The sequence below is a fragment of the Acinetobacter sp. WZC-1 genome (genome assembly GCF_052544965.1).
In genome coordinates this window covers 2,998,919-3,056,337 of record NZ_CP199370.1, presented here as the reverse complement: position 1 = coordinate 3,056,337, position 57,419 = coordinate 2,998,919, and the positions used below count along the sequence as shown (strand labels likewise).

Annotated in this window: 54 protein-coding genes and 6 pseudogenes (2 of these 60 running past the window's edge); 29 read left to right on the top strand and 31 right to left on the bottom strand. The window is 46.0% G+C overall.

Translation table 11 applies throughout. From position 1 onward, the window contains the following. Nucleotides 1-1,197, top strand: the 3' portion of a protein-coding gene (locus ACT6PV_RS14195) for an MFS transporter (protein WP_445116915.1). It extends 147 nt beyond the left edge of the window; the window shows 1,197 of its 1,344 coding nt (coding positions 148-1,344); its start codon lies off the left edge, out of view; it ends in the stop codon at nt 1,195-1,197. A 93-nt stretch (nt 1,198-1,290) separates the two neighbouring features. Here ACT6PV_RS14195 and pcaD read toward each other — a convergent pair whose 3' ends face one another. From pcaD to ACT6PV_RS14165, 6 genes and pseudogenes are all read right to left on the bottom strand, one after another. After that, nucleotides 1,291-2,076, bottom strand: coding sequence for a 3-oxoadipate enol-lactonase (gene pcaD, locus ACT6PV_RS14190; protein ID WP_445116914.1), 786 nt, complete (start codon nt 2,074-2,076; stop codon nt 1,291-1,293). A 68-nt stretch (nt 2,077-2,144) separates the two neighbouring features. Continuing rightward, a pseudogene (locus tag ACT6PV_RS14185) lies at nt 2,145-2,334 on the bottom strand (acetyl-CoA C-acyltransferase); the annotation flags it as partial. Beyond that, nucleotides 2,320-2,409: pseudogene (locus tag ACT6PV_RS14180) on the bottom strand (3-oxoadipate CoA-transferase); the annotation flags it as partial. The pseudogenes ACT6PV_RS14180 and ACT6PV_RS14185, both read right to left, overlap by 15 nt. A gap of 226 nt (nt 2,410-2,635) precedes the next feature. Then, entirely contained in the window at nt 2,636-3,556 is a 921-nt protein-coding gene (gene catA / locus ACT6PV_RS14175; protein ID WP_445116913.1) for a catechol 1,2-dioxygenase, read from the bottom strand. Between the two features lie 136 nt (nt 3,557-3,692). Further along, entirely contained in the window at nt 3,693-3,983 is a 291-nt protein-coding gene (gene catC, locus ACT6PV_RS14170) for a muconolactone Delta-isomerase (RefSeq protein ID WP_445116912.1), read from the bottom strand. Between the two features lie 13 nt (nt 3,984-3,996). Continuing rightward, nucleotides 3,997-5,106 carry a muconate/chloromuconate family cycloisomerase gene (locus tag ACT6PV_RS14165; protein WP_445116911.1) on the bottom strand — a complete coding sequence of 370 codons (1,110 nt, stop codon included), beginning with the start codon at nt 5,104-5,106 and terminating at the stop codon, nt 3,997-3,999. Nucleotides 5,107-5,226: 120 nt separating this feature from the next. Here ACT6PV_RS14165 and catM point away from each other — a divergent pair, with 120 nt between their 5' ends. Then, entirely contained in the window at nt 5,227-6,126 is a 900-nt protein-coding gene (catM, locus tag ACT6PV_RS14160; RefSeq protein WP_445117131.1) for a cis,cis-muconate-binding transcription regulator CatM, read from the top strand. 158 nt (nt 6,127-6,284) lie between these two features. On the opposite strand, the gene purC is transcribed toward catM, so the two are convergent. The 3 genes from purC to dapA are packed head-to-tail and all read right to left on the bottom strand — an operon-like array spanning nt 6,285 to nt 8,557. Beyond that, complete coding sequence (gene purC, locus ACT6PV_RS14155; RefSeq protein ID WP_445116910.1) at nt 6,285-7,004, bottom strand: phosphoribosylaminoimidazolesuccinocarboxamide synthase; 720 nt, start codon at nt 7,002-7,004, stop codon at nt 6,285-6,287. A gap of 36 nt (nt 7,005-7,040) precedes the next feature. Continuing rightward, a complete protein-coding gene (locus tag ACT6PV_RS14150; RefSeq protein WP_445116909.1) occupies nt 7,041-7,646 on the bottom strand; it encodes a lipoprotein-34 precursor (NlpB) in 606 nt (201 codons plus the stop codon). 14 nt (nt 7,647-7,660) lie between these two features. Further along, nucleotides 7,661-8,557, bottom strand: coding sequence for a 4-hydroxy-tetrahydrodipicolinate synthase (gene dapA / locus ACT6PV_RS14145; RefSeq protein ID WP_445116908.1), 897 nt, complete (start codon nt 8,555-8,557; stop codon nt 7,661-7,663). Between the two features lie 361 nt (nt 8,558-8,918). Between dapA and pncA the strand changes: the two genes are divergently transcribed. Next, complete coding sequence (pncA, locus tag ACT6PV_RS14140) at nt 8,919-9,545, top strand: bifunctional nicotinamidase/pyrazinamidase (RefSeq protein WP_445116907.1); 627 nt, start codon at nt 8,919-8,921, stop codon at nt 9,543-9,545. A gap of 491 nt (nt 9,546-10,036) precedes the next feature. Here pncA and glmS read toward each other — a convergent pair whose 3' ends face one another. The 8 genes from glmS to ACT6PV_RS14100 all read right to left on the bottom strand — a co-directional run bounded on the left by glmS (nt 10,037) and on the right by ACT6PV_RS14100 (nt 18,433). Next, the gene (gene glmS, locus ACT6PV_RS14135; protein ID WP_445116906.1) at nt 10,037-11,875 is read right to left on the bottom strand and encodes a glutamine--fructose-6-phosphate transaminase (isomerizing); all 1,839 of its coding nucleotides are present in this window, start codon (nt 11,873-11,875) and stop codon (nt 10,037-10,039) included. A gap of 12 nt (nt 11,876-11,887) precedes the next feature. Continuing rightward, nucleotides 11,888-13,252, bottom strand: coding sequence for a bifunctional UDP-N-acetylglucosamine diphosphorylase/glucosamine-1-phosphate N-acetyltransferase GlmU (glmU, locus tag ACT6PV_RS14130; protein ID WP_445116905.1), 1,365 nt, complete (start codon nt 13,250-13,252; stop codon nt 11,888-11,890). 21 nt (nt 13,253-13,273) lie between these two features. Next, a complete protein-coding gene (locus ACT6PV_RS14125; protein ID WP_445116904.1) occupies nt 13,274-13,795 on the bottom strand; it encodes a phosphatidylglycerophosphatase A family protein in 522 nt (173 codons plus the stop codon). Continuing rightward, a complete protein-coding gene (thiL, locus tag ACT6PV_RS14120) occupies nt 13,773-14,690 on the bottom strand; it encodes a thiamine-phosphate kinase (RefSeq protein ID WP_445116903.1) in 918 nt (305 codons plus the stop codon). The genes ACT6PV_RS14125 and thiL overlap by 23 nt, the downstream gene beginning before the upstream one ends. A gap of 13 nt (nt 14,691-14,703) precedes the next feature. After that, entirely contained in the window at nt 14,704-15,153 is a 450-nt protein-coding gene (gene nusB, locus ACT6PV_RS14115; RefSeq protein ID WP_445116902.1) for a transcription antitermination factor NusB, read from the bottom strand. Between the two features lie 3 nt (nt 15,154-15,156). Beyond that, on the bottom strand, nt 15,157-15,627 hold the full coding sequence (gene ribH, locus ACT6PV_RS14110) for a 6,7-dimethyl-8-ribityllumazine synthase (RefSeq protein WP_445116901.1): 471 nt from the start codon (nt 15,625-15,627) through the stop codon (nt 15,157-15,159). 40 nt (nt 15,628-15,667) lie between these two features. Further along, a complete protein-coding gene (gene ribBA / locus ACT6PV_RS14105; protein ID WP_445116900.1) occupies nt 15,668-16,786 on the bottom strand; it encodes a bifunctional 3,4-dihydroxy-2-butanone-4-phosphate synthase/GTP cyclohydrolase II in 1,119 nt (372 codons plus the stop codon). A gap of 336 nt (nt 16,787-17,122) precedes the next feature. Then, nucleotides 17,123-18,433 (bottom strand): hypothetical protein, encoded by a 1,311-nt coding sequence (locus ACT6PV_RS14100; RefSeq protein WP_445117130.1) that lies wholly within the window; start codon nt 18,431-18,433, stop codon nt 17,123-17,125. Nucleotides 18,434-18,492: 59 nt separating this feature from the next. Between ACT6PV_RS14100 and serB the strand changes: the two genes are divergently transcribed. The 3 genes from serB (at nt 18,493) to ACT6PV_RS14085 (ending at nt 21,111) form a co-directional block, all read left to right on the top strand. After that, nucleotides 18,493-19,713, top strand: coding sequence for a phosphoserine phosphatase SerB (serB, locus tag ACT6PV_RS14095; RefSeq protein WP_445116899.1), 1,221 nt, complete (start codon nt 18,493-18,495; stop codon nt 19,711-19,713). A gap of 413 nt (nt 19,714-20,126) precedes the next feature. Continuing rightward, complete coding sequence (gene aciT, locus ACT6PV_RS14090) at nt 20,127-20,441, top strand: ciprofloxacin tolerance protein AciT (RefSeq protein ID WP_445116898.1); 315 nt, start codon at nt 20,127-20,129, stop codon at nt 20,439-20,441. A 190-nt stretch (nt 20,442-20,631) separates the two neighbouring features. Next, the gene (locus tag ACT6PV_RS14085; RefSeq protein WP_445116897.1) at nt 20,632-21,111 is read left to right on the top strand and encodes an SCP-2 sterol transfer family protein; all 480 of its coding nucleotides are present in this window, start codon (nt 20,632-20,634) and stop codon (nt 21,109-21,111) included. 27 nt (nt 21,112-21,138) lie between these two features. Here ACT6PV_RS14085 and dtd read toward each other — a convergent pair whose 3' ends face one another. Further along, on the bottom strand, nt 21,139-21,579 hold the full coding sequence (gene dtd / locus ACT6PV_RS14080) for a D-aminoacyl-tRNA deacylase (RefSeq protein ID WP_445116896.1): 441 nt from the start codon (nt 21,577-21,579) through the stop codon (nt 21,139-21,141). Nucleotides 21,580-21,830: 251 nt separating this feature from the next. Here dtd and pncB point away from each other — a divergent pair, with 251 nt between their 5' ends. The 3 genes from pncB to asd all read left to right on the top strand — a co-directional run bounded on the left by pncB (nt 21,831) and on the right by asd (nt 24,842). Then, nucleotides 21,831-23,039, top strand: a complete 1,209-nt coding sequence (pncB, locus tag ACT6PV_RS14075) for a nicotinate phosphoribosyltransferase (RefSeq protein ID WP_445116895.1) — start codon at nt 21,831-21,833, stop codon at nt 23,037-23,039. Nucleotides 23,040-23,145: 106 nt separating this feature from the next. Then, nucleotides 23,146-23,994 carry a sulfurtransferase gene (locus ACT6PV_RS14070; RefSeq protein WP_445116894.1) on the top strand — a complete coding sequence of 283 codons (849 nt, stop codon included), beginning with the start codon at nt 23,146-23,148 and terminating at the stop codon, nt 23,992-23,994. Beyond that, the gene (gene asd, locus ACT6PV_RS14065; RefSeq protein WP_445116893.1) at nt 23,991-24,842 is read left to right on the top strand and encodes an archaetidylserine decarboxylase; all 852 of its coding nucleotides are present in this window, start codon (nt 23,991-23,993) and stop codon (nt 24,840-24,842) included. The genes ACT6PV_RS14070 and asd overlap by 4 nt, the downstream gene beginning before the upstream one ends. Before the next feature lie 143 nt (nt 24,843-24,985). On the opposite strand, the gene phoR is transcribed toward asd, so the two are convergent. From phoR to ACT6PV_RS14050, 3 genes are all read right to left on the bottom strand, one after another. Then, on the bottom strand, nt 24,986-26,344 hold the full coding sequence (gene phoR, locus ACT6PV_RS14060) for a phosphate regulon sensor histidine kinase PhoR (RefSeq protein WP_445116892.1): 1,359 nt from the start codon (nt 26,342-26,344) through the stop codon (nt 24,986-24,988). A 9-nt stretch (nt 26,345-26,353) separates the two neighbouring features. Next, on the bottom strand, nt 26,354-27,064 hold the full coding sequence (phoB, locus tag ACT6PV_RS14055; RefSeq protein ID WP_445116891.1) for a phosphate regulon transcriptional regulator PhoB: 711 nt from the start codon (nt 27,062-27,064) through the stop codon (nt 26,354-26,356). 245 nt (nt 27,065-27,309) lie between these two features. Next, on the bottom strand, nt 27,310-27,984 hold the full coding sequence (locus ACT6PV_RS14050) for a TetR/AcrR family transcriptional regulator (protein ID WP_445116890.1): 675 nt from the start codon (nt 27,982-27,984) through the stop codon (nt 27,310-27,312). A gap of 203 nt (nt 27,985-28,187) precedes the next feature. Between ACT6PV_RS14050 and ACT6PV_RS14045 the strand changes: the two genes are divergently transcribed. Further along, the gene (locus ACT6PV_RS14045; protein ID WP_445116889.1) at nt 28,188-29,036 is read left to right on the top strand and encodes an SDR family NAD(P)-dependent oxidoreductase; all 849 of its coding nucleotides are present in this window, start codon (nt 28,188-28,190) and stop codon (nt 29,034-29,036) included. A 118-nt stretch (nt 29,037-29,154) separates the two neighbouring features. Here the strand turns inward: ACT6PV_RS14045 and ACT6PV_RS14040 are convergent, their stop codons facing one another. The 4 genes from ACT6PV_RS14040 to ACT6PV_RS14025 form a co-directional block, all read right to left on the bottom strand. Next, nucleotides 29,155-30,522, bottom strand: a complete 1,368-nt coding sequence (locus tag ACT6PV_RS14040; protein ID WP_445116888.1) for an MATE family efflux transporter — start codon at nt 30,520-30,522, stop codon at nt 29,155-29,157. Between the two features lie 145 nt (nt 30,523-30,667). Further along, nucleotides 30,668-31,975: a DUF445 domain-containing protein gene (locus ACT6PV_RS14035; protein WP_445116887.1), complete on the bottom strand. Its 1,308-nt coding sequence runs from the start codon at nt 31,973-31,975 to the stop codon at nt 30,668-30,670. Between the two features lie 21 nt (nt 31,976-31,996). After that, nucleotides 31,997-32,563 (bottom strand): CC0125/CC1285 family lipoprotein, encoded by a 567-nt coding sequence (locus tag ACT6PV_RS14030; protein ID WP_445116886.1) that lies wholly within the window; start codon nt 32,561-32,563, stop codon nt 31,997-31,999. A 92-nt stretch (nt 32,564-32,655) separates the two neighbouring features. Continuing rightward, complete coding sequence (locus tag ACT6PV_RS14025) at nt 32,656-33,195, bottom strand: DUF924 family protein (protein WP_445116885.1); 540 nt, start codon at nt 33,193-33,195, stop codon at nt 32,656-32,658. Nucleotides 33,196-33,401: 206 nt separating this feature from the next. Here ACT6PV_RS14025 and gshA point away from each other — a divergent pair, with 206 nt between their 5' ends. Both gshA and ACT6PV_RS14015 read left to right on the top strand, forming a co-directional pair. Then, nucleotides 33,402-34,979, top strand: a complete 1,578-nt coding sequence (gene gshA, locus ACT6PV_RS14020; protein WP_445116884.1) for a glutamate--cysteine ligase — start codon at nt 33,402-33,404, stop codon at nt 34,977-34,979. A 20-nt stretch (nt 34,980-34,999) separates the two neighbouring features. Continuing rightward, nucleotides 35,000-35,500: a disulfide bond formation protein B gene (locus ACT6PV_RS14015; protein WP_445116883.1), complete on the top strand. Its 501-nt coding sequence runs from the start codon at nt 35,000-35,002 to the stop codon at nt 35,498-35,500. Nucleotides 35,501-35,517: 17 nt separating this feature from the next. Here the strand turns inward: ACT6PV_RS14015 and ACT6PV_RS14010 are convergent, their stop codons facing one another. Then, entirely contained in the window at nt 35,518-36,849 is a 1,332-nt protein-coding gene (locus tag ACT6PV_RS14010; protein ID WP_445116882.1) for a PGAP1-like alpha/beta domain-containing protein, read from the bottom strand. Nucleotides 36,850-37,091: 242 nt separating this feature from the next. On the opposite strand from ACT6PV_RS14010, the gene ACT6PV_RS14005 reads away from it, so the two are divergent. Next, entirely contained in the window at nt 37,092-37,685 is a 594-nt protein-coding gene (locus ACT6PV_RS14005; RefSeq protein ID WP_445116881.1) for a YqiA/YcfP family alpha/beta fold hydrolase, read from the top strand. A 1-nt stretch (nt 37,686) separates the two neighbouring features. Beyond that, entirely contained in the window at nt 37,687-39,567 is a 1,881-nt protein-coding gene (gene parE, locus ACT6PV_RS14000; protein WP_445116880.1) for a DNA topoisomerase IV subunit B, read from the top strand. Between the two features lie 78 nt (nt 39,568-39,645). Here parE and ACT6PV_RS13995 read toward each other — a convergent pair whose 3' ends face one another. Continuing rightward, nucleotides 39,646-40,560, bottom strand: a complete 915-nt coding sequence (locus ACT6PV_RS13995; RefSeq protein ID WP_445117129.1) for an arylamine N-acetyltransferase family protein — start codon at nt 40,558-40,560, stop codon at nt 39,646-39,648. Nucleotides 40,561-40,992: 432 nt separating this feature from the next. On the opposite strand from ACT6PV_RS13995, the pseudogene ACT6PV_RS13990 reads away from it, so the two are divergent. The 7 genes and pseudogenes from ACT6PV_RS13990 to ACT6PV_RS13960 form a co-directional block, all read left to right on the top strand. Next, nucleotides 40,993-41,419 (top strand): annotated as a pseudogene (locus tag ACT6PV_RS13990) (DUF2345 domain-containing protein); the annotation flags it as partial. Nucleotides 41,420-41,427: 8 nt separating this feature from the next. After that, complete coding sequence (locus tag ACT6PV_RS13985) at nt 41,428-42,486, top strand: T6SS immunity protein Tli4 family protein (protein WP_445116879.1); 1,059 nt, start codon at nt 41,428-41,430, stop codon at nt 42,484-42,486. Between the two features lies 1 nt (nt 42,487). After that, nucleotides 42,488-43,114, top strand: coding sequence for a hypothetical protein (locus ACT6PV_RS13980; protein WP_445116878.1), 627 nt, complete (start codon nt 42,488-42,490; stop codon nt 43,112-43,114). A 68-nt stretch (nt 43,115-43,182) separates the two neighbouring features. After that, nucleotides 43,183-44,342 (top strand): IS3 family transposase gene (locus tag ACT6PV_RS13975; RefSeq protein ID WP_445116763.1). Its coding sequence is split into 2 segments (ribosomal slippage): nt 43,183-43,429 and nt 43,429-44,342, totalling 1,161 coding nucleotides; the frame shifts between segments, so codons are not numbered across the junction. A gap of 7 nt (nt 44,343-44,349) precedes the next feature. Beyond that, nucleotides 44,350-45,393, top strand: a pseudogene (locus tag ACT6PV_RS13970) (esterase/lipase family protein); the annotation flags it as partial. Between the two features lie 54 nt (nt 45,394-45,447). After that, nucleotides 45,448-45,825 carry a helix-turn-helix domain-containing protein gene (locus ACT6PV_RS13965; RefSeq protein WP_445116417.1) on the top strand — a complete coding sequence of 126 codons (378 nt, stop codon included), beginning with the start codon at nt 45,448-45,450 and terminating at the stop codon, nt 45,823-45,825. Further along, the gene (locus ACT6PV_RS13960; protein WP_445116990.1) at nt 45,822-46,352 is read left to right on the top strand and encodes an IS630 family transposase; all 531 of its coding nucleotides are present in this window, start codon (nt 45,822-45,824) and stop codon (nt 46,350-46,352) included. The genes ACT6PV_RS13965 and ACT6PV_RS13960 overlap by 4 nt, the downstream gene beginning before the upstream one ends. 176 nt (nt 46,353-46,528) lie before the next feature. On the opposite strand, the pseudogene ACT6PV_RS13955 reads toward ACT6PV_RS13960, so the two are convergent. Further along, a pseudogene (locus tag ACT6PV_RS13955) lies at nt 46,529-46,806 on the bottom strand (hypothetical protein); the annotation flags it as partial. A 550-nt stretch (nt 46,807-47,356) separates the two neighbouring features. Between ACT6PV_RS13955 and urtA the strand changes: the two are divergent. The 5 genes from urtA (at nt 47,357) to urtE (ending at nt 53,002) form a co-directional block, all read left to right on the top strand. Beyond that, nucleotides 47,357-48,643, top strand: a complete 1,287-nt coding sequence (gene urtA / locus ACT6PV_RS13950; protein ID WP_445117128.1) for an urea ABC transporter substrate-binding protein — start codon at nt 47,357-47,359, stop codon at nt 48,641-48,643. A gap of 97 nt (nt 48,644-48,740) precedes the next feature. Then, complete coding sequence (gene urtB / locus ACT6PV_RS13945) at nt 48,741-50,390, top strand: urea ABC transporter permease subunit UrtB (protein WP_445116877.1); 1,650 nt, start codon at nt 48,741-48,743, stop codon at nt 50,388-50,390. A gap of 5 nt (nt 50,391-50,395) precedes the next feature. Next, nucleotides 50,396-51,469: an urea ABC transporter permease subunit UrtC gene (gene urtC, locus ACT6PV_RS13940; RefSeq protein ID WP_445116876.1), complete on the top strand. Its 1,074-nt coding sequence runs from the start codon at nt 50,396-50,398 to the stop codon at nt 51,467-51,469. Continuing rightward, nucleotides 51,466-52,293: an urea ABC transporter ATP-binding protein UrtD gene (gene urtD / locus ACT6PV_RS13935; RefSeq protein WP_445116875.1), complete on the top strand. Its 828-nt coding sequence runs from the start codon at nt 51,466-51,468 to the stop codon at nt 52,291-52,293. Before urtC ends, urtD begins: the two co-directional genes overlap by 4 nt. A gap of 10 nt (nt 52,294-52,303) precedes the next feature. Continuing rightward, nucleotides 52,304-53,002 carry an urea ABC transporter ATP-binding subunit UrtE gene (gene urtE, locus ACT6PV_RS13930; protein WP_445117127.1) on the top strand — a complete coding sequence of 233 codons (699 nt, stop codon included), beginning with the start codon at nt 52,304-52,306 and terminating at the stop codon, nt 53,000-53,002. 107 nt (nt 53,003-53,109) lie between these two features. Here urtE and ACT6PV_RS13925 read toward each other — a convergent pair whose 3' ends face one another. Beyond that, nucleotides 53,110-53,859: a hypothetical protein gene (locus ACT6PV_RS13925; protein WP_445117126.1), complete on the bottom strand. Its 750-nt coding sequence runs from the start codon at nt 53,857-53,859 to the stop codon at nt 53,110-53,112. Nucleotides 53,860-54,161: 302 nt separating this feature from the next. Here ACT6PV_RS13925 and ACT6PV_RS13920 point away from each other — a divergent pair, with 302 nt between their 5' ends. Further along, a complete protein-coding gene (locus ACT6PV_RS13920; protein ID WP_445116874.1) occupies nt 54,162-54,665 on the top strand; it encodes a DUF1877 family protein in 504 nt (167 codons plus the stop codon). Here the strand turns inward: ACT6PV_RS13920 and ACT6PV_RS13915 are convergent. Next, a pseudogene (locus ACT6PV_RS13915) lies at nt 54,666-55,205 on the bottom strand (GNAT family N-acetyltransferase). A 114-nt stretch (nt 55,206-55,319) separates the two neighbouring features. Further along, the gene (locus ACT6PV_RS13910; RefSeq protein ID WP_445116873.1) at nt 55,320-56,033 is read right to left on the bottom strand and encodes an outer membrane protein OmpK; all 714 of its coding nucleotides are present in this window, start codon (nt 56,031-56,033) and stop codon (nt 55,320-55,322) included. 493 nt (nt 56,034-56,526) lie between these two features. Here ACT6PV_RS13910 and ACT6PV_RS13905 point away from each other — a divergent pair, with 493 nt between their 5' ends. Together ACT6PV_RS13905 and ACT6PV_RS13900 are read left to right on the top strand one after the other, a co-directional pair. Further along, nucleotides 56,527-56,877, top strand: coding sequence for an HPF/RaiA family ribosome-associated protein (locus ACT6PV_RS13905; protein WP_445116872.1), 351 nt, complete (start codon nt 56,527-56,529; stop codon nt 56,875-56,877). Nucleotides 56,878-57,124: 247 nt separating this feature from the next. Continuing rightward, nucleotides 57,125-57,419, top strand: partial view of an ankyrin repeat domain-containing protein gene (locus ACT6PV_RS13900; protein WP_445116871.1) — the 5' portion only. The gene runs 248 nt beyond the window's last position; 295 of the gene's 543 nt are visible here — the first part of the coding sequence; it begins with the start codon at nt 57,125-57,127; the stop codon falls past the right edge of the window.

Below are 57,419 nucleotides of genomic sequence, written 5' to 3'. Positions count from 1 at the left end.
GATTGGGGAGTTACAAAAAATGATTTACGACCGGTGATGAGTGTTGCCTTAATTGGCATGGCAATCGGTGCGATTTGTTCGGGAATTTTAGCGGATAAGTTTGGCCGAAAATGGGTAATTATCGGGTCTACATTTCTATTTGGTATTCTGACCATTATTACTGGATTGTCAAATAGTCCAGATGAAATGATCGTATACAGGTTTCTTACTGGTTTAGGTCTGGGGGCTGCAATGCCCAATACCGCGACTTTAGTGTCTGAATACATGCCAAAACACCGTAGAGTATGGATGGTAAATTTATTATTTTGTGCTTTACCATTAGGCATAACGGTTGGTGGTATTTTATCTGCAAGCTTACTTTCAAATGCCGGCTGGAAAATGGTGCTTTATATTGGCGGCATTATTCCTATTATTGTTGCAGTATTTTCAATATTTTTACTCAAAGAGTCTTTGCACATCCTGGTCAAAAAAGATGATCAGGATGAAGCTTTACAAATCGTGAAACGTATTCAGGGTCCAGAATTTGAAGCTAAACTTGTTCCCGTCACGTTATCCCAAATTGAATTATCCCATAAAAATGCAAAACCGGTATCCATGGTCACGGGTACATTCTTTGTGCCATCATTAATGATGTGGATTTGCTGTTTCATGAGTCTGTTAGTATTTTACGTTTTAACCAGCTGGATGCCAACATTACTCAAAGAGTCGGGCTTAACACCAGAACAATTCAGTTTGATCTCTGCAATATTCCCCTTTGGTGGCGTCGCAGGGACGATTTTAATTGGTTGGTTTATGAGCAGATATGACTCGAATAGAATTATTACAATAACATACTTCATTTCAGCTCTATTATTTATTATTACAGGTTTTACAACACAAAATATTTACTTGCTTGCTTGTTTTATATTCCTGGCAGGTGGTGGTTTGGTCGGTGCCCAGTCATCTCTGCCTTCATTGGCAGCAATTTTTTACCCGGCAGAATGTCGTGGGGTTGGTGTCTCCTGGATGCATGGCTTAGGTAGATTTGGAGCAATTTTTGGTGCATTTTTTGGTGCATATATTTTCACATTCAATCTGGGTATTAACGGTATTTTCTATGTACTCGCTTTACCAATCTTTATTTCAGCCTTGGCACTGTATGTCAAAGGTCGTCATTCAACCTATAAGATTTCTACAAACCAGATTTCAAAAGTATAATCTGTGTTCCAATTTCGCATGTCTTCAAATAAGGCATGTGAAGACTTGTTCAATTCAATAACAAGTCATTACCAAAATAGGCATCTGAAAAAATTAATCATTAGCTCCAAAAAAAAGTTGCAATGCCTGATTAAAATCCTGGGGCTTTTCAACATTTGAAATATGAGAAGCATCAATTTCAAACAGTTCGGAATTGGCAATACGATCTGTCAGAAACTGACCGTCAGTCACTGTTGTTACAGGGTCTTGTTTGCCTGCAATCACCAGTACAGGAATATGAATGTCCTTAAGTTGCTCACGTAAGTCTGCTTTAGCCAAAGCCTCACAACAACTTGCATAACCTTCTGGATTGCCAGTAGCTAAGTCATTTTGTAGTTGATTCACAATTGCTGCCTGGCTTTGAATAAAGGGCTCTGTAAACCAGCGAGAAGCTGCTGTAGATGAAATAGGTTGTAAACCTTGTTCACGTACTAATGCTGCTCGCTCATTCCAGGCTTGTTCCTGACCAATTTTTGCCGCAGTATTGCAGATAATCATCTGATTAAAACGTTCTGGCTTATGAATGGCAAGCCATTGTCCTGTTAAACCACCCATTGAAATACCACAGAAAATGACTTTTTCAATATTGAGGTGATCCAGTAAGTTCACAACATCCTGACCAAGTTGGTCGATACTATATGGACCTTGTGGCGCAGATGATTCACCATGACCCCGGGTATCATAATGAATCACAAAAAAATCATTTCGGAAGAATTCAGTTTGTGGTTTCCACATGCTGAATTTAGTGCCTAATGAATTAGAAAAAACCATTGCTGGTTTGCTCGCATCACCAGAAATCTGGTAATTAATCTGTGCATCGTCTGAAATAAATGTTGGCATTTGGGACTATTCCTTTCTTTATATAAATCCCCCCCCTGGCCCTTCAAAAAAGGGGACAAGGCGCAGGACTAAACGCGTTCAATAATCAAAGCAATACCTTGACCCACACCAATACACATTGAACAAAGAGCATATTTGCCACCTGTTGCTTCAAGTTGATTCAACGCTGTAGTTACGTGCACCTGATGCCCCTGGTGGATGACCAATCGCACCACCATCTGGATTTACTTTTTCTGAACCATCAGCTGTCCCAAAATCGCCAATCATGATGGTTGAGCCATCTTTGATTTTTGAGAGAACTTCCATCATGGAAAGTGTGCTTTTATCGATCATAAGACTGAACTTTTGTCTATGTATCTAAATTTACAGGGATAAATAAGTATTAAATTCGCAACTATTCACATGGCTATGGATTGCGTTATCCTGCTTGACTCAGTTATGCCCAATCATATAAATCAGAGCTGAGTAAATGCGCATAACACAGCGTTATAGCGCATTTGAATTTCAAAAAGCCTCTCCCTTTAAGTGGAAAGGGAGGAGGGAAGAACTCACTTTTCAATTAAGCACTTACACGACGACGATCCACTTCTGTTGTTGGCGCATTTGCTTTTTCTTTCACTAATTCAATATTAAATGTGATGTGTTTGAATGCTCTGCCCACACCACGACGTGCAATTTCAGCTTCATCTGTTACATCAACTGCTGTTACAACTAAGCCTTCACGTGTTGCAAATGCAAAGTCATCCCAAAGGTATTGGTCACCTTCGATATTGAACTGAGTCGTAAGTTTACGATAACCCGGTGCAGATACAAAATAATGTACGTGGGATGGACGGTTACCATGACGACCAAGCAAGTTAAGAAGGGCTTGAGTTGTGCCTTCAGGAGGGCAACCATAACCTGAAGGCATTGTTGTCTGGGCAATATATTGGCCATTTGCATCAGTCAGAATTGTACGGCGAAGGTTAAAGTCGGATTGTGATTTATCAAAGAATGAATAATTACCTAAGCTGTTGGCATGCCAGACTTCAACTCTGGCATTTGGAATAATGTTTCCTTCGCTATCAGTCACAGTACCTTCAATAAACAAAGTATCGATTCTGTCTGTTTCTGAACCATCATCCATACGTGCAAAGCCAACTGACTCAGGTGCACCGGCAACATAAAGAGGACCCTCGATGGTACGTGGTGTACCGCCGGTAATACCTGCTTTGGCATCTGCTTCATCAGCGCGAAGGTCTAAATAATGTTCTAAACCTAAACCGGCAGCTAAAAGACCAAGTTCATTGGCTTGACCCGCATCAGCAAAATATTCCAGACCTTTCCAGAGTTCAGTCTGAGAAATATCCAAATCTTCAATGGCCTGGAATAAATCACTCAACAGACGCACCACGATTTGTTGAGTACGTAGATTCACTACGCCTGTTGCTGTGTCTACGTTCATTTCCTTAACTAATTTATCGATTTCTTGACGGTTCATACAATTTCTCCTGAAGTATGAAAGGTTTTACGTGGTTTACCTGCTTGCTTAAGATTTATTGACCAATCTTTTTTGCTTGCTGCGTTGTTCACCACATTCCTTGTTTTACTGCGACATTTAAAAATTAAATTATGAATTAACGATCATCATTGTGAATTGAAGACGGGTGGCGATTGAGTGCCATCACTTCAATATTCATGTATGGATACAAAGGAAGTCCCTGTAAAATATTGTGAAGTTCTTCATTGCTTTCAACATCAAAAATACTGATGTTTGAATATTGTCCAGTCACACGCCAGATATGACGCCATTTACTTTGACGTTGTAAATCTTGTGAGTAAGCTTTTTCAACAGCTTTGATTTCATCTGCCTTGTCAGCAGGCATATCCAGTGGGATGTGAACATCCATTCGTACTTGGAAAAGCATGATAATTCCTCAATTATTTACGACGCAAGTTGTCAATTTTGTCTTCATCCAGTTCAATACCAAGACCATTGCCTGTTGGAATTTTTAATTCAAAATTCTCGTATTGAAGTGGTGTTTTTAAAATCTGTTCGGTCAATAACAATGGGCCAAATAATTCAGTGCCATATGCTAAGTTGCTGAATGTTGAGAATACGTGTGCAGATGCAACAGTGCCGACTGGACCTTCAAGCATGGTGCCACCATACAGGTCAATACCTGCATAATTTGCCAATTTCCCAACTTCACATGCTTCTGTTAAACCACCGGATTGCGCAACTTTGACTGAAAATACAGATGCAGCATTACGTTTAGCCAATTCATAAGCACTTTGTGGCCCCATCAACGATTCATCTGCCATGATGGCAATATTAAACTTGCGGGTTAAGCGTTCCATTGCATCAATATTGCGGATAGCACAAGGTTGCTCAATAAGATCTACGTTACCCTCTTGTAACATTTGAATACCTTTAATCGCAGTCAATTCAGACCATGCACGATTGACATCTACACGAATAGAAACATCAGCACCTAAAGCTTGTTTAATTGCCAGAACATGTTCGACGTCTTGTTCTACAGTGTGTGAACCAATTTTCAATTTGAAAATATTGTGACGTTTTGACGCAATCATTTTTTGAGCTTCAGCAATATCTTTCTCAGTATTGCCCGAAGCAAGTACCCATAACACTGGGATGCTGTCACGTAAGCGTCCGCCAAGCACTTCGCTGAGTGGTAAACCTAAACGTTGCGCTTGAATATCGAATAAAGCAGTTTGAATTGCACATTTTGCAAAATGGTTACCATTGATATTACGGTTAATAATTTGTATCGTTTGAGCAACGTTCAAACCTGCTGAGGTTTTGAGTAATGGCGCAAAATAAGTTTCAATATTGGTCCTGACACTTTCGGGGCTTTCCTCGCCATACCCTAAACCGCCAATCGTAGTCGCTTCACCCCAACCAATGAAGCCATCCTCTGTGGTGATTTTAATCAGCACTAAAGTTTGAGTATGCATGGACGCAACAGCCATCTTATGCGGGCGAATGGTGGGGATTTCGACTAAGAGAGTTTCTATGGATTTATACATCTGCGTATTTCTTTAGTATCAATCTATTTATATACCTTAATTTAATGTAATGTCTTTAACCAGGCTAAAATTGGTATTTTTAGATACTTATAAGGTATACAAAAAAGGAAGGTCATGATCATGGAATTACGACATTTACGCTATTTTGTGACAGTGGTTGAAGAACAAAGTATTACCAAAGCAGCGGAAAAATTATGTATTACACAACCACCCTTAAGCCGACAAATTCAAAAGTTGGAAGAAGAACTTGGAATCTTATTATTTGAACGTGGTTCACGCCCGGTTCGCACCACAGAAGCAGGGCAATTTTTCTACCAGCATGCAGTACAAATTCTGACTCATACTGCTCAGGCAACCTCGATGGCAAAACGTATAAGTACGGTCAATAATATTGTTCGAATCGGCTATGTGAGTTCACTTTTGTATGCGTTGTTGCCACAAATTATTTATTTATTCAGGCAAAAAAATCCTGATATTGAAGTTGAATTAATTGAGTGCGGGACCAAAGATCAGATTGAAGCGTTGAAACAGGGAAAAATTGATTTAGGTTTTGGTCGTTTACGCATCAGCGATCCGGCCATTAAACGGATTGTATTGCATGAGGAAAAGTTAAAATTAGCGGTGCATAAAAACCATCATCTGGCTGAATATATTGAACAGGGCGTCTATCTATCCCAGATTACCAATGAATTAATTTTTTCTTATCCAGCATCACAAAAGCCAAATTTTTCAACTTTGATTCAATCCATTTTTACTGAATTAGGGCTTGTACCAAAAGAGCTGGTTGAAGTACGTGAAATTTATCTGGCACTGGGTCTGGTTTCATCGGGTGAGGGGATTTGTTTGATCCCTGAAAGTGCCAGTGATATTGGGATGAAGAACCTGGTTTATATTCCTGTTTTAGATATGGAAGCATATAGCCCAATTTCCTTATCTCTAAGAAATATGGATCAGAGTAGCTATGTGCTGAATATTTTGGAATGCATTCGAAATGTATTTCAGGATAATAATATTGTATGAAGTGATCCTGGCCAATAATGGACATGTATTTCCTCCAAAGCTAGCGTAACCTTAACTCTGGAGATATGAAATGGCTGGCGGTGACTGAGATTACTGACCAGTTTTCATGCAAATAAAAACCGGGCCATCTGCCCGGTTTTTAATTTATCAATAACGGATCAGATATCTGACAGATCCACACCGATGCGTAAGGCAACCTCTTCATAGGCTTCAACAACATCACCCAGACCCTGACGGAAACGGTCCTTATCGAGTTTTTTTCTGGTGTCTTTATCCCATAGACGACAACCGTCCGGAGAGAACTCATCACCCAGTACAATGCGGTCATGGAATACGCCGAATTCAAGCTTAAAATCAACCAGCAGCATATTGCCCTGGTCGAATAGATCCTTCAGCACCACGTTGACTTTTTCAGTCAGTTGCTGCATTTGCGCCAGTTGTTCAGCGGTGGCCCAGCCGAATGTAATCGCCTGGGATTCATTCACCATTGGATCACCCAGTCCATCATCCTTATAGAATAATTCAAATGTCGGTGGTGTCAGTTCCAGGCCTTCTTCAACCCCCAGACGGCGGCACAGTGAACCTGCAGCATAGTTACGGATGACACATTCAACCGGAATCATGCTTAATTTTTTTACTAGAACCTCAGTAGGGGACAGCAGTTTTTCAAAATGAGTCTCAATGCCTGCTGCAGCCAGTTTTTCCATAATAAAGGCATTAAAACGGTTGTTCACCTTACCTTTACGAGCCAGTTGCTCTATTTTTTCACCGTTAAAGGCAGAAGCATCATCACGGAAAACCAGAATCAGATGATCTGCACTGTCTGTTTCATAAACGGATTTTGCTTTACCTGTATAGAGCAAGGTTTGTTTTAGCATGAGGGAACCTTTTAAAAAAATTGCCTGAGAGAATGACTAGGCTGGCCAGTTCTGGTAAATCTGATTTAACAATTCAGCAGCTTTTTCCTTGTCTGCGAAATGGTTATCGGCTGTAAATACTGCAAGGTTATTGCCTGTTCCGATCGACGTCAGCTTCAGTACATAAGTCTGCTTATCGATGACGACCGTAACCTGATAGGCGTTTTTACTCTGACCGACGACCTGGTGATTCAGACTGCTGAGAGTGGCAAGTGTATATTGCCAGATTGTAGCAGAATTTCCATCAATTTTAATCAGTGGATTGCCATTACCATCCGTTAAAAGTTGTGGACGGCCCACCGTGGTGCTGACCTCTGTATCCACTTCGGTATTGCTGGTCTGTACCGCTTCCGGACGCGGCAGGTCAAAACGATTACCCCGTTTGTTTTCAAATTTGGGTGCATGCTCAATTGCAAGCGGGTCAACCACCGGAAATGGGTACAGCGGTGTTGCCGGTCGGACGTTTGAGTTTTCCGGATATTTCAGTGGTTCCAGCGTGGTGGTGTTTTTATAATCCAGGGAACCATTATTGATTCCAAGCGAACTGCAACCCGCGAAGCCTAAAGCTGAAAGGGCTAGAGTTAAACCAAAACGTAATTGCATAATACTGGGCTCTTTTAAATGATACCTGCTGCCTTGAGTTCTTCACGCAGCGGGGAACGATATTGTTCTGCAAGTGGCGTTAAGGGCAGGCGGACACCTGTCCCGATTAAGGCCATTTCATGTAGTGCCCATTTGACTGGAATTGGGTTCGATTCACAAAACAGAATATTGTTTAAATTTGCAACTTTGTCATCCAGTTGTTTTGCAAGCTCTGCATTTCCGGCAATTGCTGCCGCACAAAGCTCACTCATGATCTTCGGTGCAATATTGGCAGTCACTGAGATATTTCCCAGTGCCCCAAGTGCAATCAGATCACGTGCAGTGGCATCATCACCGGAGTACACGATCATATTTTTGTCTTTCAGTAATTCAAGCAGGGCTTTGCCACGTGGAATATCTCCCGTTGCATCCTTAATGCCGACAATGCCGGGAACATCCGCCAGCCGCAGTACGGTTTCATTTTGCAGGTCCACGCCTGTACGGCCAGGGACATTGTATAAAATAATCGGCAGATCAACCGCTTCAGCAATTGTTTTGTAGTGCTGGTACAGGCCTTCCTGGGTGGGTTTATTATAATAGGGTGTCACCAGTAATGCAGCATCGGCACCCAGTTGCTGTGCAACCCGGGTCAGTTCAATTGCTTCGTGGGTTGAATTGGCCCCGGTCCCGGCAATAATCGGGATGCGCCGGTTGGCAACACGAATAATTTCCTGAATGACTTCCTTGTGTTCGTCCATACTGAGTGTGGAGGCTTCACCGGTGGTACCAACAGCAACAATACTGTTGGTACCCTGTTCAATATGCCATTCAACAAGCTTTTCGAGACTCTTCCAATCTACGCTGCCATCTTCAGACATTGGAGTGACGATTGCGACAATTGAGCCTTGAATGATCTGTACTTGCTGAGTCATTTTGAAAAGTTATCCTAAATTTACCCCATCCAGTATTGAAGAATGTATCAGAGCAGGGTGCAGTATTTTAAATTGAACGGACACTCACTGGAGTGACTGAATAATGCTGATCTAAATTATGACTGATTCGGCGTGTCAGAACAATACGCTTTTCAGGCAGGTAAAATTTTAAAATGCAAAAATATCAGACTTCTTTTTTATCCATGGGCTGATCTGTCGGAAAGTTTCATCCATTTAAAGCTAATACAGCTGCAATGGGAATGGGCCATCGTATGATGGTATTCAGCGATGATTTAAATACGCAGGGTGGAATTTCCCCGTTATGATGGACGTTCATTTTGCAGGTTCTGGAGTCCGGAGAATGTTTCAGTCTGAAGACAGTGTGTTGATTGTGGTGGATGTACAGAATGGATTTACACCCGGAGGTCAGCTGGCGGTGGCTGGCGCTGATCAGATTATTCCATCCATTAATTTACTGGCACAATATTTTGAGAATGTCGTGCTGACTCAGGACTGGCACCCAGCCGATCATGTGTCATTTGCCGCAAATCATGCAGGGAAAAAAGCATTTGAAACCATTCAGCTCAGCTATGGGACCCAGGTACTGTGGCCGGTACATTGTGTCCAGGGAACACAGGATGCTGAGTTCCATCCAGCACTGGATATTCCCCGCGCACAGTTGATTATCCGTAAGGGATTTCATCCGGATATCGACAGCTATTCTGCTTTTATGGAAGCCGATCATCAGACATCAACGGGACTGGCGGGCTATTTGAGGGAGCGCAATATTAAAAAAGTTTATATCGTCGGTATTGCAACTGATTTTTGTGTTGCGTGGACCGCGATGGACGCCAGCCGGCTGGGTTTTGAAAGTCATGTGATTGCCGACGCAACCAAAGCGATTGATCTGGATGGCTCCCTGCAACAGGCCTGGCAGGATATGCAGGCTGGCGGGGTGAAGCGGATTTTACTGGAGGATATTGGGTAAATTTCTGGATATGGTCATTGAGCCTTTCATAAACAGGGATAGCGGTTTCCCTCATGGCAGGATAAAGCCATTTGGTATTGTGGAGTACAGTGGCGGGAATATCTTTTTTTGTAAGAATGTGTCCACTTCCCTTATGATCCTAGCCAAAATAGTGGACATATAGTCCCTTTGGAGCTAACGTAATGTTAACTTTGGAGATGTGAAAATGGCTAAACGCTTTAGTCCTGAATTTAAGCAACAAGCAGCTGGGGGTAATCCCCCTAAAAATAAAAGGAAGTAAATTAGATACATATGACGAAATATTAAATCATTTTTTATGACTTATTTGGTTATATTTTATGACCGATAGGGAATAAAAAATAAGCCTTTAAAAATAAAGACTTATTGGTTTAGTCATAATATTGGTCACATCTTTCACCAGGGTTAAGGGGATAATCCGTTATCCCAGGGATATACACTTTATTGCTTTCACACAAAAAAACACATCTTTTCTATTCAACCGTCACAGATTTTGCCAGGTTACGGGGTTGGTCTACATCGGTACCACGCAAAACTGCGACATGATAGGACAGTAACTGTACCGGTACGCTGTAGACAATTGGTGCCAGCCATGTGTTTACAGCGGGGACATTCACGACATGCTGACGTTCTTTGTCCTGAATGCCGCTGTTTTCATCGGCAAAAACAAATAATTCCCCGCCCCGGGCCTGTACTTCCTCCATATTGGATTTCAGTTTATCCAGCATGTCGTCATTTGGTGCAAGTATGACAATGGGCATATCCTGGTCAACCAGGGCCAGTGGTCCATGCTTTAACTCACCGGCGGCATAGCCTTCAGCGTGAATATAGGAAATTTCCTTGAGTTTCAGCGCCCCTTCAAGTGCAATGGGATACTCTGTACCGCGGCCCAGGAATAAACAGTGTTGTTTTTCCTTAAACAGTTCCGATAAATGCAAAATTTCCCGGTCATTTTGCAGGGTATCCAGAATGACTTTGGGAATATGCCAGAGTGCAGCAGCAATTTCTGCAATACGTTCTGCAGATATACTCTGTTTGACCTGACCGATTTTCAGGGTCAGCAGCATTAATGCCGCCAATTGTGTGGTGAACGCTTTGGTGGAAGCAACACCAATTTCAGGCCCGGCCAGGGTAAGTAAATGATGGCTGGTTTCACGCACCATGGAGGAGGTTGCCACATTACAGATGGTCAGGGTGCTGATGCTGATTCCTCTGGCAGCCGACCGTTTCTGGGTATCCCGCAAGGCCGCCAGCGTATCGGCTGTTTCACCGGACTGAGAAATACAGACATACAGCGTATTTGCAACAATGACGGGAGCGCGGTAACGGAATTCACTGGCAATTTCAACCTGACACGGTAAATCAGCCAGTTGTTCAAGCCAGTATCGGGCAATCATTCCGGCGTGGTAACTGGTACCACAGGCAATGATCTGTACCTGCTGAACACTGGCAAAATCAGCTTCAGCGGTTTTCAGGAAATCATCACGCAGATGATAGTCATTCAGGGCCTGGGAAATGGTTTGCTGAATAGCCTCTGGCTGTTCATAAATTTCCTTGAGCATGTAATGTTTGTACTCACCCTTGGAGACATTACTGACGGTTGCATCCAGCTCCTTAACCGGGCGTTTTACGGCAGTGCCATTTACAAAAACTTCAATGTTGTCACGGCTCAGGCGGGCAATGTCACCCTCTTCCAGGTAAACAAAGCGATTGGTTACAGGCAACAGTGCCAGCTGGTCAGAGCTGATGAAGTTTTCACCGATACCTACACCAATGACGAGCGGAGAACCTTCACGGACAGCGATTAATTCATTGGGATGATCAGTATGTACGATCCCAAGGGCGTAAGCTCCTTTAAGCTGTGGCACCACCTGTTCAACTGCTTTTAACAGCTCAGGAGTGGATTTCAGTGCTTCATGTACCAGATGCGCAACAACTTCGGTGTCTGTCTGAGAGCTGAATACGTATCCCCGGGCTTCAAGGCTGTCCTTGAGTTCCTGATAATTTTCAATAATCCCGTTGTGTACCACGGCAACCGGGCCTGAAGTGTGTGGATGTGCATTGTTTTCAGTCGGTTTGCCATGTGTGGCCCAGCGGGTATGTGCAATACCCAGCGCGCCGTGGAGGTCTGCTTCGGTCACCGCCTGTTCCAGGTTGGCCACTTTACCGACCCGCCGTTCACGTACAATCTGGCCCTGATCAACCAGTGCGACGCCTGCGGAGTCATAACCACGATACTCAAGGCGTTTTAAACCTTCGATTAAAATATTTGTAATGCTACGTTCAGCAACGCCACCAACAATACCGCACATAGTTATATCCTCTTATTTCCTGACCTTCTGGGGACGTTGATAATTTTCCTTTGAAATCTGTTTTGCCCGTTCCACCGCCAGACTGTGATCGGCGACATCCCGGGTAATGGTTGAACCTGCACCTGTGGTTGCACCCGTGCCAATGCTGACCGGTGCAACCAGTGAGTTATTGGTTCCGATAAATGCGTCATCCCCAATAACGGTTTTATGTTTATTGACACCGTCATAGTTACAGGTAATGGTTCCTGCGCCGATATTTGCACCGGCACCAATTTCAGCATCACCTAAATAAGCAAGATGATTGGCTTTGGAACCGTGGCCAATCTGGGTATTCTTGACTTCCACAAAGTTACCGATATGTACCTGATCCGCCAGTCGGGCACCTGGGCGCAAACGGGCAAAGGGGCCAATCTGAACATCAGCACCGACCACAGCATCTTCAAAAATACTGTAGGGCTGGACCCGGGTTCCTGCAGCAATGCGGGTATTTCTGATGATACAGCCGGCACCGATTTCCACGCGGTCACCCAGTTCACAGTTACCTTCAATAATGACATTGATATCAATCCGCACGTCCTGACCCACGGTCAGCTTACCGCGTAAGTCAAAACGGGTCGGATCAATTAAATGAACGCCCTGCTGCATGAGTTTTACAGCCTGCCAGGCCTGGAATTCGCGTTCCAGTGCTGCCAGTTGGGTACGGTCATTGACGCCTTCCACTTCAAAGGCCAGTTCTGGCTGAATTGAGGCAATCTCCAGGCCATCTGCCAATGCCATCGCGACAATATCGGTCAGGTAATATTCGCCCTGGGCGTTGTTGTTGCTGAGTTGTGGCAGCCATTGATGCAGTCTGGCGTTGCTGACACAGTAAATACCGGTATTGATTTCCTTAATCTGACGCTGTCCATCAGAGGCATCCTTATGCTCAACGATGGCCTGAATCTTTCCATCCTTACGTACAATGCGGCCATAACCGGTGGAATCAGGCAGGGTCAGGGTCACCAGGCCAATCCCGGTGGCCATGGAGCTATCAATCAGGCGCTGTAAAGTGCTTTGCTGGACGCAGGGCACGTCACCGGACAGGATCAGCGACATTCCGCTGTCCGGTAAAACCGGCAGCGTGACTTTTACCGCATGTCCGGTTCCCAGCTGTTCGGCCTGCTCAACCCATTGAATATTTTCATCGGCAAACGCCTGCTGGACAAGCGGACCGCCGTGCCCAAAAATGGTAATAATATCTTCAACCTGTAAATTTTTTGCTGTTTCAATAACATGGCCCAATAGGGGGCGCCCTGCCAGGGGTTGCAGTACTTTGGGTAAACTGGATCGCATACGCGTTCCTTTACCGGCAGCGAGAATGATTACAGTAGTTGACATAACCCACCTTACGGATCTGACTCAGACCGTGGAAAAATGTAAATAAATGAGGATACAGAGAGCGGCCCAGCTGCCGGCAATAATATCATCAAGCATAATGCCGAAACCACCATCGATTTGTTGGTCAATTACACCAATCGGCCAGGGTTTCCACACATCAAACAATCGGAATAGTGCAAAACCGGCCAGGACCCATAACCAGTTGATGTGTCCGAGATGGATCAGCGGTAAAAAGGCAATCGATTGCCCGGCAAATTCATCCCATACAATCCGTCCATCATCATGCACATGAAGAATTTTTGCTGTCTGCCCGCAGATGTATATGCCGAGCAGCGACATCACCACCATGACTGACAGGGCAGCATAAAAACCGAGGCTCAGCCAGATGGGAATAAACAGCAGTGCAAATGCTGAACCGAAGGTTCCCGGTGCCTTAGGCATTAATCCGGAACCAAAGCCTATACCGCAGAACACAATCATGCGTTCTGCCCATGTCATTTCTTTGAAGATGATTGGAGGTTTATGCAAAGTGCTGATATCCATTCAATTGAAAAAGATACGGCTGGCCATCTTGTTCAAAGGTTAAACCGGGTTGTCTGGTTATTTTTCCAACTGTTGTCGTTTTCACATTCTGTTGTAATTTCATGAACGCCTGGTAGTTTTTCTCACTTATTGTAAAGCATAACTCATAATCATCGCCACCTGCCAGTGCATATTTCCAGCGTTCCTGTGCGGTAAGCTGATAAAGCATGTCACTGACAGGCAGACTGGATAATTCCAGCCGGGCACCGACCTGGGAAGCTTTCAGTATATGACCTAAATCCTGTGCCAGCCCATCTGAAATATCAATCATGCTGGTCGCCAGGCCGGTCAGTTGCTGACCGGTTTCACAACGGGGGGTGGGGTAGTCCAGTCGTTTTTGCAGCGGATGTCCCGGATGCTGCAGTCCGAAAGCGGCATCGCCCACGGTGCCACTGACCACAATCAGGTCACCGACCTGCGCACCTGAGCGGGTCAGCGCCAGGCCGGTTTCAATCCAGCCCAGTGCAGTGATGGTAATGGTGAGCTGTGGATTCTGGGTGGTATCGCCGCCAATCAGGCTGACATTATACTGATCACAGCACTGATAAAGGCCCTGACTGAAATCAGCCAGCCAGCTTTCATTGATTGCCGGCAGGCTTAAGGCCAGTAAAATACTGTGGGGCTGTGCACCCATGGCGGCAATATCGGACAGATTGACTGCAACACTTTTCCAGCCAATAGCATGGGCTGAGGTGTTCAGGGGAAAATGCCGGCCGGCAACCAGGGTGTCTGTACAGATCACCAGCTGATGCCCAGGTGGAGGGCTGAGCAGGGCTGAGTCATCACCGATCCCTAAATCAACTGAAGCATAACGCCGGCGGTTAAAGTAGGTTTCGATGATTGAAAACTCAGCCATTATCGCTCACAATTTATTTTGTTTGCTGTTTTTCTGCTTCACGAAGACTGACAGACAGGCGGTCCAGTACACCATTGATGTATTTATGACTGTCTGCGCCGCCAAAGTGTTTTGCAAGTTCAATGGCTTCATCCAGCACCACCCGATACGGCACTTCGGGATGATCCTTCAGTTCATACGCACCGAGACGCAATGTTGCAAGCTCTACACCGTCAAGGGCATCAATTTCACGGTCAAGTACAGGACGCAGCAGTTCATCCAGCGCTTCGTGGCTGGCAACCACCTGGGTCAGTAATTCATGGTAATAGCCAAGATCCACTTTATGCATGGCATTTTCGGCACGGGTGCGTGCTTCAATTTCATGCACAGGGTTATGGCTCATCTGCCATTCATAAATGCCCTGTACAGCAAAACGCCGTGCCTTGCGTTTTGCTGCATAAATTGCCTGAAGTGTTTGCGACATGCTTTAAATTGCCTTTAACAAATTAACCATTTCAATGGCCGTAAGGGCAGCTTCACCACCTTTATTGCCTGCTTTTGTACCTGAACGCTCAATGGCCTGTTCAATACTATCTGTTGTCAATACCCCATTAATGACAGGCAGACCGCTTTCCAGGCCAACCACACCCAGGCCTTTGGCACATTCACCGGCCACAAAGTCAAAATGAGGGGTACTGCCACGAATGACGGCGCCCAATGCAATTACAGCATCGAAACTGCCTGAATGGGCCAGTTTTTTTGCAACAATCGGAAGCTCCCAGGCCCCTGGTGCATGAACAACCGTAATGTGATCGTCAGCGACACCGTGGCGGTGCAGGGTATCAATTGCACCTTCCAGCAAATGCTCCACAACAAAGCTATTAAAACGACCCACTAAAATCGCGTAACGGCCTTCGCTCGCGAGATGTAATAAACCTTCAATACGGCGAATTGCCATGACAACCTCGATTTTTTAACAAAAGTGATTTAAAAACTATTTAACAGGAATCCTGATTTGCGGTGATGTACTCAACCACTTCCAGATTAAAACCGGACAAAGCATTAAAACGCAAGGGTGAGCTGAGCAGTTTCATTTTTTCAACGCCCAGGTCACGCAGAATTTGCGCACCGACACCAATGGTCTGGTATTGCTGAGACAGTGCGGCTCTGGATTTGGCCGGTTTCGGCGTATTCAGGGCATCCAGTGCTGGCCCAAGATCTGTCAGGTGGCGCTGTCCGATCCAGACCAGTACGCCACGATCACTCTGTGCAATGGCTTTGAGGGCACGGTCCAGATTCCAGGTGGATTCATTGTCCTGCTTACAAAGTTTCAATAAGTCACGGGCCGGATTAAACCCATGTACACGGACCGTGGTGATGCCCTGTTCAGGCTGTCCTTTTACCAGGGCCAGGTGAATGTCAGGATTCCCCAGTTCACGGTAACGATACAGCTCAAAAGTGCCATATTCGGTTTGCAGGGTTTGCTGATCAATCCGCTCAACAGTCTGTTCATTGGTCATGCGATGATGAATCAGGTCGGCGATGGTCCCAATTTTCAGACCGTGTTTTTCTGCAAAAATTTCCAGGTCAGGACGACGGGCCATGGTGCCGTCTTCCTTAATAATTTCACAGATGACTGATGCGGGTTCCAGCCCGGCCAGACGTGCCAGATCACAGCCGGCTTCAGTATGTCCGGCACGATGCAGTACACCGCCAGGTTGCGCCATCAACGGGAAAATATGTCCCGGCTGAACAATATCGGCAGGTTTGGCATGTGCTGCAACAGCGGTCTGGATGGTATGTGCCCGTTCGGCTGCTGAAATCCCGGTGGTAATGCCTTCGGCCGCTTCAATGGACAGCGTGAAATTGGTGCCGTGCTGGGCGCCATTGGCATCGACCATGAGTGGCAGATTCAATTGCTGGCAGCGTTCCCGGCTCAGGGTCAGGCAGACCAGGCCCCGTGCATGGGTGATCATAAAGTTGATGTCTTCGGGGCGGATGTGAGTGGCGGCAATCACCAGATCACCTTCATTCTCACGATCTTCATCATCCATCAGGATAACCATTTTGCCCGCACGGATATCTGCGACAAGCTCTTCAACAGTATTGAGCGGCATCAACTTTCACCTTTTTGTTGTGTCTGTCAGGACATTGCAATTAATTCGTTGTGGCATAGTTTAGCGTGTTTTCAGGTGTTTTGCCTAGTTTATGCTATTTCCTTTTACTGCTGCTTCCATATTTCAGATGATGCTCCGGCGACAATGAAAATGGCAGCACAGCATTGCATGGATCGGTCCTGTTCTGTGAATGTAAGCATCTGAGTCTGTTACAGCTGAAAAAGCATTTGTGCGGGCAGTGGAATATAAAAAAGCAGTAAAGGCCATGGGTCACAGCCTGAACGGTGATGCACCGTTCAGGTGATGTGTTTATTGACACAACTAAAACATGGAGAATTAAAGGCCGGAAACCGAGTTGGTACTGTGGGTAAGATCTGCCGGTTTCTTGCGTGCCTGTAGAATTTCAGTCCGGATCTGCTGAGCAAATTCAGCACATTCGGTATTCATACCATTGACCATAAAGGCATGGCGTGTCAGCACATTGCTCGGATTGGGCATGGCCACCAGCTGGTAACAATCACTGATCGCCCTTAAATACTCATTGTCCAGATACAGCGCCATTTCCTTTGCAGACAAATGCAGGGTCAGACGTTCTGCAGCCTGCAGTGCATTGAGTTGCATGGCATCAATGGCAGATGCCACAGCACAGCGGGTTTGCAGGACAAAACGCCGGTCTTCGCGGTAGCGTTTGTACAGCACTTCTGAAAGCAGCTGAAACACTGAACCGATCATCAGCAGGCATTTTGCAGCCTGTTCATGTGTGCAGGCAATGCTGATACTGGCGCCCTGGTGACTGAACTGCTGATTATGGGTGAAATGATCAGGGTTCAGCTGAAAATGTCCAGCGCACAGTTCAATGCTTTTATTCAGGAAAATCTGGCATAAGTTAAAATAGGGCACTGAGACAGACTGATTGACGGTATCCATCAGTTGTTTCGGGTCGTAGTACTGAATGTTCAGCGCAAGAACCTGATGCAGATCCGGACTGACCGATTCAGCCGTGGCGACAGATTCCGGTTTGATGGCAGGCTGTGGCTGCAGCCGGGCAGTTGTCGGATTTTTACTGTTTTTTTCTGTTTCGAGGGCTTCGGTTAATTGCCGGATTTCATGTTTCAGACGGGCTTCGGTATTCATGCGCGCCAGGTATTCACTGCGTGTCGGCCGGGCAATGGCACGGTACGCAAGCCATAGCAGGCCATGCAGTAGTAGCGAGACCAGGATGGCTAACCACTGTGTTCTCAGTATTTCGCCAACACTTGGTTTGATCAGGGTAATTTCAATGCTGCCGATCTTCTTTTCATTCTGCAATGCGTCCCGGACAAAGACTTCACCCTGGCGGGTTTTTGCCATTCCGCTGGTGGCAAGAACCTGTTTCCCTGAGTCCAGAATACGGATGGATGCCACACTTGGATTGGTCGCATAACGGTTGGCCAGTAAGGCCAGCGAAACGGTATTTGCAGGTTCCAGCTCGGACAGACTGTCTGCCACCAGTTGACTGGTCATGAGCTGACCCTGACTGGCCCGGTTCTCATTGAGCTGGTGTGTCGTTGCAATTACCAGTAAAAAAGTATGTAATGCAAAACTTACGATAAGCAGGCTGGCAAAAAGCCCTTGTCTGGGTGCATTCAACATAAACTTCCAGGGTATTTATATTCAAATTGAATTATGATTCCAACAATAGTTGTAGCTCAAACCAGAGTCAATTCATGCAAGAAATCATTCTTATTTCATTTTTAGGACCTGATCAACCCAGTCAGTTTACTCGATTAATGCAGGTACTTTCCGTACATTCTTTGCAAATACTGGATGTTGGTCAGGCCGTCATTCACAATCAGTTGACTCTGGGCATTGTTGTTTCGTCGAATGATCAGACTGCGACAGCACTGGCCATGAAGGATATCCTGATTTTAGCACATGATATCGGTTTAACGGTCCGTTTTAAACCACTCTCTGCCAGTGAATATGATCAATGGGCCGATGACGGCGGACGTACACGCTATATCGTCACGGCACTGGCACCTGAACTGACTGCAGAACATCTTCAACAGGTTACGGATATTGTCTCCACTCAGGGCTTTAATATTGAAACAGTCACACGCCTGTCCGGCCGCCCGGCACGGGAAGGTGGTGCAGCTGAACCTAAACGTTCCTGTGTCCAGTTTGGCCTGAGTGGGCAGATGCTGGATGCCGCTGCAATGCGGGCGGCATGTCTGCGCTTGTCCGCAGAATCCAGTATTGACGTAGCGGTGCAGGAAGACAATGCCTACCGTCGCAACCGTCGGCTGGTCTGTTTTGACATGGACTCGACCCTGATTGAGCAGGAAGTGATTGATGAACTGGCGATGCAGGCCGGCGTGGGAGGGCAGGTGGCAGAAATCACTGAGCGTGCCATGCAGGGAGAGCTTGATTTTCAGCAGAGTTTTCGCGCCCGTGTCGCGTTGCTGAAAGGGCTGGACGCGTCAATACTCCCTGAAATTGCAGCACGGTTAACCGTGACGGAAGGGGCAGAGCGCTTGATTTCCACCCTGAAATCACTGGGCTATAAAACGGCCATTCTTTCGGGTGGTTTTCAGTATTTTGCGGAGTATTTACAGCAAAAACTGGGGATTGATGAAGTACATGCCAATCTACTGGACGTTGAAAACGGGATGGTGACCGGTCAGGTCCGGGGGCCGATTGTCGACGGAGCAAGAAAGGTTGAACTGCTGCGTGGCCTGGCAGAGCGGATGGGGATTTCACTGGAGCAGGTAATTGCCGTTGGTGATGGCGCCAATGATCTGCCCATGCTGTCCATTGCAGGTTTGGGGGTTGCCTTTCGTGCCAAGCCATTGGTCCGCCAGAATGCCAATCAGGCCATTTCCAGTGTCGGGCTGGATGGTGTACTGTATCTGCTTGGTGTGCATGATAAGGATCTGAATCGCGCCTGATTTTTACACAGGCATGATGAAAAGGCGGCGCTGAGGTCGCCTTTTTATTTGTAAATTAAATAAATTCAGACTTTTAATATGACTGAGCTGTCCTGAAAAACAATGTGCAGTGAAGTGAAAAAATATTTTTTAAGCCCTGAATCAGTATGTATTTTTTTGTAATGACACGTCAGTGTTGATGATAATTGCATTATGCGAAAAAGGGCCTGAAATAAACGTGTAATGACAAAAGAATGTTGCGACAGATTATGTCGTCCCGGGGTAAAACAGCTCTTTTATTCCTATAAAAACCATCCATAATGCATTGCATAAGCTTTTTATAAGATTGCAAAGAACGGTGAGAAAGGTTTGTCCCTGTTTAAAACAATATGAAACGGTATGAGCAGCATCATCATTTTTTGACGGAGGTTTTTATGGTAACAGTAACATTTGCAACGATACTCGGATTCGGTCTGATCGCCGTAGCGTTAGCGGCTGTTTTCTTTTCCCCTTACCGTCACTGGTTGGGATTCATGTTTGCAGGCATGGTCTTCTGGGGAGTATTGGAAGCAATCCGCTTCAGCGTACAGAATGTCTTTGAAATATCTCTTGCCTACAGTTATCTGACAGCACTCAGCCTGGCGATGGTGGCACTGACCGCTTTTCTGCTCAGGGAAGACAGTCGTGCTCAGAAAGCACTGGCGAACCGTCAGTACATCGAGCATACCCCTGTATATGAAGATGAATAAGCCGGTGTAGTGAGACCCTTATCAATGCAGCAGGGTTGAATATTATCGTGTCAGAGGATATCAGATGATATCCTTTTTCTGTTTATGGCCTTTGGTCATAGATTGTTATACAAAGCGCCTGGTTTAAAAATAATAAGTTATGCTAGGATGGCGAAATATTATTTATATTCAGGCAGCAGGCTTAAATGTCATGAAACTTTCTTCAATTCCTGTAGTGAAGTTACCGGTTGTGGATGTCAGTACGGATCCACTTGATTTGATGGTCCTTGGACTTGCATTGCGCATGAAACAGCTGGCCCGCACTCATCCTAAATTTGTTGAACTGGTGCATGATCGTCAGTTCCGTATTCAGATTGGGACAGATCTGGGATTTGCCCGTCAGATTATTGTGAATAATGGCCAGATTGATACGGTTTCAGGGGATGCAGAGAAAGCTGATTTCATTGTACAGTTTGCAGACAGTGAACATGCTGTGAGAACCCTGATTAAAGGTGATCCGACTGCATTCATGACCGGTATGCAGAACGGCAGTATTAAAATGGAAGGTGATTTCAGCCTGTTGGTGTGGTTTAACCAGGCAGCAAAGCTGATTCCACCCCGCATACCCAAGCCGGTTAAAGAGAAAATAAAACAACTGCGTCACTTTGTGAAAGAAAAAACAGGCCGCTGATGAATCGCCCCGTCCATGCGGGGCTTTTTATTCGATTTCAAGCTGAAAGGTCACCGGACCATCGTTAATCAGATGGACTTTCATATCTGCTGCAAAAATACCGGTCTGTAACTGTTTAAATTGTGATCGGGTATAGTCAACCAGTTGTTCATACAAAATTTTTGCCTCCGCTGGCGGCATGGCCGGTCCAAAATCAGGGCGTAAACCTTTCTGCGTCTGTGCCATCAGGGTAAATTGTGACACAAGCAGAATGCCGCCATTGGCCTGTTGCACATTCCAGCTCATTTTGCCCTGTTCATCATCAAAAAAACGATATTTTAAAATTTTATCCATCAGCTTTCTGCCTTTTTCAAGATCATCCTGTTTGCCGATGCCCAGAAAAACCAGCATGCCGGTGTCAATTTCTCCGGTGATCTGGCCATCCACAACCACCCGGGCTTCAAGAACTCTCTGTAATACGGCGCGCATAAGCATTGTATCTGTAACATGGTGGGCCAATTGTAGCAGAGTCTGAAAATCAATAAGCTGCGCATGGACCGCATGCTTAGTTAAGATTTTGATTCAATGTATTATTTTATATGGAAGGGATTTGGGTCAGGCTGTTCTGAAACGCCCTGCATTGTGGGCGCTGAGCGAATGGCAGAGGTGGTTGCAAAAGCCTGCCATATCTCTGTGAAAAATGTGTTTTAATGCAGGAAGCACAATGAATTAATTAGCCTATGTCTCCAATTATTCAATCATTACTTGATACTGATCTGTATAAATTCACCATGTTGCAGGTGGTGCTTCATAAATTTCCACAAACACACAGTGTTTACCACTTTCGGTGTCGTAATCTGGAGGATACAGTTTATCCATTGACGGACATTCTGGATGATCTGAATCAGCAGCTGGATGATCTGTGTGAGCTGAAATTTCAGGAAGATGAATTATTGTATCTGCGGCAATTCCGCTTTATTAAAAGTGATTTTGTCGATTACCTGGAACTGTTTCAGTTAAAACGCCGCTTCATTCAGGCGGGCATTGATGAAGAAGGCCGGCTGGATATCTGGGTTGAAGGCCCGATGGTTCAGGCCATGATGTTTGAAATCTTTGTGCTCGCCATCGTCAATGAGTTGTATTTCAGGCGAATTCGCAGTGATGAGGTATTGGCAGAAGGTGAACGTCGCTTACAGGCAAAAGTGGCACTGCTGCAAAAATACAGTACGGAACAGCAGGCCGGAGATCCACCTTTTCTGATCTCAGACTTTGGAACCCGCCGTCGTTACAGTCAGGCCTGGCAAAAGTATGTCATTGAAACCCTGCATGCCGCGGCGCCGGTGGTTTTTCGTGGAACCAGTAATGTTTTCATTGCCCGGGAAATGGGCATTTACCCGATTGGTACGATGGCGCATGAATTTCTTCAGGCATTTCAGGCGCTGGATGTCCGTTTGCGTGATTTTCAGAAACTGGCGCTTGAAACCTGGATTCAGGAATACCGGGGCGATCTGGGTATTGCCCTGACCGATGTGGTGGGTATGGACGCTTTCCTGCGTGATTTTGATCTGTATTTTGCCAAATTATTTGATGGTTTGCGCCATGACAGCGGTGACCCTTATGTATGGGGCGATAAGGCCTATCAGCATTATAAAAAATTGAAGATTGATACCAGAAACAAAATGCTGACGTTCAGTGATGGGCTGGATTTACAGCGGGCCTGGGATTTATATCAGTATTTTAAGGGCCGTTTTCAGGTCAGTTTTGGCATAGGGACCAATCTGACCAACGACATGGGGCAGAAGCCATTGAATATTGTGCTGAAACTGGTGGAGTGCAATGGTCAGTCTGTCGCAAAAATTTCTGATAGCCCTGGTAAAACCATGACAGATAATGATACTTTTCTGGCCTATTTACGTCAGGTATTCGATATTCAGGACGTCGAAGAATAAGAGAAACTTATCTGTTTTTTACTGAAGAAATGCGGAAAATCAGCATTATCGTAAAAATGACTATGTTAAGATCATTCGGATTGATGTATTAAAATTCGAAAAAATTATGACAGCACCTGACTTTAACTTTGGATTACTCATTGAGGCGGAGCAGCTGATCCCCTGGCTGGGGCATGAGCGTCTGCGTATTGTGGATTTAAGCCGCAGTTCGGTCTATGAACAGCTGCATGTTCCCCATGCACTGCATGTCAGACCTGCTCAGCTGGTACGTCAGCAGGAGCATGCCACCGGTTTGTTGCCGGATGAAGACGGTCTGAAGGCATTGATTGCATATCTGAATATATCGCCTGAACATCATGTTGTGGTGTATGACGATGAAGGCGGCGCATGGGCAGGCCGTCTGATCTGGAATTTACACTGCCTGGGGTTTCAGCAGGTCAGTCTGCTGAATGGTGGTATCCATGCCTGGCTGGGCCGGGAATTCCCGACAAGCGCGGATGTGGAGTTTTCCCGGCCGGTGGATCAGCTGGTCCCTGTGCAGCTGGGCGCTGCACAAAATTATCGTGTGACCTATGATCAACTGCTGAAACAGGTGACCCAGAATGCCATTCAGCTGTGGGATTGCCGGACACATGCAGAATATACCGGTCAGCGTCTGGCGGCCCGGCGTGGGGGGCATATTCCGGGTGCATTGCATTTTGAATGGAGTACTGCAATTGCCCGTCAAAATCATTTAAAATTGCAGCCGCTGGAACGAACCCGCGAACGCCTGCAACAACTGGGCCTTCAGTCCGATCAGCCTGTGGCGGTATATTGTCAGTCGCATCATCGATCCGGACTGGCTTATATTGTAGGGCGGCTGCTTGGCTGGAATATCATGGCGTATGATGGCGCATGGAGTGAATGGGGCAATCGTTCGGACAGTCCAATTATTACTGGAGAATCACCTTTGTGAGTCTTATATCGAAGTTAAAAAAACAGGTTTTTGTTCAGGTACAGCGGATGGTTCCGCAGCAGCAACTGAGCCGTGTGATCGGGAAAGTTGCTGCCAGTGAGCATCCTGTGGTTAAAAATCTGGCGATTCAGGCATTTAAGGCAAAATATCAGATTGATCTTTCCATTGCAGAACAGACAGATGCACTGAAATATCAGTCATTTAATGCATTTTTTACCCGTGCGCTGAAAGATGGAATTCGTGAAATTGACAGCGATGCCGGCAGTGTTGTCAGTCCTGCTGATGGCGCTATTTCACAGCTTGGTACCATCAGACAGGGTGAAATATTTCAGGCCAAAGGGCAAAGTTTTTCAGCTGAAAAATTAATTGGTGATCTGCAACTGGCCGAACCGTTTCAAAATGGTGAATTCGCCACGGTGTATCTGTCTCCGCGTGATTATCATCGGGTACATATGCCATTTGCCGGAACACTGACTGAGACTTTATATATTCCCGGAGAGTTATTTTCAGTCAATCAGACCACGGCAGAAAATATTCCGGGGCTGTTTGCCCGTAATGAACGGATGGTGTGTTTATTTGACACAGAAATTGGACGTATGGCTGTGGTGCTGGTCGGTGCAATGATTGTGGCCGGTATTGAAACGGTGGTGACAGGCAAGGTGAGACCAACAGGACGCGTGGAGCTGAATCATCATGATTTAAAACTGGATAAAGGCGCAGAGCTGGGGCGTTTTTATCTGGGGTCGACTGCCATTGTGCTATTTGAACAGGACAAAATACGCTGGGATGAGCAGTTTAAGGCAAACTCAGTGGTGGTCATGGGTGAGCGGCTGGGCAGGACGGTTTAGCTGGCCGGAATGTTCCCGGACTCTGTGATTCAATGTGAAAATATCTGAATGATGTTCGTCGGCTGAACAGGTTTTGACGATATGCCGCGGTCTTTATTTATGCAACGGTTATACGCTGTACGGTCATGAATGCTGAACGGGGCTCAGTCTACATAGTAAAGCCGTTCTCTGGGGAAGATCGCCTTAAAGGTTGATCCGCAGTTTTCCCTGGATTCGACGTCCAGCCAGGCATTATGTTGCATCAGTACATGTTTGACAATCGCCAGTCCCAGTCCGGTTCCTCCGGTCTGTCGGCTGCGATCACTGTCCACCCGGTAAAAACGTTCGGTCAGCCGGGGCAAATGTCTGGGGTCAATGCCTATACCGGTGTCTTCGACAGAAAAATAAGCGTGTTCACCGTCATCATGCCAGCCAATGGTAATTGTACCGCCCCTGGGCGTATATTTAATGGCATTGGTAATCAGGTTACTGAAAGCACTGGCCAGTTCAGTGTCGGAGCCAATCAGGTCACAGTGACTGTCAATTTCCAGATTCAGGGTGTGACCATAATCGACATTGTAAGCCTGCGCATCATCAAACAGCTGATTCATCAAATCAGGCATTTCGATAATCTGATTTTTGGCAATCTGCCGGTTACCTTCCAGGCGGGAGAGCAGCAGTAAATCATTGACCAGTGCATTCATGCGTCGGGTCTGAGACTGCATCTGTTCAAAGGCACGTTTCCAGCGGGGGTTTAAGTCTTCCTGATCAGTAAAGGTTTCAATATAGCCACTGAGTACGGTCAGCGGGGTCCGCAGTTCGTGGGAAATATTGTCCACAAAATCCTTGCGCATCTGCTCAAGGTTATGAATGCGTGTCACATCGTAAGCCAGCAGCAGCCGGCTTTCACTGCCGAAACGGGTCAGTTTGATCTGTACATAATTTTCTTCAAAAACAGAAGACTGAATTTTAATGCCGTCCGGTGAATCATCGATATGATTAAAATATTCAAAAAAGTCCGGCTGACGGATAATGGTCAGGATATTGCGGCCACGATCCTGTGGCTGAATACCCAATAAGGCTTCTGCTGCCGGGTTCCACCACTCGATCTGATGTAATTCATCGGTCAGTATGACGGCTTCAGTCAGGGCAATCAGCGATGATTGCGCCCGGTCAATCAGCCCCACCATTTCTGCCTGTACAATCCGTTCCTGGCGCTGCGCACGGTAAACGTTAAAGAGCAGGGCACCCCAGATACCATCCAGGTTGGGGGGGGCATCATAAGGACGGTTGGAAATCCATTCATTAACCAGGTACAGCGAACGCAGTTGCAGGCTGAAAAATACAGCGAATGCAACAAGAATGCAGATCCAGAAATATCCGGTCCCTAAGCCGATAAACCCGCCAATGATGAATAAAAAGGCTAAAAGGCGTAAATCCTGTTTAGCAAAAGTCCATAAGTTGCTGTAACGGAATTTTTTATGTTCATGTGCAAGATCAGGGACGGGATAGGGCTCATACATACAATTAAATTAACCCAGGGCAACATCAGCACGGGTAGAAAAACGATAACCGGTGCCACGCACTGTCTGAACATAACGATCTGCGCCAAAAGGTTCAAGTACTTTACGCAGGCGACGGATATGTACGTCAATGGTCCGGTCTTCAATATAAACGTTGCCACCCCACACCTGATCAAGCAGCTGTGCACGTGTATAGGCCCGTTCGGGATGTGTCATGAAAAATGCAAGTAAACGATATTCGGTCGGACCCATTTCCAGGAAGTGATTGCTGAAGCTGACCCGCTGGCTGACCGGGTCCAGAATCAGGCCGTTGGCATCAATCGATTTTTCACCGCTCAGTGCATTTGCCCGGCGTAAAACTGCCTTAATGCGGGAGACCAGTTCACGGGTGGAAAAAGGCTTGGTCATATAGTCATCTGCACCGGCATCAAGCCCCTGCACTTTATGATCTTCTTCCCCGCGTGCGGTCAGCATGATGACCGGAATTTCAGAGAGGTTTTCATCACGTTTCAGCCGGCGGCATAAGTCCACCCCACTGACACCGCCCGGCATCATCCAGTCCAGCAGAATAAGTGCCGGACGCTGATCGACAATCATCTGGTGCGCCTGTTTGGCATCCTCAGCCTGTAGACACTGAAAGCCTGCCATGTCCAGGGAGGTGTGGATCATTTCCCGTATCGGAAGTTCGTCATCGACGATTAAAATGTAGTCATCTTTCACAACGCAATACCCTATTAATGAACGGTGGACTGTTTTATTTATGACAGGCTTATTACAAAGATTAATTATGACAGTATCATTGCAAAAAGGTAGCATTCGACGGTGCTGGTAATGTTTTGTGACAATTATGGATGGATTCGTGAAGAATAAATGACAAAAAATTTACATAAATTTATTCATATTCAACAAATTGTATTCAGAGGTGTCATCATTCTGACATCACTGATAATAATGTCCTTCAAATGTTATTTCTTCGAAAATGTATCCAGCAGGGAGATGAAGATAATACGACAGGCCTGTAATACCTCTTCCTGCGACATTTTAAAGCCTCCCATGACCCAGCGTACGGCAACCTGAGTTACATAGCCATTCAGACCGGTTGCGATCAGCGAGATTTCTTTTTCCGACAGGTCAATATGCGGCATCATCAGCATAACAAAAGCATGAATCATGCGGTCAAAACGGCTCATGGTTTCGTGAATGGTGGCATGATTATGCAGTTCCTGCACCAGCATGGCATCCACATAGATGATACGGGCCATTCGTGGGTCGTTTTTCAGCATGCCAAAGAGCGTAGCCAGGCCGGCATCAATCATCTTCCGGGGGTCAGAAGACGCCTGCATCACTGCCTGCATGACATTTTGCTGTAAGGTTCCTATCAGCTCCATAAAAATCGTCTGAAAAAGATCCTCACTCTTTTTGAATGATTCATAAAAATAACGTTCAGTCAGCCGGGCCTCAATGCAGACATCCTTGACAGTGACAGAAAAGAATCCGTATGTGCCATAGGTTTCAATACCGGCTTCGATAAGTTTCTGGCGGCGTGCAAGTTTCCTTTCAGACAGGGACATGCCCTTGAACTGCCGTTCTCTTGTGGTTTTTTGCGGTTCCTGTTGTTTGTCTGAATTAGGTTGAGTCATAGAAGGGGTCAGGCCAGTGCGGTGAGGTGATTTCTGCTATTTTACCCGGAAATGGCCGGGAAACCTATGATTGTCTGTTGATGAGCAAACCAGGCAGTCAGGAAGAATCTTATATTGACAATATTTATTGTCAAATTTATAGTGGTGACGTGAACTGCACTGCTGAAATGGTCTGCTGCAGAGAACTCAAACAAGGAACCACAATGAAAAATTTTAAGAATAAAGTCGCAGCAATCACTGGTGCTGGATCAGGTATGGGACAACAGTTGGCCGTATTACTGGCAAAACAGGGTTGTCACTTGTCTCTGAGCGATGTGAATGAGCAGGGACTGGCAAAAACTGTGGAGTTGGTCAGGGATACCAATGTACGTGTGACCACAAGAAAACTCGATGTTTCTGACCGTAATGAGATGAAGGCATGGGCGCAGGAAACCGTACAGAATCATGGTTCTGTAAATATGATTTTTAATAATGCCGGCGTGGGGCTGGGCTCGACTGTGGAAGGTGCCAGCTATGAAGAACTGGAGTGGATTGTCGGTATCAACTTCTGGGGCGTGGTCTATGGTACTAAAGAGTTCCTTCCTTATCTGAAAAAAGCGGGTGAAGGTCATATCATCAACACATCAAGTTTATTTGGTCTGACCGCACAACCAACCCAGTCTGCCTATAATGCCACTAAATTTGCTGTACGTGGTTTTACTGAATCACTGCGTCAGGAACTTGATCTGGAAAAATGTGGTGTGAGTGCACTCTGTGTACACCCAGGTGGTATTCGTACCAATATTGCCAACGATGCGCGTATGAACGACAGTCTGAAAACACTGGGAATGAACCCTGAGAAATCTGCAAAGGCTTTCAATAAACTATTGCGTATGCCGCCTGAGGACGCTGCACAGCAGATTCTGGAGGCAGTACTGAAGGATAAACGCCGTTTATTGATTGGTAATGATGCGAAAACCCTGGATCTCATTCAGCGGATTCTTCCAACGGGATATCAGAAAATTACTGCCGGCTTTGCGGCAAAAATGAGTAAACGGTCAGAACCTAAATAAGCCGGATCTGTAATATAGCGTTGAAATTGAAAAACCCGCTTGCACAGCGGGTTTTTTATTGTGGCAGTCATGACAAAAATCTGATGCTGTATATCCATTCAGGCTGGTGATCTGATGATTAAATCAGGGCTTTCACCGTCTTTTTCTTCCATACCAGCTGATAATACAGGCCCTGTAAAATGCACAGGCTAAAGAATGACAGGGCATAGGCATACCAGATGCCCTGCAAGCCCCATTTTTTGCTGAACAGATAGGCGCAGGGTATTTCAATGAGCACAATTGCCAGAATATTAATGATCATGGGGACGGTAACTGTACCACTGGCGCGCATGATGGACGCAAAAATGGCACTGACCCCAAAAAACAGAAGCGCCCACAGCACAATAAATAATAACTGTTGTCCCAGCGCCATAACGTCAGGGTCAGTAATGAATAAAGCCATTAAGTAACGGGAAAACAGGTAACCGAAGCCAATCAGTAATCCGGTAATGATGAGATTCATGTTCAGTGCAGTCCGGGTCACTCTGGACAACAGTTCGGATTTGCCGGCACCGATGGCCTGTGCTGCAAAAATGGATGCTGCAATTGAAATGGAAATGGCCGGGAACTGGACATAGTTCAGTACCTGGTTGACGGCACCATAAGCTGCTGTCGCATGTGCCCCGTATTGATTGACCAGGCCAATAATTACCAGACCCGCCATGGAATTGGTCATCATCTGAATGCCTGTCGGGATTCCCAGTCGCAGAATGAGGCGGCTCAACTCCGGGTGATGCCTGATATGTTGCAGTAAGGCCCGGTCCGGTTTCAGCGGATGATTCTTTTTGTTCAGATAGATGTACAGGAAAATCAGTACGGCTAAAAAACCGGTCAGGGTGGCGATGGCCGGTGCAATAATACCGAGTCGTGGAAAACCAGAATAGCCGGTGATCAGAACCGGGGTAATAAACAGCCCGGTCAGGCTGGTCATTGCCAGGGCGATCAGTGGGGTGATGCTGTCTCCCACCCCCCGCAGAATGGAGGTGTAAATAATATAGATAAACAGCAGTGGACTGCCTGCCAGCATCCATTGCACATAGGGCAGGGACAGATGCATGATCCGGGAATCCACTCCCAGCGCCAGCAGGATATGCCGGGCAAAAACAACCCCGAGCAGTGCAATGATACTGCCACCGATGAGGGTCATAAACAGGGCGGATCCAACCACATGGCGCACTTTTTCAATGTTCTGTGCCCCCCATGCCTGACCGACCAGTATGGTGGTACCGGCAGATAAACCAATGACAAAGGCCATTAAACAGAACAGGATCGGAAAAAAGACCGAAATGGCGGCAATGGCGTCCACTCCCATCATCTGGCCGACAAAAATGGTATTAATGGTGCCTGACAGGCTTTGCAGGATATTGGTGGCAATCAGCGGCAATAGAAAAACCAGGAAAGTTTTCCAGAAGTGAGGCTGCTGCAGGGGGGCCGATTTGGGAGTCATATATTTTATTTCAGTCCTTAAAAAAGATGACTCAGTTTTTCACCGGCGTGCAGTCATATTAAACGCGCCGGTTTCAGCTGATTCCCCGGACAGTATGCTGAACGTTTCTGCATCGGTTAAATCAGAGACCGGATTACAGCGCAGCCTACAGGGCAAGATCAATCATTGCACGTATCACACCCAGGATCAGACCAATAAAGGCCCCCACCACCACACCATTGACCCGGATCATGTGCAGGTCACCACCGACTTCATTTTCAATTTTATCAATCATTTCACGGGAATCCCATTCATGAATGCGCTCACTGATGAAACGAATGACTTTTTCACTGTACTGATCGCTGAGATTCACTGCAATACCGCTCATCCGGTCATTGAGTAATGCACGGACCGGCTGATTCTGAGTCAGGTTTTCACCGACCTGCTGAATGGCAACACGCAGGTTCATGGCAATACCGGAATCCGGTTTTAGCAGATCTGTTTTTATGGCATCACAGAGAATGACAACAGCGCCGGTAATAAAGTTCAGCACGGAAGCACTGTCGAGCAGCGCATTTTTGGTTTCATTCAGTTTTATGCTGGCGCGGCTGTTGCCGTCTGCCAGTTGCAGCATCAACTCATTCGCTGTTTCTTCAATTTTCTGGCGGACTGGATGTTCGGGGTCGGCCAGCATGGACTCCACTTTTTCCAGCAGTGAGTCAATGGTGCGCTGCTGCACATCAATACCAATCCAGCTCGCGCCCCTGGCCAGTCGGGACACTCCAAGTTCCTTAAACATTTTCCGGGTCAGTTGCTGGGTCTCTTCCGGGTGCTGGACCATCCACTGATGGGCCATATCCAGGCCACGTTGCAGCACGTCCTGATGAAAGTCATTTTCCAGCACTGCCCGCAGCATTTCACTGGCCAACTGGTTGATGTGGGTATTACGGATCCATTGCACACTGTTGTTCTGAATAAAATGCCCAATCTGCTGCTGACCGACAAAATCAAAAATCCCGGGCACCGTCTGCTGAATCACTTCAACTACCTGACGATTGTTGCGGGGATCAGCCAGCCATTGTCCGACCGCCAGACTGAGATCGGTGTTTTTCAGGCTTTTTTCAACAATCTGAGGCGATAAAAAGTTTTCCTGTACAAAACGGCCCATTGACTCGGCGATACGGGCTTTGTTGCGTGGAATAATTTCAGTATGGTTTTTTAAAAAACCGGGAATGGGAACTTTTCCAAATGGATTGCGGAACAGTACGGTAATGGCATACCAGTCAGCCAGGCCACCGACGACCCCGGCTTCTGCAGCGAGCATCAGAATATGAATCAACCATGCATATCCGGGCAATAGCTTTGCGATGATAATCAGCAGAAACCAGACCATAATAGCCGTGATCAGGGCAAGGGTGGCAAAGCGTTTGCTGCGGTTCAGGCTGGGCGATGTGAGCTGTTCAGGGTGACTCATCCATTATCCTAAGAGGTTTTCTTATTTTGATGATGTTACACCAGTCGGTTGTGGCAGGAGCACCTGTCCTGTCGGACTGACACCATATTTTTGTCCCAATGACTGTAAAATCAGACGGGCGTCAAAGGCATCATCAGGTGCTGATTTTTTGTCTTTGAAACACTGAATGGTATAGGCCACCTGAACCGGGTCAATGCTGACCAGCTGAGGCGTGTCATAAAACGGGTCAGCAAAGAAACCGGGATGACGTCTGAAACCGTAACCATACGGATAATACATCGGTGCTGGATATACCACCGCCTGGCGTGGCGGCTGCTGAGTGCGGTTGCTCGGATCATCCATGACCTTAAAGAATGAATATCCATTTAAAAATGCCATCTGAGCGGCTTTCAGCAGGGTAATTTCCTCTGCGGTGCCATAACTCATATTGCTGTTGCCCTGGAAACTGACGCGATAACTGTGGGCGTTCAGCGGATAGCTTGCAAACTGGCCCAGCTGATCAAAACTGCGGGGTTTGGCCGGCATACCTGTACAACCGGATATGGCCAGTGCCAATAGCATCGCCATGCTGAGGATGGTTTTTTTCATCATTTATTTCCTATCAACTGGGCCGGTAACAGTAACAGACGTTAATATGACTGAAAAAAATGGACTAAGCATGTATTTCAAGCCTTTTTCAGTTAAAAACTGCTGTTGGGTTGTGTCAGAAACTCCTGTTCCTCGGCAGTGGATGGACGCCCCAGTACAGCATTGCGATGCGGGTAGCGTCCAAAACGGTCAATAATGACTTTATGCTTTTTTTCAAATTCCAGATTAACTGGAATACCCAGGCTTTCAAAGAGTTGCAGCGCCTGTTCATGAATCAGCCGGGATTCGCTGTGCATAAAGGGTATGTACAGAAACGGACGCTGTTCCGGGACCAGTTGCTGATCCAGTTTCAGGGAGACGGCTTCCTGGGCCAATGCGAGTGCCAGAGGGTCCTGGGCAAATGACGCCGCCTGATTGCGGAACAGATTTCTGGAAAACTGATCCAGTACAATAATTTCTGCCAGGCGGCCCTGTGCTGTTTCACGCCAGCTGTAAAGCTCACACTGGCGGGCCTGTTCCAGTACATGGTTGAACCGGGTATGCAGTTGCCGGTCAAAATCGTCACTTTTAGCAAACCAGAAAGGCCGTGTTTCCGGACTGAACCAGAAGTCCAGTACGTCCTGATAATTCATAATATTTACAAATCCTTAGTTATTATTGTTTAATAAATCACAAATTTCGGGTGTCTTAAAGCAGAACTTTGTGTTAAATAATTGCCAACATAAAATGAATGTGTAACAGAACAGCCGACCCCAGTGTAAAGGGATTCAGGATTCACTGTATACTAATGTAAAGCAAGCATTTTATTTAGTGGTTCTTTAGGATAGGCGAGCAAATAATGAGTCAACCCGAAGCGATCTCTCAGTCTGTTTTACCGGCATGGGTGGATTCAGCATTATTCAAAGGCATGTTGCGTGGCATAGAGCGGGAAAGCCTGCGTATGCAGGGCAATGGCTTTTTATCACAGGCCGATCATCCCGAAGCGCTTGGCTCAGCCCTGACCCATCCGCATATTACCACTGACTATTCCGAAGCGCTGATGGAATTCATTACCCCGCCACAGCCGGATATTCCTCAGGCGCTGAATTATCTGGCAGATATTCATGCTGTGGTTCATCGTCATCTTGAGCATGGTGAAAAGCTGTGGCCATTATCCATGCCCTGTATGCTGGATGAAAAGGAAGAGAATATCCGGCTGGCACAGTATGGCAGCTCCAATATCGGGCGCTTTAAGACACTTTATCGCCGTGGTCTGGGCGTGCGCTATGGCCGCCATATGCAGACTATTTCCGGGGTGCATTACAATATTTCTTTTCCGGATCAGCTCTTTGAGACATTGCAGCAGCATGAAACAGATGAGGCGCTCAGGGCACTGAGCCTACAGGATTACCGCAGTCACCGTTACTTGGGGCTGATCCGTAACTTTATCCGCCTGTTGCCCCTGACCATGTATCTGGTGGGTGCAAGTCCATCAGTATGTAAGTGTTTTATGACCGGGCGGGAGCATCATCTGTTGCCGCTGATCAAGGGAACCCTGTTTCTTCCGGATGCCACCGCACTGCGGATGGGCCGTTTTGGTTACCAGAATTCGGCACAGAAACAGTTGGGCATTTATTATAATCATTTAAAATGCTATATCGAAGAGCTGCAAAAAGCAGTACATACCCCGTATGCGCCGTTCAGCGATCTGGGGTTGAATGATGCCACGGGTGAGCCCATCCAGATTAATGACCATGTGCTGCAGATTGAAAATGAATATTACAGCCTGGTCCGCCCCAAACAGGTTCCGGCATCCGGGGAAACCCCTTCCGAGGCCCTGGCAAACCGGGGTATTGGCTATGTCGAATTACGTGCGGTGGATGTTAATCCATACAGTCCGATCGGAATTGATGAAAACACAGCCGGATTGCTGGAGGTACTGGCGTTGTATTGCCTGTTGAAGGACAGCCCGGCTTTACTGGACGATGAACTTGATCTGATTGAACAAAACCAGACGGAAGTGGTCAATCGTGGTCGTGCACAGGATGCCTGTATTATTGATATGGGTGTCGAATATTCATTTGCAGCGTGGGCACAGGCGCATATTGGTGCCATGCAGCCGCTGGCAGTATTGCTGGATCAGACGTACAGTACTGCGTTATATACAGATGCGCTGGCAGTCATGCAGAAACGAATTGATCATGTTGATGCAACGTTGTCAGCGCAGGTGATTGAAGACACCATAAAGCACGGTGGAACCTGGAGTTTCGGAAGTTTTATGGCACATCAGCATCTGCACAGCTATGAACAACACCCATTAAGTGCTGAGACCCGGCAGTATTTTGATGGACTGGCGCAGTCATCGCTGCAACAGCAGCAACAGCTTGAGCAGGATACCCTGATCAGTTTTGATGACTATCTGGCGGGCTTTAGGTAAAAATGAAGAGGTAAATTCTCATGCAATGGCACAATTATCGCTTTGTGAGTGGTTTTTTACTGTTGGCAAGTGTTGCAGGTATGGCGTTTGCATTGTACCTCGAGCATGTACAGGGACTTGAACCCTGCCCATTGTGCGTGTTTCAGCGGGTTGGGCTGATTGGTCTGGGGCTGGTTTCACTGGTGGCTTTTGTACATAATCCGGGGAGTGGTTTTTTCCGGCGTTTCTATGCCCTGCTGGGGGGCCTGGCCATTCTGTGGTCAGCAGCGGTTGCAGCCCGTCATGTGTGGTTGCAGCATTTACCGCCGGATCAGGTCCCCAGCTGTGGTCCCGGACTGAACTACTGGCTGGACACCCTGCCGTTGAAATCTGTTTTTGAACAGGTGTTAAAAGGTTCCGGGGAATGTGCCGCGATTGACTGGACGTTTCTTGGACAGTCTTTGCCGGTGTGGTCATTGCTGTTTTTTAGTCTGCTGGCTCTGGTCAGCGTGTGGCAGCTGTTGCGTAAATATCCGGCTTAGGGTGTACAGCAGGTCACTTAGGTTTCCACAATTCCTGCCATATTTTCAAGATTAATCATATATCTACAAATCTGTTCCGGCGCCAGTTCGCTATGATGCGGGTAAAACCATTTGACAATCTGCTCAGCCACACTGGCATGATACTGAATGTCCAGATGGTTCAGTCCATGAAAAACCGCTTTATGTGATTCAGGCAATTTCAGCTGATAGCGTGGATTGGGATGTTCACCCAGCGCACTTTTTACACTGACCAGATAATCACCCATAATTTCCAGGGGACGATTCTGCCGGTTTTCAAACTCCAGTGTGCCGGCCACCAGATAAGTGTTGATATGCGAAGGCAATGGTGCCGGTTTACGGTTGTCATCCAGTTGGCCAATCCGGGCAGTATTATGTTCCCAGTCGTCATCACGGACACTGCCATAACGCAGGTCCAGAATGCCATTACTGCGGATATTCATGATATGACTGATCAGTTTAATAATGGGGAATCGTCCGATTTTATCCTGTAAGGCAAAACCGAGACGTTCCAGTACCGCACCATGATGTGGAGAACCCAGGCAAACCAGGTTTTCCGTCATATGAAACCATTGATATATATTCTGTTTGCCATAGAACAGCGCACTGCGGCAGACCAGTCCGCCCATGCTGTGTCCGATCAGGTCAATACTGGTAATACGTGGATTGTGTTTGACCAGATCCTCCAGGATATTGGCAAACGTGTGGCCATTTGCAGAGATACGACGTCCGGTGTTGTAATGCAGATAAAGCATGGTGTTGTTATCACGCTGAGCCAGCAGTTTTTCACCGATACCGCCATGGTGGCGATGGGACCAGTCCAGATGGTTCATACATAGACCGTGTACAAAAATTACTACTCTGCCGGCCAGGTCGCCCTGTTGCAGACTGCCGTAGTGATCATAAAGTGCAGCGGGCAGGGCCAGTGGATTATGGGTACTCAGCAGATAATCTCCCAGCAGACCATTCAGAATGCTGACCAGCATGGTCATGGTGGGGGTCATGGGTCTGTTATGCAGACGGGGGAAACGTTCAATAATTTTTCGTAGCCCGGGCGCCAGCAGATAGTGTCCATAGTTTTGCAGGGTACTGAAACCGAATTGATTAAATTTTTCGATGTAGGGACGGGTCTGTAACTTTCTGGCCTTGTTTTTACTCAGTCCAAAAATATCGAGTAAGACTTCACGTTGCAGCGTATTCAGCAGATCCTGTACAACCCCATTGAGCGGAGTGCTGACCAGCTGGGCCATTCCCTCCAGCACGTCTGCCTGGCTGGGTGGAGAACGGTCCCATTTACAATAGGTTTCGTGCAGTGGGGTTAAACTTGGCATAGCGTCATCCTGATTGATATTTTCATACCAGAGACTTTCTTTTTGGTGTCGATCAAGGTATAAAATTCAGTATATTCATTTTTTAGATGTTCATCCTGAGTGGTTTTTAAGATAGCGGTATTTGCTTTTCAGTTTTAATTTTTTTGTCCGACAATAGGTTTGTTACTTATAAATTAAAACAATTATGTGATAACTCTCACAACAAAACAGGACATTTAAACGCAAAAAGCAATCGATCCAATATGAATATTATCTATTTACATGGTTTTAAAAGTAGCGCTTTATCCATTAAAGGGCAACAGTTAAGCGATTATTGCCAGCAGCATACGTCGCACCGGGTGCATTTGCCTGATCTGAACCTGCCACCGAAGGATGTGATGGCTAAAGTGTCCGACTTAATGCTGCACCTGGATAATGTGGCATTACTGGGCAGCAGTCTGGGGGGCTTTTATGCGACACAACTGGTCGCACAGCATAATGTACCGGCTGTGCTGATTAACCCTGTCGTGCAACCATGGCAACTGTTCTGTGACCTGTTCGGTGCTGCACATATGCCCTATAAAGTGACGGATGAGTGGACCCTGGACCATGCACAACTGGAAGATCTGAAGCAGATGGCGGTGCCCTGGGTGAGCAATGCACAAAAAATACTGGTTCTGTTACAGCAGGGCGATGAAGTTCTGGATTATCGTGATGCACAGCATTATTATGGTCGCCCGGCACATACATCGCTGATCATGACGGACATGCATGGCAGTCATGCAATGCTGGATTTTGCAGAGAAGATCCCCATGCTGCTGGAATTCTTATCCTATTCATCAAAGGAAAACCCATAACGTGTCTCAATATACGGCCCAATCACTTGAAGTTTTATCTGGCCTGGATCCGGTACGCCGTCGCCCAGGCATGTATACCGATACCACACGTCCAAATCATCTGGCTCAGGAAGTGATTGACAACGCGGTCGATGAAGCACTGGCCGGGCATGCCAGCAGGATTGTCGTCACGGTATATCAGGATGGGTCCTTATCGGTTGAAGACAATGGCCGGGGCATGCCGGTGGATATTCACCCGGAATATGGGCAAAGCGGCATTGAAATCATTCTGACCAAATTACATGCCGGTGGTAAATTCAGCACCGATAATTATCAGTTTTCAGGCGGCTTGCATGGAGTGGGAATTTCAGTGGTCAATGCACTTTCCACCCGGGTGGAAGTACAGGTACAGCGTCAGGGCAATATTTACCGTATGGCGTTTGAACGGGGTGAGCCGGTTGCGCCGCTTGAAGTGCTTGAGGCTAAGGTGGCAAAACGTGCCACAGGCACAACAGTACGTTTCTGGCCGGAAGAAAAATATTTTGATTCTCCAAAATTTGCGCTCAAGGTACTGAAACATAACCTGAAAGCCAAGGCAGTGCTGGCGGCCGGTTTACAGATTATCTATATTGATGAAATAAACCATGAGCAGGTCGAGTGGCAGTTTGAAAATGGTCTGGTTGACTATTTGATGGATGAACTGGAGCAGCGTGAGATTATTCCCGATCCTGCTTTTGTGGCCACCGGTGAAGCAGAGCGTGCCAGTGCCGAGTTTGCAATCTGCTGGAATGCGGATGGCGGTGAGCAGATCCAGGAAAGTTATGTCAATCTGATTCCAACCGCCCAGGGCGGAACCCATGTCAATGGCCTGCGTTCCGGTGTAACCGAAGCCATGCGTGAGTTCTGCGAGTTACGTAATTTACTGCCGCGTAATCTGAAACTTTCTGCCGAAGATGTCTGGGATGGGGTCAATTATATTTTGTCCCTGAAATTTCAGGAGCCACAGTTTTCCGGACAGACCAAGGAGCGGCTGTCCAGTCGGGAAGCGTCCGGCATTGTGCTGAATATTGCCAAGGATGCCTTTGCATTGTGGCTGAATCAGAACTCTGAGGTGGCCATGCAGCTGGCGGAGCTGGCGATTGCCAGGGCGGGACGCCGTTTAAAGGCGGCCAAAAAAGTGGAGCGGAAAAAAATTGTGTCGGGACCTGCGCTGCCGGGTAAGCTTGCGGACTGTGTGGGGCAGACCCGTGAAGAATCGGAACTGTTCATTGTGGAAGGAGATTCTGCAGGTGGTTCTGCCAAACAGGCACGTGATAAGAATTTTCAGGCCATTATGCCCATTCGCGGAAAAATTATGAACACCTGGGAAGTCTCATCCGATGAGGTGCTGGCCTCTCAGGAAGTGCATGATATTGCCATTGCCATTGGTGTGGATCCAGGCAGTGACGACCTGTCTGAACTGCGTTATGGCAAGGTCTGTATTCTGGCTGATGCAGATTCGGATGGGCTGCACATTGCGACTTTATTGTGCGCTTTATTTGTGAAGCATTTTCATAGTTTGGTTGAAGAAGGGCATTTATTTGTTGCCATGCCGCCGTTATTCCGTATTGATGACGGCAAGGACGTGTATTATGCGCTGGATGATGGAGAGTTAGAAGCTATCTTAAAGAAAGCCAAGAGTAAAAATCCACAGATTACCCGCTTTAAAGGATTGGGCGAAATGAATGCTGGCCAACTGCGGGAAACCACGATGGATCCGAATACCCGCCGCCTGGTGCAGCTGGATCTGGATGACATGCAGTTTACCGCAGGTTTACTGGATAAATTACTGGCGAAAAAGCGCTCTGCTGACCGGAAACACTGGCTGGAACAAAAAGGTAATCTGGCTGACCTGGTGGTCTAAGCCGGATACTTCTGTATCCGAATCACTGAAATCTGTCAGACTGAAAGCAAAAATGTGATTTTTTCTTTCAGTTCTGGCTCAAGTATCATGTTCACTGATCTGTCTGATTTTTTTAAACACTTTTTCTGAGTCGGTCTGAGACAGATGAATCCTGAACAGTGACTCAAGCATCTGCTCGAGATCCTGCTGTGTTTCTATGATCTGCTTACTTGAGCCATGCTTGCCATGAATCTGCAGCGTATTATTTTTCAGGGCAATTCTTGCTTCTGAGGTGACGCGGGCCAGCATCAGCTGCCGGGTAAATAAGGATTCAGGTGATGTTGAAATATACCAGTTGGCTAAGGACGCATCAGATGCCGATGCGCTCTGTTCAGGATTGATGGCATAGATATTGACCCATTCATCGCGGACATAAGTCTGCAGCATCAGTTTCATTTCAGTGAGTGCACTGTTCTGTATCCCGCTATCTTCCGCCGCAATGAAACGATAAGGTTCCAGCGGTGCGGACTGGGACTGTCCGGTCTGTTGCAGTGACAATACCTGATTGGGGGTCATACCGCCAAAGCCGGGATCAAATAAGAATAAGCCTTCCTCCAGCTGGATAATGGTGACCAGGTGGGTCCGCACAGGAGCAGCCTGAATTCCGGTTTGCTGATAATAAACACGGCCCAATGTGTTATAAGCCTGATAGCCAAGCTCATTTAAAACAAGTTGAGTCAGCGTATTGTGCTCCAGGCAGTAGCCTTCCCGTCCTTGTACCAGCAGTTTGTGCACAATATCCGGCACGGCAAGTGAAACCTGATCATTCAGAAATGAAGCCAGGTTTCCAAACGGAATATTCTGTAGATGCAGGGCTAAAAGCTTTTTCAGGTTTTCCAGGTCCGGCACGATTTCCTGCTGGATTCCCAGTTTTTTCAGCCAGGCTGAAGAGATGTCGGAAGGAGGGAGGGGAGTGATCACTGCTGATAGTCCTGCCTTAAATTGTGTCACCATGTCCTTTCCATGCATCAGAAAAAAGATGGTAGTTGAGTTCATGATTTTATGATGACCTGTCGTGGTCATGAATTCAAATGGTTCTTTATAGTCAACCTGTCAAAAAACTCATACACATGAATATCATTTCTCTTAATTAATATTTTCAATCAAATCATATGTATGAATAATTAGGTGGTTTGACTATATTGTTATGATGCAGTACCTGAAATATACAATTTCTTTTACTCATTTTTTGATTTATATTCCAGACCACCTGTCCGAAAAAACAGCGTATAAAGCCAGTCTAAAAAAAGAAAAACAGATAAAATACTGATTAAAATAAATACACTATTTTGAATATAATGATCTGTAATAAAATGTCTGTAAAGAATTATTACCATTAAAATTAAAATGATGCTGGATCAAACAGCAATCCTGTTTCTATAATGCAAACAAGGAAAAATGACTTTATCTTCAAAGCAACAAATGCATGTGTATTCACTCAATGACTTTGTAAGAGTAAAAAGTGGAAAAAGGTATTCTCATTACATCTGGCGGCGGATATATCAAAATCGAAGGTGGAAATATTGAAATTGCCTGTCCGGGTCTAATGGAACTTAAAGCAGGCCAGGTAAAAATCAGTGGTGGCGCATCACTTTCCAGTCAGCTTCCAGCAATGCCTGAGTTGAAATTCAACTATGACGAACATTTTATTTTGCACTGGCCAGATGGAGAACCTGCAAGAAACCTTAAGTACAAAATCACGGCGGAAGATGGGCAGGTTTTTGAAGGGGTTTCTGGTGAAGATGGTAAAACGGATGTTTGTACAAAAGACGTAATGGCCGCGCTGAATATTGAAGTATTTACAGAAGAATGAGATTGCGAATGAAACTATTTAAGTACTTAACGCTGTGCATAGTTACAGCAGTTTCTTTTAGTGCTTGTTCAAATGTTGAGAAACAGAAAGAAGGAATTCAAATGATTGATTATAGCAATCCGAAGAAAGTATGTTTTGGTCGTATTGAAGTAACAGTCCCAAAAGAAACACAGGTTGAATATAGCAACTTTAACTACAACGGCAGTCGTATTGAAGTTTTGGAAGATATAAAAAATTACGATGCTTTTAAAAAATTGATTGATGATAAAATTCAATACTTAAAGCATGAACCTCATGAGACTGAAGGGGTTTTATTAAAGCAAGAAATACAGGGTCCTATAGACCCAATTGGCCGTTCTGTAAGTCATATTATTGTTTTTAGAGATGGGAAATATGTTACATCTTCATATGAAGTCTATGGGTATTTATATCTTAGACCTAATAAATTTTTGATTTTAAAAAGTGGTGCAAGTAATGAATATCTTGAACGTTCTATTCAGCGGATGCAACATAATTTAAAAAGTATAAAAATAAGATCAGCTAAGGGTGAGGAACAGGCTGGTCTTTGCTGGAAAGAGTTTTTTATCATAGACGATATGAGCAAAAATATCCCATTTACAGGAGGATATTTACACTTTAGATTTCCTGGCTATCCGCGAGTTAGAGTGGATATAAATCATCGGGTTCGGTTGGAATCAGATCGACCTTTGATTGAAATGGTGAAAGAGAATGAAGCCAATGCTCCTTTGATTTTTAAGACAATGATGAGCACAAAAAACCTAAGGGAACAGGAAAAAGTCATCAATGGTTTGGCAGGTGAAGAGATATTCGGTCATGCACACCGTAGAGGTTTTTTTGAGCGCGGTTTTGAGTCGGCGGCATGGCAGTATTTAGGTTCATTAGAGAATGATAATGATCCCTTTATTCATTACAGCCTGGAAAGTGCTGAGCTGGTCCATAGTGATGAAGCATTACAGTCAACGATCAGCCAAAAAGCTGTATTTCAATTGCATGATTTTATTTTGAATAGTCTTCAAATCTCACCAAATAATAAGAAGGAGCAATAAGATGGTGAACAAGGTAATTGCTCAAGCAAGCTCAGCAACCAGTCCAAGCAGCAATAAAACAGGAACTTATGTTGAGATTCCATTACTCGACACCATTCCCATTATCTTTGTCCCAGGAATTATGGGGTCAAATATTTTTAATACATCTCTCAGAAAACCTGTCTGGAAGCTGGGAAATGGCGGAAGAATAGTGGGTACGCTCTACTCACAAATGCAAAAAGACCCTGCAACATTACAAACGGAACTGGATCCATTAAATACAAGAGTTGACCCTGATGGAGATATCAAAGTTGATCAGCGACTTAAATTGACAGAAAAAGTACTTAGAGAGCGCTATTGGGGAACGGTACACTGGGACAGTTATGGTGGTATTTTAACTTATTTACAACTTACTTTAAATAATATCGGTTTTGAGGAAAATCCTTCCGCAACTTATGGTGGCGTTATGGGAGGTGGAACGATAAAACAAAGAGCAAAGCCCACAGAAGCTGTTCGGGCATGGCTTAGTTTATTGGATTCCAATGAATTGGGACAATGGAATGCACAAAACCCATTTGTCTCCGTAACAAAAAATGATATTGAACATCTAAAAGCATTCCACTTTCCTGTGTATGCGATGGGCTATTGATCCTAGACAAAATAATGGACACATAGTCCCTCTAAAGATAACGTAACGTTAACTTTGGAGATGTAAAAATGGCTAAACGCTTTAGTCCGGAATTTAAACAGCAAGCAATTGATTATGCACTTTCAAACTCACACGAGTCTGTAGCTGCAATCGCCCAGAAATTAGGTGTGGGTTATTCAACATTAGATAAATGGATTCGTGAGGCTAATCCCGCGGGTTCAAGCAAACGTCAACTCTCGCCAGAACAACAGCGTATTCTCGATTTAGAAAAAGAAGTCAAACAACTCAGGGAAGCCAATGATATTTTAAAAAAGGCGCATGTGTACTTCCTAACAGATCATGCCAGGAAAAGTACACGGTAATCCAGGGTCTGGCTATGACTGAAATTACGATTTCGTCTGCCTGTAAATGCCTGGGTGTTAGTGCTTCAGGCTACTATGCTTGGCGAAAGAAACAGATTTACGTCAATCAGAAGTATACTGATTTAACAGTTGCATATTGGCAGCACCATGCTCGCTTAGGAGCACCTTCATTGGTACACGACATGCATGATTCAGGTTACTGCATGAGTGAACGTACAGTTGGAAGGATGTTAAAAAAGCTCGGTTTACGCAGTAAGATTGCACGTAAATATAAGCATACGACTGATTCGAATCATCGTTTGCCGACGGCACCGAATTTATTAGATCGCCAGTTTACAGTCACTCGGCCAAATAGAGTTTGGACAACCGACATAACGTATATCCACACCAAAGAAGGTTGGTTGTACTTATGTGTGATGCTGGATTTATTTAGTCGTCGTATTGTGGGTTGGCAAACCAGCCATCGAATAGACCGTCAATTGGTGTGTGATGCATTTAATTATGCAATGGCTCGTCAGGGGTATCCAACGGGTGTTATGGTGCATTCTGATCAAGGTAGTCAGTATTGTAGTCGTGACTTTAGATCGCTATTATTGACGAATAACTGCATTCAAAGCATGTCTAGACGAGGAAACTGTTGGGATAATGCGGTGACGGAAAGCTTCTTTCATACACTAAAAGCTCATGTAGTTCACGGTAGTGTGCTTACTACCCGAAAAGAGACCAATTCTGTCTTGTTTGAATATATTGAGATTTACTACAATCGAATCAGAAGGCATTCAGCAAATGGCTGGTTAAGTCCTGAAGCCTTTGAACAAAAATATTTTAAGAATTTAGAGGGATCGGCTGTCCACAACACTGTCTAGGATCAATAACTGGTTACAATCCAGTGAAAATGGTGCGGCAATTGTTGCTGGAAAACTGGATAAAATTAAACAGGAGTATGGTACAAGATTTCATAAATTTATTGTGGTCACCCATTCGATGGGCGGATTACTGACACGTCGACTGGTACAATTACGTGGTGCTGATATTGCGGGGGTGGTGCATGGGGTAATGCCTGCTGAAGGTGCAGCAGCAGCTTATCGAAGAATTGTTACAGGCTCAGAAGACGTTGGTGCCTTACCCGCCTATGTACTGGGTAAAAATACTGAGCATGTCACAGCAGTGCTGGCTAATGCCCCTGGTGGCTTAGAGCTATTACCAGGTAAGGCCTATAATAACGGTAAACCCTGGTTATTTTTAAATGGTTCAGGCTTGATGAATGGTAAGGATTTACACACCAATGTGGTTTCTTTGCCTAAAAGTGATCCTTATGAAGAGATTTATAAGGCCGACAAAGTCTGGTGGGAGATGGTTAAGGAGGAGCTGATTGATCCTGCTAATATGGTCAAACGGGATAACCCAGAAAGAAATGTCAAAGATATATATAAAGATAAAATTGATAAAGTGAAAGAATTCCACAACAAAATCACGAATCAATACCATCCATGTACCTACGTCAACTATGGGCATGATCCCAAACATTCAAGTTTTGGGACACTGACATGGACCTTAGACCAGGCATTGCGAGGTTTAACCGCTGAGCAAATGAAAAGATTATCAAGGGTAAGTGCGCAAGAGGTAGAAGCCTATAATCAGGGTGTAGCCAGGGATGCGATGAAAATGGGGCAAAATGCAATGTATTATATGGAAGCCAATACTAAACAAAATAACGGTTTGAGATATATTCGTTTAACCAGCGGAAAATTTGGAACGTTTAAAATATCTGATAAAGACTCAGATGGCGATGGTACGGTACCTTATCAGTCTGGTTGTGCGCCATTGGGTCAGCGTGGTGTAAAACAGGTTTTTAAAATGACAGGTTTTGATCATCAGGGCAGTTATAACGATACTCATGTCAAACGCTCGGTATAGCAAAATGCATTTTTTGAGCTACAATGGGTAAAGTCCTTTAAATTGCTTATCCATATGCCAAAGATATATTCAGAAGATTTACGCCGGAAAGTCATGGAATTCTACCGAAAGAGTGGTCATAAATCGAATACCTGCACAACTTTCAATATCGCCCGGACAACACTGGATGACTGGATTCTGCTTGAACAGCAGACAGGACAGCTGGCTCAGCCTAAACTTGTCAATGTCGGCAGACCTTCAACCATTAAGGATCTGCCTGCTTTCAAAGTATTTGTTGAAAATACAAAGTTCTCACAGGCAAAAGACCTGGTTCCACTTTTTAAAAACCAGTTCGGATATGCAGTTTCCTATGATGTCATACTGGCAACACTTCATAAGCTGGGATGGACGCATAAAAAAAGAGTTTCCTCTACAGGCAGGCCTGTCAAATAAGCAGAACTGTATTTCAGTGGATTCTTCCTCAGTGGGAACAGGAATATGGCAGGGAAAATATTCTGTATATCGATGAATCAGGAATCAATACAACTGACACAGCAGAATATGGATGGTCCATTAAAGGAAAACGCTGTCAGGATTTAAAGTCAGGCGGTCATGGAAAAAGAATGAGCATGATCAGTGCCGTGAGATCGAATGCACCCTACAGCTTTTTGTCACCCCTGGTTTTTCAGGGTTCATGTGACAGACATTTATTTACAGGGTGGCTTGATTATTTATTTCGGAATTTACCCGGGTCAGGGTATCTTTTGATCCTGGACAATGCATCCATTCATAAAGGCCGGGAAATAGAACAGCTTGCTGAAACGTATAATGTACGGATCGCCTATCTTCCGGCATATAGCCCTGATTTAAATCCGATTGAACAGGCATGGTCTGTACTGAAAAGGAAAGTCAGAAATATTGTGAGTCAGCAGAATATTTCCATCTGTGAGGCTCTGGATATCGGATTTAAAGAAATGTAGCTCTTAATTTGCATGTGGCTATACTTTACTCGATTGTGAAAATCATTAAAGAAAATAATATTCAGCCGAAGTTTAGATAAACCTGGATGTGTGTGAAAATTAAAAAACTTCTGCTGACATTCTGGTACATTTTCCTCATGTCACAGGAGTTTAAATTTTCACAGATTATGAAATAAAAAGCCGGGATCAAATAAGAATAAGCCTTCCTCCAGCTGGACAATGGTGACCAGGTGGGTCCGCACAGGAGCAGCCTGAATTCCGGATTGCTGATAATAAACACGGCCCAGTGTGTTATAAGCCTGATAGCCAGGTTTCCAAACGGAATATTCTGTAGATGCAGGGCTAAAAGCTTTTTCAGGTTTTCCAGGTCCGGCACGATTTCCTGCTGGATTCCCAGTTTTTTCAGCCAGGCTGCAGAGATGTCGGAAGGAGGGAGGGGAGTGATCACTGCCATGCTGATAGTCGTCCTGCCTGAAATATGTCGTCATACCCTTTCCATACGTCAGAAAGATGGTCGCTGAGTTCATGATTTTATGATGACCTGTCGTGGTCATGAATTCAAATGGTTTTTTATATCCATCTGAGCAGATTTTTTTGTCAGGGTCGTCAGCAATGGGTCAGAGAAAACAGTCGCAGTAAAAATAAAAAAAGTATGAACTGTCAGACATGGAATCATTTGCACAAAATTTGTGCGTTTTTGTTAATTTTAAGCGCACCTTTATTGTTCGTGATCAAGCCGGGTTGTCCGGAATGGTGCACGAATTCGGCAATGCCGTTAAATGAACCTATTACAGGTTTTTGGTTTGTCAGGCCGGTACAGCGGTGCTGAGTCATGCATTAAACTGTTCATTATAATTAAATTATACTGGCGCTGAGTACAGTGGAAATACAGAAATCTGATGCTGGCATAAAAATTGAATAAATGAATCCACATAGAAAAGTGAATCAGTAATAAAGATGAACGCATATTTAAAAATGCACCAAAAAATCTGGAGAAATTTATGATGTTTCAGCACAGCATGCTTTCAAAAACGCTTCTTGCCGCAGCAATGATGGGGAGCATTGCATTAGCGGGTTGTTCCAGACCTACAGAAAAGACAGACAACAGCGCCGCGACAGCAGGCAAAGCGTCGGCTGCAGGTGGTGACACCATTAAGGTGGGTATTCTGCATTCACTTTCAGGCACCATGGCTATTTCGGAAACGTCACTGAAAGATACGGCATTAATGGCGATTAAGGAAATTAATGCCAATGGTGGTGTCATGGGCAAACAGCTGGAGCCGGTTGTGGTGGACCCGGCTTCAGACTGGCCTTTATTTGCTGAAAAAGCCCGTCAGTTGATTACCCAGGATAAGGTCGCGGTCATTTTTGGTTGCTGGACTTCAGTGTCACGTAAATCGGTGCTGCCGGTGGTGGAAGAGCTGAACGGCTTACTGTTTTATCCGGTGCAATATGAAGGTCAGGAACAATCAAAAAATATTTTCTATACCGGCGCTGCGCCTAATCAGCAGGCGATTCCTGCGGTTGAATATCTGATGAGCGAAGAAGGCGGTAAAGCGCAACGCTTTGTTCTGCTGGGGACCGATTATGTCTATCCACGGACCACCAATAAAATTCTGCGGGCCTTCCTGAAATCCAGAGGCGTGGCAGATGCAGACATTATGGAAGAATATACGCCATTTGGTCACAGCAACTATCAGACCATTGTCGGCAATATCAAGAAGTTTTCTGCCGGGAAGAAAACCGCAGTGATTTCCACCATCAATGGGGATTCCAATGTTCCGTTCTATCGTGAACTGGGCAATCAGGGCATTAAAGCTTCAGACATTCCGGTTATGGCATTCTCAGTCGGTGAAGAAGAACTGCGGGGGATTGATACAAGACCGTTGGTCGGACATCTGGCTGCATGGAACTACTTCATGTCTGTCAGGAATCCTAAAAATGCTGAATTCATTAATAAAATGAAGCAGTATGCTGTGGAATATAAACTGCCAAATGCAGATAAACTGGTGACCAATGATCCGATGGAAGCCACTTATGTCGGCATTAATATGTGGAAACAGGCAGTTGAAAAAGCCGGTACTACGGATGTCGATAAGGTGCGTGATGCAATGGCGGGTCAGACCTTTGCTGCGCCGTCAGGTTATACCCTGAAAATGGATGAGAGTAATCACCACTTACATAAGCCGGTCATGATTGGGGAAATCCGTGCAGATGGCCAGTTTGATGTGGTGTACAAAACACCGGGAACCATTAAGGCGGAGCCGTGGAGCCCTTACATTCCTAAATAGATTCAGTCCATGTCCACGGCATGATTGCTGCTGTGGGCTTTTTTATGGCCTCAATCCCTGAGCGGGATTTTTTCAGGCAACGTCAGGGAGTATGTTTATGCCCATAAAAACGTATTGTGCGGTTTTGCTTTGCATGATGATTCAGCTGTTCTGCACCCCGGTGTGGGCGGAAACGGCAGCGACCGTGACCGATGGACATTCCACATCGGCTGCTGTGGCAGCCACTGCACATGAAGATGCCATTCAGCGTTTTGTCAGGGCACCGTTTGCAGAGCGTCGCAGCATGCTGAATCAGTGGCCCGCGGACATTGAACAGCTGGATCAGCTGGTGGCCTATATCGAAAATAATGAGTTATATACCGACAGTGCCGGGCATACCTATATTCTGAAAGGCGAAGACAAACTATTCAGTTATCCTGACCAGCAAGTGGTCAGCGACTGGCCTGCCGATTTATCTCAGGTGACACTGGTCAATACCCTGCGAAAAGCCCTCAGTTTTGGCCAGGCCCGTGCGAAGCTGCAATCAGAAGATGCATCACAACGGCTGGCGGCAATTGATATTCTGGAAAACAACCTGGCCGAACTGGATACAGGCATGGTCAATCAGCTGTATCTTCATGAAAATAATAATAAAGTGAAAGCACGATTGGCACAGCTAAAAGCACGGATGGATTTTAATGCTTCAGATGTACTGACCCGGATTCAGGCGGCAAAAGTGCTGAAGGATTCCAGTCGTCCGGATGTACTGGCCGACATTGAGCAGACGTTGCAGCAACCGAATCTGAATCCGGAATTAAAAACAGCCCTGATCGACGCTCAGAGCAGCATTAAAACCCGGATTCAGGCCAGTGAATGGGCCGGCTATGTATTTTCCGGGTTCAGTACTGCCAGTATTCTATTGCTTGCAGCACTGGGACTAGCCATCACCTATGGGCTGCTGGGCGTCATCAACATGGCGCATGGTGAACTGATCATGATCGGGGCCTATACCACCTATGTGATTCAGGGCCTATTCAAGACTTATCTGAGCAGTTATGTGGACTGGTATCTGATTGTTGCAATTCCTGCGGCATTTATGGTCAGTGCCCTGATTGGCATGCTGATAGAAAGAACGGTGATTCGACCACTCTATGGCCGTCAGCTGGAAACCCTGCTGGCCACCTTTGGGGTCAGCCTGATTCTGATGCAGCTGGTGCGGATGATTTTTGGGGCACAGAATGTTGAGGTTTCCAATATTGCGTGGCTTTCGGGCGGTATTTCAGTGACGCCGAGTCTGATGTTGCCCTATAACCGTATTGCCATTATTGCTTTTACCGTGGCAGTACTTTTATTGCTGGTGTATCTGCTGAATAAAACCCGCTTCGGTTTATTTGTACGTGCGGTCACCCAGAACCGCCAGATGGCGCGTGCTGTGGGAATTCGCTCTGCCCGTATTGATATGATGGCATTTGGGCTGGGTTCAGGTCTTGCCGGTCTGGCAGGCTGTGCGCTGGCGCAGGTGGGAAATGTGGGACCGGATCTGGGTCAGAATTATATTATTGATGCATTTCTGGTGGTGGTGGTCGGCGGTGTGGGACAGGTCTGGGGAGCTGTACTGGCAGCACTGGGGCTGGGTGTTAGTGGTACCATTCTTGAAATTGGGGTGGGTGCTGTTCTTGCAAAAATTATTCTCCTGGTTCTTGTGATTCTGTTTATTCAAAAACGTCCACAAGGTCTGTTTGCCATTAAAGGCCGTTTTGTGGAGTAAACCGGATGAAAATCACTTTATTGTTTTCAGATAAAGCCTATAGTGCCCTGGCCATTGCTGCGTGTTTTCTGGTGCTGCTGATTCTGCCCTGGTTCCACCTGCTCCCGGTGGATGCCAGTCTGCATTTATCGGCTTACTGGGTAACGCTGATCGGTAAGATCATGTGCCTGGCGCTGGTTGCACTTGCACTGGATCTGGTGTGGGGCTATGCCGGTATTTTAAGCCTTGGACATGGCCTGTATTTTGCCCTGGGTGGCTATGCCTTCAGCATGTATCTGATGCGGCAATCCGCCGGAGATGGCTTACCGGACTTCATGCGCTTTCTCAGCTGGACAGAGTTGCCATGGTACTGGGTTGGTACAGAACACATGGCATGGGCTCTGGCACTGGTGGTACTGGCGCCCGGGCTGATCGCCTTTATTTTTGGATATTTTGCATTTCGTTCCCGAATCAAGGGCGTGTATTTTTCAATTATTACGCAGGCCATGACCTTTGCTGCGGCCTTATTATTTTTCCGTAATGAAACCGGTTTTGGTGGAAATAACGGCTTTACCGGCTTTAAAACCATTCTGGGGCTGGATATTACTTCTGCGCCCATGCGTGCCAGTCTGTGCTTTATTACGGCACTTGTACTGCTGCTGTGTTTTATGGGGTTGCGTAGTCTGATGAATAAACCCTATGGCCGGGTATTGGGAGCAATCCGTGACAGTGAAAACCGTCTGCAGTATCTGGGTTATCGGACCCTGTGGTACAAGCTTTCGGCCTGGGTTTTGTCTGCGGTGATTGCCGGGATTGCCGGGGCACTGTATGTTCCGCAGGCTGGAATTATTAACCCCGGTGAAATGAATCCAGTCAACTCCATTGAAATGGCGGTATGGGTTGCAGCCGGAGGCCGGGGTACCCTGATCGGACCAATATTGGGCGCGGGCCTGATCAATGCAGTCAAAACCTATTTCACGGTGGCCTATCCGGAAGCCTGGCTGTTGATTCTTGGCGGGCTGTTTGTGGTGGTGACGCTGTTCCTGCCCAAAGGGGTGATTGGATTGTTTGACCGCTTTAAAAAGGAGCAAAGCAAATGATTAATTCAGTGCAGAACTCACAGCAGCATGGCGGTCAGGCAGGCGAAGGCTATGGCCGTCCCAGACAGCCGGGTGCAGATTTCAGTCATGGTATCGCCCTGTATCTGGAAAATGTCAGTGTCTGGTTTGACGCATTCCGTGCTCTGAATGATCTGTCGCTCTATATTGAAGAGGGTGAACTCCGCTGCATTATCGGGCCGAATGGCGCCGGAAAAACCACCCTGATGGATGTGATTACCGGCAAGACCCGTCCGACTACGGGAACGGCATTTTTTGGTCAGAACTATGATCTGGCCAACATGAGCACAGAACAGATTGCTGAAGCCGGAATTGGGCGAAAATTTCAGAAACCGACTGTGTTTGAAAATTTCACGGTCATGGAAAACCTGCTGCTTGCCGCTCCCCGTGACAAACGGGTCAAAAAAAGCTTTTTCAGTCGACTGGCGGCTGATGCTCAGTTGGCGCTGGATGAATCACTGACCCAGATTCGTCTGGCGGAGTTTGTCAATAAACCGGCGGGTTTATTGTCACATGGTCAAAAGCAGTGGCTGGAAATCGGCATGTTGCTGATGCAGCGCCCCAGACTGATTTTGCTGGATGAGCCTGTGGCAGGCATGACCGATGCCGAGACTGAAAGGACGGCTGAATTGTGCCTGGAACTGAAAAAAAATCATACCCTTGTTGTGGTCGAGCATGATATGAGCTTTATTGACACCATCAGTGAAAAAGTCACGGTACTGGCACAGGGAGCGATTCTGGCGGAAGGTACGCTGGCTGAGGTTCAGGCCAATGAAGATGTCATTGAAAAATATCTGGGGCGTTAAGGAGCAGAATATGCTGGAAGTGAAAGAGGTGAATCAGTTTTACGGTGGCAGTCATATTCTGCGTGATGTGTCCTTTCATGCCCCGGTTGGTGAATGTTCAGTGGTACTCGGGCGTAATGGTGTGGGGAAAACCACCTTGCTAAAATGTCTGATGGGAATTTTACCCATCAAATCCGGGCAGATTCTGCTGGATGGCAGGGATATTTCCAGGCTGAGTCCGGAACAGCGTGTCCGGGCCGGCCTTGCCTATGTTCCGCAGGGACGGGATATTTTTTCTACACTGACAGTTGAGGAAAATATTCTGATTGGAATGGCAAAGTTTTCAGGTGCAAAAACCAGTAAAGTGCCTGAGCACCTATATGAAATTTTCCCGGTACTGGAAGAAATGAAACATCGCCGCGGGGGAGATTTATCCGGGGGACAGCAACAGCAGCTGGCCATTGCCCGGGCATTGGCTTCAGAACCGCGGGTCCTGATTCTGGATGAACCCACTGAGGGAATCCAGCCTTCAATTATCAAGGATATTGGCCGGGTGATCCGCAAACTGGCTGATGGCGGTGAAATGGCGATTGTATTGGTTGAGCAATTTTATGACTTTGCTGAAGAACTGGCGGATGCCTATACGGTCATGGCACGTGGCCAGGTGATTGCTCAGGGGCCGGGAAGTGAAATGCCCGGAAAAGGCATCCGGGAGCTGGTGGCGATTTAGCGCCGTTTTGTCCCCTATGCTGTTCATTTATGGATGCATGCAGGGACAAGGTTCAATTGTATTCCCTGATTTGATTCAGTCCAGGAAGCCTGCAAATAAAGAGAAAATTAGTGCAGGTTTTCCACCTTCTGATAGGTCCCTGTCGAAGAAACATTCATCCCGAAACCACAATCTGAATCCCGGTCGTTCTGTTTAATGGAGACCAGGTTGCCCTGGGATGCATTGTAGTCAAACTGGAGATCGATGTTGCAGCCACTCTGCTGATAAACCGTATGTTTTTTGCCAAGTGGCATGGCGGTTTCAAATTGTCCGCTATTGGGACCATAAATCAGACTCCGGGCGCCCATATAAAGTCCGTCAAAGCGGATATGATAATGCTGAGCCTGTTTTTTTACCGTCAGTGTGTTCCATGCACCGAATCCGGCATAACGCACATATTCACCGGATAAATCAGATGCAATGCCGGGTGCCGGCAGGGATTTCAGATTAAACTGACTGATGCCGGACTGCGGATTCAGCTGAAACCAGGCCCTGGCCCATAAAGGCTGTCCGGATCTGGCATAGCTCAGTCCTGTATTATTATTGGCAATTTCAGTATCACGTGCTGTCACAGTGACGCCACTGTCCTGCTGAGCCTGACTGGCACAGAATGCCGACCAGGCGGCCTGCTGTTGAAAGATTTGCCGTGCCTTTGTGTATTGCTGCTGATCGTAAAGGCTTTTTCCCTGGGCAGCATATTGTTCCAGCTTGCTGCAACCTTGTCTGAGTTCTTTATCATAGGCGGAGTCGGCATGGCTGTAGCCACTGATTACAAGTGCTGAAATGGTTAAGCCATAGCATATGAATGTCTTCATTATTCTTCTCTGAATTTGTTTCTCAGGGGGAGCTTCAAGGCTTTATATAACAAAAAAAGACAAAAGGAAAAACCGATATTTCATTGCTTCCGTTATAAATATGTATATGTGTCCCGAGGGCGACTCTGCCGGATGTCATTCAGTCAGTTTGTCGGTCTTTTGAGATGCAATGTACGGCAGTCTGGTGGTTGCCATTCACAGGCATGCAAATGACAGACTGCAATGCATGATATGCAGCGCGCTCAGCGCTGTGGGCCGGCTGGGTCCCGCGAAAACAACAATGAAATGGGAGTGGAGTAATCACTATGCAGAATCTATTATTTGCCGTGGAACCGAACGCACTTGAAACCTTATTGATTGATGCACAGACTCCGAAAGATGTTTGCCGGGATCCACAAATACGCGATCAACTGGATCTGCAAAACAGCGGAGCTGCCATGCATGAATTACTGACAGCTCAGCCGGTTGGAGCGGTATATCCGCCACTGCACCATGCAATCACTGCTGAGTATTCATTTCCCCATGTCCGTTCAGCGCATGGACCGGTGTGTTATAACTCCGCAGTGGTGGTTGCCGATATTCATGCTGCACTGCAACAGATCAGCACTGAACAGTTCCGACAGCGGTATCATGCTCATGCGGAGTCACTTGGGAATTCAGTGCCTGAGTCGGGGCGATCGGGCAGCCAGTCAGAGGCTGAAATTGAACAGCTCAGTATTATGTTTCTGCGTCTGAAAGCGTTTTATGGTCATGCACATGAACATAACAGCGCGGTTATCAGTATGATTTTAACTGATTTCAGGGGATAATCAGGGGGACTGTTCCGAGCTCGGGATCAGCTGCATGAGGACCAGATCACGCCATTGTCCGAATTTTTTCCCGACCTGCGGCAGATAACCGGTTTGCTGGAATCCAGGTTTTTCATGCAGGGCAATCGATGCAGTATTGGCATGGTCAATCGCCGCCACCATGACATGTATATTCTGTTGCCTGGCATGTTCAATCAGCCGTCGCATCAACATTGTTCCCAGACCCTGACCACTGAAATCCGGCGCAATAAAGACCGAATGTTCAACTGTCTGCTGATAACCATGAATCTAGCGGAACGCGCTGTAATCTGCATAGCCGGCAATGTGCGACAAGGGACCATATTCAGGGGACTCAGCCATCAATTCAGCAACAAACAGTGGGAATTGCTGACGGTTCAACTCTGTAAACCATCGGTCCAGTTCTGCCAGTGATTGAGGATAATGGTTCCAGTTCGCCAGCCCATTTAAAATTTCTGCATTATAAATTTCAAGAATCTGTGGTAAATCCTGAGCTGTGGCAGGGCGGATATGAAAGTCCATGATATCGATCGGAATCATTATAATCGTCATTATTTTAAGAACTTTGCATGTTGTCGGCAATAAAAAAGCAGGATGAATCTCCTGCTTTTTGGTTATTCATACTGGATTGTCAGATTAGAAATGGTATTTGATTAAGGCGCTGACGTTATTTTCATCCCTGCCCTGCACGCCGTATTTATTGTGCCAGACGGAGTGTTCAATCCCCAGGTACAGACGGGTATCCGGAGAAATGTGTTTCCCGGCATTCCATTTCCACTGCGTGGTCCAGTTCAGTTCACTGCCGTGATCATCTTCTGCTGTGGACCAGTCGAGGAAACCATCGGCCAGAAACTCTTCTGAGGCAATTTTAAATGGAACGGCAAAGGAAAAAGTCAGCTGATAATCATCCTCAATATTGTCGTTATTGGCCCGATAGAAATTTAACTGGGCATACTGAAAATATGGAATATCAAGATCGACGGCCAGGCCATACAGGTAGTTGTTCATGTCCTTGCCACCTTCCCAGGTGGTGGTAATCAGCACATCCTTGACGGGCCCCAGCGCCAGTGAGCGACCGGAGACAGCGCTCAGGCTTAAGCGTGGAGAAACTTCAAAATAAGTATCTGATTCACCGCCACTGTACAGGCGATCTGCAAATCCAAAGAAATCGCCATATTTCAGTTTGGCTGCGTACTCAAAGGTCACCGTGCTTTGTTCTTTGTCCGGTGTCAGTTCATAGTTTTTTCCATAAAGCCCGGTGATACTGAAATCCTGCCAGAGTGGTGCCGCGTGGCTCAGTGTGGCTGTGCAGGCAAGGGCGCCCGCCATGATGAATGATGTGTGTTTCATTAAAAGAATTTCTCCCCCATAAAAAGCGTATAAAGCATACAGATTGTCAAGCAAAAATAAAGCCAGAATATGGGGTGGATTGAAAAAAAAACGATCATGCGGCTGGGTCTGTGGACTGCTGATAAAGCAGGGTGCAATGTATGGATTGTGCTGTTGAATACGGTCACAAAGGATCACAGGTGCTGGAAAAAGAATCAGGGTTTAAAAATAAAATATTAAAAATCAATATACTGTAAAAATCGTAACAAGTTGTCACTTTTCATATTCTTTTCATGAAATTTAAAAAAATCTACTTGCATATTTTCCGGTATGGCCTGATATTGAAGTTATAAGAACACCATTTTGCAAACTCAAATGTGTTCATTGATTCAATATGGAGGGCGATATTCCACTGAATTGAAAGATGACCGGACTGTGAGAACAGCAATACTGAAGGGTGCCCGGAAGACCGGATTCTGCACAATAGAAATTAAAAGATGAGAGGATGATATTTATGAACATAGAAATCCGCACAGCTAAAAATATCCATAATAGTGAACGTTTAATTACATATGTGCGTGAAGAGCTGATTCAGGAGTTCCAGCGTTACAGCGAACGCATCACGCATTTTCTGGTGCATATCAGCGATGAAAATGGTGATAAGGGCGGAGATAATGACATCCGCTGTATGGTTGAAGTCAAGGCAGCCGGTATAAAACCGGTGGTGGTCACCCACAAGGCTAAAAATATTGATTTGTCCCTGCATGGTGCGATTGATCGTGTCAAACGCAGTCTGGAGCATGTGCTGGAGAAAAAAGAACATCCGCGCGGTCATCAGGCCAGAATTATAGATGAAGAAGTATAGTGCTGATTATGTGAAAGCCCCTGTAACAGGGGCTTTTTTTAGGGGAAAAACCCGGCCCTGATAAAAAGAGTGCCTATATTTCCCCCTGATTTTATGGCTTTTTTATCTCCTGTCTGTCCGGTTTCAGCAGATAATGCAGGCGGGTGATACGGTGTCAACAGCTTCTGAATTGATTAACGCATAAATTTACTTAATACTTCACAAATATTCGGCATAATATAAACTTGGATGACAGCAGGTAATCAGCATGTTAAATGTGCAACAGCAAGTCTTTTTACTGGCCATAGAAGAGCTGGATCTGGCACAGGTTCAACGCCTGCTGACTGATGGTCTTGATCCGGATTTTATTGATCCGGAGAAGGGGCCTGCGGTATCGGTATGGTCAGATGGGTTATTTAAATGGTGGGAAAGCGTCTGTGACGCTTATGAAGCCGGGCAGGAACTCAGTGCAGCTCAGAAGCAACAGATGCTGCAGGTTCATCTGGATATTCTGGAGGAACTGATTCAGGCCAGGGCAAATTTTCATCTGTGGGATGCTGCAG

What these genes read in the sequence shown, in the direction of transcription:
- pcaD (WP_445116914.1), bottom strand. Translation starts at nt 2,076, where the DNA reads ATGCCAACATTTATTTCAGACGATGCACAGATTAATTACCAGATTTCT.
- catA (WP_445116913.1), bottom strand. Translation starts at nt 3,556, where the DNA reads ATGAACCGTCAAGAAATCGATAAATTAGTTAAGGAAATGAACGTAGAC.
- catC (WP_445116912.1), bottom strand. Translation starts at nt 3,983, where the DNA reads ATGCTTTTCCAAGTACGAATGGATGTTCACATCCCACTGGATATGCCT.
- ACT6PV_RS14165 (WP_445116911.1), bottom strand. Translation starts at nt 5,106, where the DNA reads ATGTATAAATCCATAGAAACTCTCTTAGTCGAAATCCCCACCATTCGC.
- catM (WP_445117131.1), top strand. Translation starts at nt 5,227, where the DNA reads ATGGAATTACGACATTTACGCTATTTTGTGACAGTGGTTGAAGAACAA.
- purC (WP_445116910.1), bottom strand. Translation starts at nt 7,004, where the DNA reads ATGCTAAAACAAACCTTGCTCTATACAGGTAAAGCAAAATCCGTTTAT.
- ACT6PV_RS14150 (WP_445116909.1), bottom strand. Translation starts at nt 7,646, where the DNA reads ATGCAATTACGTTTTGGTTTAACTCTAGCCCTTTCAGCTTTAGGCTTC.
- dapA (WP_445116908.1), bottom strand. Translation starts at nt 8,557, where the DNA reads ATGACTCAGCAAGTACAGATCATTCAAGGCTCAATTGTCGCAATCGTC.
- pncA (WP_445116907.1), top strand. Translation starts at nt 8,919, where the DNA reads ATGTTTCAGTCTGAAGACAGTGTGTTGATTGTGGTGGATGTACAGAAT.
- glmS (WP_445116906.1), bottom strand. Translation starts at nt 11,875, where the DNA reads ATGTGCGGTATTGTTGGTGGCGTTGCTGAACGTAGCATTACAAATATT.
- glmU (WP_445116905.1), bottom strand. Translation starts at nt 13,252, where the DNA reads ATGTCAACTACTGTAATCATTCTCGCTGCCGGTAAAGGAACGCGTATG.
- ACT6PV_RS14125 (WP_445116904.1), bottom strand. Translation starts at nt 13,795, where the DNA reads ATGGATATCAGCACTTTGCATAAACCTCCAATCATCTTCAAAGAAATG.
- thiL (WP_445116903.1), bottom strand. Translation starts at nt 14,690, where the DNA reads ATGGCTGAGTTTTCAATCATCGAAACCTACTTTAACCGCCGGCGTTAT.
- nusB (WP_445116902.1), bottom strand. Translation starts at nt 15,153, where the DNA reads ATGTCGCAAACACTTCAGGCAATTTATGCAGCAAAACGCAAGGCACGG.
- ribH (WP_445116901.1), bottom strand. Translation starts at nt 15,627, where the DNA reads ATGGCAATTCGCCGTATTGAAGGTTTATTACATCTCGCGAGCGAAGGC.
- ribBA (WP_445116900.1), bottom strand. Translation starts at nt 16,786, where the DNA reads ATGCCGCTCAATACTGTTGAAGAGCTTGTCGCAGATATCCGTGCGGGC.
- serB (WP_445116899.1), top strand. Translation starts at nt 18,493, where the DNA reads ATGCAAGAAATCATTCTTATTTCATTTTTAGGACCTGATCAACCCAGT.
- aciT (WP_445116898.1), top strand. Translation starts at nt 20,127, where the DNA reads ATGGTAACAGTAACATTTGCAACGATACTCGGATTCGGTCTGATCGCC.
- ACT6PV_RS14085 (WP_445116897.1), top strand. Translation starts at nt 20,632, where the DNA reads ATGAAACTTTCTTCAATTCCTGTAGTGAAGTTACCGGTTGTGGATGTC.
- dtd (WP_445116896.1), bottom strand. Translation starts at nt 21,579, where the DNA reads ATGCGCGCCGTATTACAGAGAGTTCTTGAAGCCCGGGTGGTTGTGGAT.
- pncB (WP_445116895.1), top strand. Translation starts at nt 21,831, where the DNA reads ATGTCTCCAATTATTCAATCATTACTTGATACTGATCTGTATAAATTC.
- ACT6PV_RS14070 (WP_445116894.1), top strand. Translation starts at nt 23,146, where the DNA reads ATGACAGCACCTGACTTTAACTTTGGATTACTCATTGAGGCGGAGCAG.
- phoR (WP_445116892.1), bottom strand. Translation starts at nt 26,344, where the DNA reads ATGTATGAGCCCTATCCCGTCCCTGATCTTGCACATGAACATAAAAAA.
- ACT6PV_RS14050 (WP_445116890.1), bottom strand. Translation starts at nt 27,984, where the DNA reads ATGACTCAACCTAATTCAGACAAACAACAGGAACCGCAAAAAACCACA.
- ACT6PV_RS14045 (WP_445116889.1), top strand. Translation starts at nt 28,188, where the DNA reads ATGAAAAATTTTAAGAATAAAGTCGCAGCAATCACTGGTGCTGGATCA.
- ACT6PV_RS14040 (WP_445116888.1), bottom strand. Translation starts at nt 30,522, where the DNA reads ATGACTCCCAAATCGGCCCCCCTGCAGCAGCCTCACTTCTGGAAAACT.
- ACT6PV_RS14035 (WP_445116887.1), bottom strand. Translation starts at nt 31,975, where the DNA reads ATGAGTCACCCTGAACAGCTCACATCGCCCAGCCTGAACCGCAGCAAA.
- ACT6PV_RS14030 (WP_445116886.1), bottom strand. Translation starts at nt 32,563, where the DNA reads ATGAAAAAAACCATCCTCAGCATGGCGATGCTATTGGCACTGGCCATA.
- ACT6PV_RS14025 (WP_445116885.1), bottom strand. Translation starts at nt 33,195, where the DNA reads ATGAATTATCAGGACGTACTGGACTTCTGGTTCAGTCCGGAAACACGG.
- gshA (WP_445116884.1), top strand. Translation starts at nt 33,402, where the DNA reads ATGAGTCAACCCGAAGCGATCTCTCAGTCTGTTTTACCGGCATGGGTG.
- ACT6PV_RS14015 (WP_445116883.1), top strand. Translation starts at nt 35,000, where the DNA reads ATGCAATGGCACAATTATCGCTTTGTGAGTGGTTTTTTACTGTTGGCA.
- ACT6PV_RS14010 (WP_445116882.1), bottom strand. Translation starts at nt 36,849, where the DNA reads ATGCCAAGTTTAACCCCACTGCACGAAACCTATTGTAAATGGGACCGT.
- ACT6PV_RS14005 (WP_445116881.1), top strand. Translation starts at nt 37,092, where the DNA reads ATGAATATTATCTATTTACATGGTTTTAAAAGTAGCGCTTTATCCATT.
- ACT6PV_RS13995 (WP_445117129.1), bottom strand. Translation starts at nt 40,560, where the DNA reads ATGGTGACACAATTTAAGGCAGGACTATCAGCAGTGATCACTCCCCTC.
- ACT6PV_RS13985 (WP_445116879.1), top strand. Translation starts at nt 41,428, where the DNA reads ATGAAACTATTTAAGTACTTAACGCTGTGCATAGTTACAGCAGTTTCT.
- ACT6PV_RS13980 (WP_445116878.1), top strand. Translation starts at nt 42,488, where the DNA reads ATGGTGAACAAGGTAATTGCTCAAGCAAGCTCAGCAACCAGTCCAAGC.
- ACT6PV_RS13965 (WP_445116417.1), top strand. Translation starts at nt 45,448, where the DNA reads ATGCCAAAGATATATTCAGAAGATTTACGCCGGAAAGTCATGGAATTC.
- urtA (WP_445117128.1), top strand. Translation starts at nt 47,357, where the DNA reads ATGTTTCAGCACAGCATGCTTTCAAAAACGCTTCTTGCCGCAGCAATG.
- urtB (WP_445116877.1), top strand. Translation starts at nt 48,741, where the DNA reads ATGCCCATAAAAACGTATTGTGCGGTTTTGCTTTGCATGATGATTCAG.
- urtC (WP_445116876.1), top strand. Translation starts at nt 50,396, where the DNA reads ATGAAAATCACTTTATTGTTTTCAGATAAAGCCTATAGTGCCCTGGCC.
- urtD (WP_445116875.1), top strand. Translation starts at nt 51,466, where the DNA reads ATGATTAATTCAGTGCAGAACTCACAGCAGCATGGCGGTCAGGCAGGC.
- urtE (WP_445117127.1), top strand. Translation starts at nt 52,304, where the DNA reads ATGCTGGAAGTGAAAGAGGTGAATCAGTTTTACGGTGGCAGTCATATT.
- ACT6PV_RS13920 (WP_445116874.1), top strand. Translation starts at nt 54,162, where the DNA reads ATGCAGAATCTATTATTTGCCGTGGAACCGAACGCACTTGAAACCTTA.
- ACT6PV_RS13910 (WP_445116873.1), bottom strand. Translation starts at nt 56,033, where the DNA reads ATGAAACACACATCATTCATCATGGCGGGCGCCCTTGCCTGCACAGCC.
- ACT6PV_RS13905 (WP_445116872.1), top strand. Translation starts at nt 56,527, where the DNA reads ATGAACATAGAAATCCGCACAGCTAAAAATATCCATAATAGTGAACGT.